Genomic DNA, 43,581 nt, shown 5'->3' with positions numbered 1-43,581 from the left:
ACCGACCTCGACAACCTCCAACCCCTCTGCGCGGCCCACAACCTCGCCAAAGAGCACCGCCGCGCCGCACACGAACGCCGCACCCGGACCCACCGCAACGCCGCCCCCCGCCACACTCCCCAATACCCCACCGTGCACCCCGCCGAAGATCCACCCACAGACCCCGACCCACCCCCACCGCAATAACCCCCCACCACCCCACCCGCCGGGCCCCCGCCCGGCGGGCCGCACCCATGCCCTGATCACCCCTCTGCGTTGTCCGGCGGCTATTCTCGACCTATGGCGATCGAGGGCGAGCCGGGTTCCGCGGCCGGGTACCAGGGGCCGCGCTCCCGCTCCTTCGGCTCCATAGCCGCCGAGTACGCCGCGCACCGCCCCGACTACCCCGCCGCCGCCGTCGCCTGGGCGCTCGAACCCCTGGCCGACCGCTCCCACCCGGACGTCCTCGACCTCGCCGCGGGCACGGGGAAGCTCACCGCGGGCCTGCTCACCGCCGCCCCGCGCACCGGCCGCGTGTTCGGCGGCGAACCCGACCCGGCGATGCGGGCCGAGTTCGCGCGGCGCCTGCCCGGCACCCCGGTGGTCGGCTGCACGGCCGAGCGGATCCCCGTGCGCTCCGGCGCCCTCGACGCCGTGGTCGTGGGCCAGGCGTTCCACTGGTTCGACCCCGACCGCGCTCTCGGTGAGATCGCCAGGGTGCTGCGGCCGGGCGGGGTGCTCGCCGTCTTCGGCAACGACGGCGACTTCGCCGTCGACTGGGTGGCCGAGCACGAGCGCATCACGCACCCCGACGCGGCCGCCGACAGCACGGACGACCCCCTTCCCCTCGCCGCGCACCCGCTGTTCGGGCCGCCGGCCGACCGCGCGTTCGCCCACCGGCAGCGGACCACCGCGGCCGGGCTGACCGCCACGGTCGCCACGCACTCGCGCACGCTGCTGCTGCCGGACGCCGAGCGCGCCTCGCTGCTCGCCCGCACCGAGGCGCACCTGCACGGCGTGCACGGCCCGGCCGTTTTCGACTTCCCGCTGGTCACCCGGGTCCGACGCATGCGCAGGCAGCCGGTGTCCGACCCGGCGGCCGGGAACTAGGGCAGGGAACAGCAACCACGGAGAGGGAGTGCCGATGACCGCGGTGCGGGTACTGATCGTGGGAGCGGGTTCGCGCGGCAGCGGCTACGCCGAGTGGATCCGGGAGCATCCGGAGGTCGCCGAGGTCGTCGGCGTCGCCGAACCCCGGGCCGAGTACCGGGAGCCGCTGGCCGACGCGCACGGGGTCTCACCGGAGCGCCGCTTCGCCGACTGGCGCGACGCCGCCGCAGCGGCGCGGTTCGCCGACGCCGCGCTGGTGTGCACGCTGGACGACGCCCACCTCGAGCCCTCACTGGCTCTCGCCGACCGCGGCTACCACCTGCTGGTGGAGAAGCCACTCGCGCAGACCCGCGCCGACTGCGCCGCCATCGTCGCCGCGGCGCAGCGCAACAACGTCCTGCTCGGCGTCTGCCACGTCCTGCGCTACGCGCCCTACACCCGGCTGCTGAAGGAGATCATCGACTCCGGCCGCATCGGCGACATCGTCAGCGTGAACCACCTGGAGCCGGTCGGGTTCTGGCATCAGGCGCACTCCTACGTCCGCGGGAATTGGCGGCGCACGGCCGACACCGCGCCGATGCTGCTCGCGAAGTCCTGCCACGACCTCGACTGGCTGCGGCACATCATCGGCGGCGACGCCGAGCGCGTCTCGTCCTTCGGCTCACTGCGGCACTTCCGGCCCGAGAACGCGCCGGCAGGGGCCGCGCAGCGGTGCCTCGACTGCCCGGTGGAGCACGACTGCGCCTACTCGGCGCCGCGCATCTACGGCCGGTTCCTCGCCGAAGGGCGCACCGGGTGGCCGCTGGACGTGCTCACCCCGAAGCCGACGGAGGACACCGTGCTCGCCGCGCTGCGCGACGGCCCCTACGGCCGCTGCGTCTACCACAGCGACAACGACGTGGTCGACCACCAGGTGGTGTCGCTGGAGTTCAGCGGGGGCACCACGGCCACCTTCACCATGACCGCGTTCAACCGGGCGCGCCCGCGCGAGACCGCCCTCTTCGGCACGCGGGGCGAGCTCTTCTGCGACGGCGCCACCATCAAGGTCTACGACTTCCGCACCGACAGCACGGAGACCATCAGCGTCGCGGCGGCCAACGACGGCCAGATCGACACCGGGCACGGCGGCGGCGACGCCGGGCTGCTCGCGTCGTTCCTGCCCGCTGTCGCCGCCAATGACCCGGCCATGGTCGCCACGAGCGGCGCCGACGCGCTGCGCTCCCACGAACTGGTCTTCGCCGCCGAAGAGGCCCGGCTGACCGGCAGCGTCGTCCACCTGTCCTGACCCGGCGCTCAGTCGATGCCGCGGGCGACCATGGCCTCGCCCATGGCCTCGGCCGAGCGGATCAGCCCCACGATCACGGGGACGACGAGCAGGTGCGGGCGGCCGCGCAGGCCCCGCGCCGCGTAGGCCTCCCGCGAGTTCCGGTACGCCGTCGCGACGAGCGGGATGCAGCGGATGGTCAGCGCGAGGGTGAGGGCCACCCGGTCGGGCCGCACGCCGACGTGGCGCAGCGGCCCGGCCAGCCGCTCGAAGAGGGCGAGCATCGCGCTGACCTTCGTGGTGAGCGTGACCAGCCCCGCCAGGAGCACGGCAGCGACGAGTTGGGCGCACACCCGCACGGCCGTCTGCGCATCGGCCGCGTACCACTGGAACACGCCGATGACCGCGACGAACACCAGCAGCGGCCGGACGGTGCGCCACACATGGCGCGGGGCCAGCCCGCACAGCGGGTAGAGGAGCACGGCGGCGGCGACGGCGGCCAGTGCGACCCGCAGGTCCCCGGCCAGCAGCATCGCCGACACCGCGACCAGCAGCACCAGCAGTTTGGCGCCGGCCGGCGCCCGGTGCGCCGGGCCGTCGCCGGGCACGTAGAGGCCGACGGTGCTCACGCGTGCGGCTCCGGGCCGCCGCGGGGCGCCATGAGTTCGGTGTAGTGGGCGACGGCGTCGTCCGGCGCGCCGTCGAACGCGATCCGCCCCTCGTCCAGCACCAGGACCCGGTCGTACCCGGCGAGCATGTGCAGGTGGTGCGTGAGCAGCACGACCTGCTGCGGGAGCGCGCTCAGGCGCCGTTCGATGGCCGCGGTGTTGCGCAGGTCGAGCAGTGTGGTCGGCTCGTCGCACACCAGGATCGCGGGGTCGGTGACGAGGACCGAGGCGAGCGCGAGCAGCTGCTTCTGCCCGCTGGACAGCAGGTGCGCCGGGTGGTCCCGGTGCCCGTCGAGGCCGTAGGCGCGCAGGACGCCGTCGACCCGGTCGGCGATCTCGGCGGCGGACAGGCCGCTGCGGCGCAGGCCCACCTCGACGTCCTCGGCGACGGTGGGCATGATGATCTGGGTGTCGGCGTCGGAGAACACGAACCCGACCCTGCGGCGGATCGCCTTGGCGTCCTTCCTGGTGTCGCGGCCCTCGACCAGGACCCGCCCGGAGTCGGGGATCACCAGCCCGTTGAGCATCCGCGCCATCGTGGACTTGCCCGAGCCGTTGGCGCCGATCACCCCGATCCGGCGCTCCGCCAGTTCGACGGTGATCCCGTCGATCACCCGCCGCCCGTTGTAGCTGTGGGTGATGTCGTCCAGTCGCAGCACGGTCGTTCCTGTTCAGGGCATGTACGTACGGGGTGGGCCGGGCGGGGTGCGGCGCGCCCGCGGCGCCGCCCGGTTTCAGGCGGTGGGCCGCCCCGCAGGCGGCACCGGGTAGGCGCGGAACACCCCTGCCGCAACGGCCGACGCGATTGCGGCCTTGGCGATGTCGCCCGGCAGGAAGACGGCGAAGCCGAGGAGGGCCGCCAGCGAGGTGTCGCCGGTGACGACCGCGCTCCACGGCACACCGACCAGGTAGACCACGCCGATACCGCCGACGGCGTTGCACAGCAGCCCCCACCAGAAACGGTACCTGGGCAGCATCCGCGCGGTGAGCAGGCCGATGACGAACGCCCCCGCGACCCAGCCGATCAGGTACCCGCCGGTGACCCCCGCGAACGGCGCGAGCCCGCCGCGCCCGCCGGGCAGCAGGGGCAGCCCGACGGCGACCAGCAGCAGGAAGGTCAGTACGGCGAGCGGGCCGCGCGTGGGCCCGAGGAGGCTCGCGGCCAGCATGACGCCCAAGGTCTGAAGGGTGATCGGCACCGGCCCGATCGGGACCGCGAGGGTCATGCTGAGCACCGCGATCAGCGCGGCGAACAGCGCGATCAGGGCGATGTCGCGGGGGACGAGACCGCGGTTGCGCGGGGGCGGCGGGCTGGTACTCACTGGCTGACCTGTTCCGTTGCGGCGTGCCGGAAGAGCGGGGGTATCGCACTCATTGTGCGCGAGTCCCCCGCGCTCCGCCCTGCCGGATCGGACAGGATCGGGCCGGTGTTCCTTGGCGGAACGGGCTATCGACGTCGCGGCCGGACCGGCGGGGTCCGGCGGGGTCCGGCGCTACCGTGCCGGCAGCACGCACACCGCGCTGGGCAGGTCGAGCCGGTTGCCGGTTGCGGCGGGCACCCCGGTGGCCGGGTCGAGCCGGAAGGTCTCCAGGCTGCCGGGGTCCTGGTTGGCGGCGATCAGGAGGTCGCCCGCGAGGGTGAAGTGCCGCGGCCACACCCCTTCGGTGGCGGCCTCGCCCGCGGGGTGCAGCGCTGCGCCGTCGGCGGCGACGTCGAAGACGGCGACGGTGTCGGCGACGCGATTGGACACGTAGAGGCGGCGCGCGTCGGCGGACAGCGTGACCTCGGCGAGGAGGGTGCGCCCGCCCGTTGCGGTGGCCGGTGCCGAGGAGACCGGGGCCGCCGTCGCGGTCGCGGGGTCCCAGCGCAGCACGTGGACGGCGCCGTCGAGTTCGCCGCCGACGTAGATGTGGCCGCTGGGGTGCACGGCGAGGTGCCGGGGGCCGGTCCCGGGGGCGCAGCGCACCGCGATGGACTGCGGGCCCAGCGGTTCGGCGGCGCCGGCGGTGTACGGGTGGGCGCGCAGTTCGTCGGTGCCGAGGTCGCACACCAGCAGGTGGGTGCCTCCCGGGGACAGGTCGGCGCTGTGCGCGTGGGAGCACTCCTGCCGGTCGGCGACCGGCCCGGTGCCGTCGTGCGCGAACTCCTGGACGCGCTCGCCCGGTGCGCCGTCGGCCCCGATGGGGTGGACCGACACCACGCCTTCGGCGTAGTTGGCGACGACGACGCAGTCGTCGAGGACGGCGAGGTGGCAGGGCGATCCGCCGCCGGTGCCGACCGAGCCCAGCGGGGTCAGGGTGCCGTCGGATGCCGTGGCGAATCCGCTCAGGCGGCCTTCGGGCGCCTCGTTGACGGCGAACAGCAGCGGGCGGGTCGGGTGCAGGGCGAGGAACGAGGGGCCCTCGGCCGCCGCGGCGAGGCCGCCGTCGGTGAGGGCGCCGGTGGCGGTGTCGAGCCACACCCGGTGCACGCCGGAGCCCGCTCCGGCGGGCTCCGATCCCGGTGTGTAGCTCCCGACCCACAGCAGTCGACGCTCGCCCATGCCCGTTCCCTTCCGGCCCGCCGCGGCCGACGCCCGGCCCGGACCGCTCACCCTACGAGAACCGGTGCGGCGCCCCGCGCCCTGGGGTGGTCCCCCTGGCGGGGCGCCGCGTACCCGGATCGGCGGCGCCGCTCATCCGGCGAGCGCCGGCTCCTTGGTGGGGTGCGACAGCGCGTATTCGAGGAGCGTGGTGAGGGCGCTGCCGGCGGACCGGCGGTCGCGGGCGTCGAAGTCGATGATCGGGATGCCGGGGCGGATCTCCAGCGCCTCCCTGATCTCGTCCACCGTGTGCCCGAGCTCGCCGTCGAAGCGGTTCAGCGCCACGATGTAGGGCACCTGCGGGTTGTTCTCGAAGTAGTCGACAGCGGCGAAGGAGTCGGCGAGCCGACGGACGTCGACCACGACGACCGCCCCCACCGCGCCGCGCACGATGTCGTCCCACATGAACCAGAACCGCGCCTGGCCGGGCGTGCCGAACATGTACATGATCAGCTTCTCGTCCAGGGTGATGCGCCCGAAGTCCATGGCCACCGTCGTGGTGATCTTGGTCGGGGTCGAGGAGGTGTCGTCGTGGGCCTCGCTCGCCTCGGTCATCATCGCCTCGGTGGTCACCGGTGGGATCTCGGAGACCGAGCCGACCAGGGTGGTCTTCCCTGCGCCGAACCCGCCAGCGATGACGATCTTGGTCGAGACCATCGACGACTTGTCATTGGAAGAGACGTTCGAGGCCACGGAGCGCCCTCTCAAGTACTTGGTTCTCCGACGGGCTGTGCCCAGTGATGGTCGGATGGATGTAGATGAGTTCCTGGTCGGCGAGGTCGCTGATCAGGACTTGGGTGACGCCGACGGGGATCTTGAGCTCCGCCGAGATCTCCGCGACCGAACGCGCCTCCCGGCACAACCGGTGGATCTGCTCGGATTCCGGCAGCAGGTTCTTCGGGGGCGCCGTCCCGGGGTCGGCCACGGACACCAGCGTTTGCAGCATCAGCGGATGCCGTGACCGGGTCCGGCCGCCCGTGAAGGTGTAGGGGCGGATCCTGATGCCCCTTCTGCGGCGATTGTTCACGACTGTGCACACCTCTTCATGGGGGAAGCTCCATGGAAGCAAGGCCGGTCAGGTCAGTTGGCGATGACCTCGCGCAGTTGCGAGCGCAACTGCGGGGTGAGCACGTGGCCGGCGTTCTCCACGAGCAGGGTCATCTGGTAGGCGACGATCTTCATGTCGGCCTGCTTGCTTGCGAGGACTGCCAGCGACGACCCGTCGCTGATGGCCATGACGAACAGGTAGCCCCGGCTCATCCGCAGGATGAGCTGGTCGCTGTCGCCCTTGCTGAACATCCTGGCCGTACCGTCGGCGAGGCTCTGCATTCCGCTGGCGATCGCCGCCAACTGCTCGGCGTGCTGCTCCGGAAAGCCTTCTGAGGCCGCCAGCAGCAGGCCGTCGGATGAGACCACAACGGCGTGCTCGACCCCGGCCACCTCCGAAACGAAGTTGGAGATGAGCCAGGTGAAATTCTCCGCACTTTCGGTCATCAGCTTGTCCACGTCCACTCGGTCTTCTCGGGTTCACCCGGCGGGCGCTTGTGCGCGCGCCGGTCAATGTCGCTGCGGTTCAACCGTCGTCCTGGACCATGGGACCGCGGTCAGTTGTCGCGGCCGGCCGCGCGTTCGCCCTCGAGGAAGCCTTCGAGGTCGGCGCGGATCCGGTCGGCCCGGCTGGCGGGGGTGCGCGACGGCTCCTCGGGTTCGGCCGCAGCGGGCTGCTCGGCGAGTGGTTCAGGGGCCGCACCGGACCGGTGGGCGCTGCGGCGCGGGAGGCCGGATGCTGTGACGGACGACTGGTTCATGTCGGATCTGCCCTCCTGCCTCGCACCGGGCTGGGTGGTGCCGGGTGCGGTCGGCGCGATCGGCTGGGGCACGGGGGCAGGGGGCGCCACCGGGCGCCGGGGGAGGTCCGCCGAGCTGGGCTGGGCGGGGCCCGTCGTCCCGAACAGGTTCTGGGGGACGACGACGTGGGCGCTGACGCCGCGGAACGCGCGCGCTTCGAGCTGCACGGCGAGGCCGTGCCGGTGCGCGATGCGGCTGGCGACGTAGAGGCCCATGTGCTTGACGGAGTGCTGGTCCAGAACGGGCGCGCCGTTGAGCCGCGTGTTCAGGGACTCGAGGCGCTCCTTGGGGATGCCGATGCCCTCGTCCTCGACGGTGATGAGGAGGCGGTCGTCGGCCATGGCCTGGGCGCTGACGACGACCTGGGCGTGCTCCGGCGACTTGGCGGTCGCGTTCTCCATGAGCTCGGCGAGCAAGTGGCTGAGGTCGTCGGCCGCGCTGCCGGAGATGAACAGCTCCGGCATCTTGCCGATGCGGATGCGCTGGTAGTCGCTGATCTCGGAGATCGCGGCGCGTCCGACGTCGAGCAGCGGGATGGGGTCGATGGAGGGGTCGCCGCTGTCCTGGCCGGCGAGGATCAGCAGGTTCTCGCCGTTGCGGCGCATCCGCGTCGCCAGGTTGTCGATCTTGAAGAGCTTTTCGAGCAGATCGGGGTCCTCGGCGGTGTCCTCCAGCTCTTCGACGGTGTCGATGATGGAGTCGACCAGGCTCAGGTCGCGCATCGCCATTCCGGCGAGGCTCGCGGCGAGCAGTTCGGTCTGCGCCTGGTCCACCGGGGAGACGACGGCGGCGGTTGCGGTGGTCGCGGCGGTGGTCGTGGCGGCCGCCGCCGGGGTCTCGGCGGGGCGCGCGGGCGGCGCCTCGGCGGGGGGCTGCTGCTCCTGCGGCCAGGGCCGCACGGAGTCGACCGCGGGCGCCGCGCCGTTGGCCGGGGCGGCGGGCTGCGGCACCGGCGGTGCGGCGGCCCACTGCTGCCCGGCGTTCCACGGCTGGTCGGCACCCCAGTGCTGCGGGGGCGGCGGTGCGGCCCCCTGCGGCGGGTAGCCGGGCGGCGGCTGCCGCAGTGCGGTGTCGGCCGCGGGCCATCCGCCGGACTCCTGGTGGTGGCGGCCGGTCGGCGGCGGTATCAGGTCGGCCGTGTACTGCTCGGCGGCGAGTCCGTCGGGGTCGGGCCGGCGGGACAGTCCGACCTTGCGCAGGAACCTGCGCCACCGGCCGGCGTCGTCGCCTCCGGGCGCGCCGACGGGCCCGCTGCCCTGCACGGAGCCGGGGTGGTCGGGGCTGGCCGACGATCGAGCCTGAGCCACAGCGCTCTCCTCAAGTGGGGGCCTGACCAACAGAAGTGGTTTCGTTGCGGATGACGTCGGGGTCTTCCACCGTCATCCGGCAGTACGCCGCCCACCGAAAGGGATTCGGGACTCGGGTTTTGTGGCCGAATCGGACATACCAGAAGAACGTGCATCAGTAAAACGTTCTCGCATGTCGTACCTGGCGGGCGAAACAGCGGCCAGGCTAGCACAGCGAATCCCTATGAATTGGGCGTTTCCCTGCTTTCCGTGGACAGTCTTGCTCTCACCTGGCCACAGTGCCACGAGGCCCCATCAGTCCACTCCGGAAACCCGGAACATGTGTCGCACACCACATCCACGTCTTCGCACGGATGGCGAAGGCCGACAATTCACCCGCGAATCCCCCCCGAATCCCCGCGGACGATTCGGCGGCCGTGCACCGGGCGAAGGCTTCGCGAGTGGCCCCCGGTAAGTGGGTCGGCGCCTTCCGCGCGGCGGTCGATTTCCATTGCCGGAGCACCGACGGTGAACGGCGCGCTTTCACCGGAGATTGCGCGCATTTCCGCGCCGATGCCGCGCACGGCTCGCAGCCCTGCGGCGGGGCCGTCCGATGCGCCGCCGCGTCGCCTGATGGGAGATGCGGGACCGGCCCGGGGCCCGGGACGTCCCCGGGGCCCGGGCCCGGGCCCGGGCCCGGGCCGCAGGGGCCTACGGCTTCAGCGCCTCGATCGCCTTCAGGATGCGCTTCTCCGACACGGGGTAGGCGGTGCCGACCTCCTGGGCGAAGAGGCTGACCCGCAGCTCCTCCAGCATCCAGCGCAGCTCGACGACGTCGTCGTCGGCCTCCCGGCCGGCGGGGAGCCGCGCCAGCAGCGCCTCGCGCGCGACGCGCATCTGCTCGACCTTCGCCATGTTCACCTGGTCGCGGCGCGGGTTCTCGGGCAGCTTGGCGAGCCGGTACTCGACGCCGCGCAGGTAGCGCAGCAGGTCGGGCAGGCGGCGCGCACCCGCCGCCGTGACGAAGCCCTTGTGGACCAGGCCGGACAACTGTCCCTGGATGTCGGCCAGCGACGCGAGGACCGCCAGGCTCTTGGTGCCCTTCATCCGGCGCTCGACCTCGTGCGCCTTCGCGAGGACCCGCACCACGCCGTCGACGGTGACGCCCAGCGCGTCGCCGATCTCGGCGCGGACGTAGGACTGGAGCGCGGCGAACGCCTCGGGGTCCCACACCACGCCCCCCGCCTCGGCCACGAGCTGGTCGGTCGCCGCCGCCCGGCAGTCCTCGAACAGGGCGGGCACGCTGCCGTGCGGGCTGTGCCCCAGCGCCAGCTTCGCCGGGTTCCCCAGGTTGCGCTGCACGGCGGCCGCCGGCGAGGCGACGGTGAGCAGCAGGAGCCGCCGGGTGCCGACCCGCATGGCCGCCCGCTGCTCGGGCTCGGTGTCGAAGATGCGCACCGCGACGCTGTCGCCCTGGTCGACCAGCGCGGGGTAGCCCTTGACGGCCGGACCGGCCGACCTGCGCTCGAAGGTGCGCTCCAGCGGACCGAGGCTCCACTCGGTGAGGCCGGTGCGCTCGATCCCCTTGGCCTCGGCCGAGATGGCCTTCGCCAGCCGCGGTTTGAGCTGGCGGCGCAGCTCGGCGAGGTCCTTGTCCTCGGCGAGGCGGCGGCCCTTGTCGTCCACGGCGCGGAAGGTGATGCGCAGATGGTCGGGGACCCGGTCGAGCTGGAAGGAGTCGGCCGGGATGCGCTCCCCGATCATCGCGCCGAGTTCGCGCGCCAGCGCCTCGGCGAGGGGGCCGCCGCCGGGGTCCAGGCGCCCGGCGACCTTCGCGGCGTAGTCGGGAACGGGCACGAAGTTGCGCCGCAGCGGCTTCGGGAGCGCGCGGATCAGCGCGGTGACCAGGTCGGCGCGCAGGCCGGGGATCTGCCAGTCGAACCCGTCGTCCGAGACCTGGTTCAGCACCTTCAGCGGGATGTGCACCGTGACACCGTCGGCCTCGGCACCCGGCTCGAACTGGTAGGACAGCGGGAAGTCGAAGGACGCCTGCCGCCAGTGGTCGGGATAGTCGTCCTCGCTGACCTCCTCGACGCCCTCGTTGATGAGCATCGACTTCTCGAAGTTGAGGAGGTCGGGATCGCGCTTCCTGGCGCGCTTCCACCAGGTGTCGAAGTGCGCGCCCGAGACGGCCTCGGCGCCGAGGCGCTGGTCGTAGAACTCGAACAGGGCGTCGTCGTCGACGAGGATGTCGCGGCGCCGCGCCCGATGCTCCAGGTCCTCGACCTCGTCGAGGAGCCTGCGGTTGGCGTGGAAGAACGCGTGGTGGGTCTGCCAGTCGCCCTCGACCAGCGCATGCCGGATGAACAGTTCGCGCGCGGCCTCGGGGTCGATGCGGCCGTAGTCGACCTTGCGCTGCGCGACCAGCGGCACGCCGTAGAGGGTGACCCGCTCGAACGCCGCCACCGCGCCGCGGTTCTTCTCCCAGTGCGGCTCGCTGTAGGTGCGCTTCACCAGGTGCGCGCCGAGCTCCTCGGCCCATTCGGGTTCGATCTTGGCGACCATGCGACCCCACAGCCGGGAGGTCTCGACCAGTTCGCCGGCCATGACGAACCGCGGCTGCTTCTTGAACAGGGACGACCCGGGGAAGATCGCGAACCGGGCGCCGCGCGCGCCGGCGTACTCGTGCTTGTCGGGGTCCTTGAGCCCGATGTGGGAGAGGAGCCCCGCGAGCAGGGACCGGTGCACGCTCCGCTCGTCGGCGTCGCCGGTGTTGAGGGTGGCCCCGAGCTGCTTCACGACCTGCTTGAGCTGGCTGTAGATGTCCTGCCACTCGCGCACCCGCAGGTAGTTGAGGTACTCGGTGCGGCACAGCCTGCGGAACCGGTTGCCGGACAGGGTCCGCTGCTGCTCCTGGAGGTGGCGCCACAGGTTCAGGTAGGCGCTGAAGTCGGACTCCTTGTCGGCGAACCGGGCGTGCTGCTCCGCCGCCGCCTGCTGCTTGTCGACGGGGCGTTCGCGGGGGTCCTGGATGGACAGCGCGGCGGCGACGACCATGACCTCGCGCAGGCAGCCGTTGTCCGCCGCCGCCAGCACCATGCGGCCCAGCCGGGGGTCGACCGGCAGCTGGGCGAGTTTGCGGCCGACCGGTGTCAGCCGGCGGCGTTCGTCGTCCTCGTCGGGGTCGATCGCGCCGAGCTCGGCGAGGAGCTGCACGCCGTCCTTGATCTGGCGGCGGTCGGGCGGCTCGACGAACGGGAACGCCGCGACGTCGCCCAGGCCGAGCGCCGCCATTTGCAGGATCACGGAGGCGAGGTTGGTGCGCAGGATCTCGGGGTCGGTGAACTCCGGGCGCGCCTCGAAGTCGTCCTCGGAGTACAGCCGGATGCAGACGCCCTCGGACACCCGCCCGCAGCGGCCCTTGCGCTGGTTCGCCGACGCCTGCGACACCGCCTCGATGGGCAGCCGCTGCACCTTGGTCCGGTGGCTGTAGCGGGAGATGCGGGCGTAGCCGGGGTCGATGACGTACTTGATGCCGGGGACGGTGAGCGAGGTCTCGGCGACGTTGGTCGCCAGCACGATGCGGCGGCCGCGGTGCGGGGCGAACACCCGGTGCTGGTCGCCGGCCGAGAGCCGGGCGTACAGCGGGACGACCTCGGTGTCCTTGCGCTCCTGGCGGTCGAGGAAGTCGGCGGTGTCGCGGATCTCGCGCTCGCCGGAGAGGAACACCAGGACGTCGCCGGGGCCCTCGGCGAACAGCTCGTCCACCGCCTCGCCGATGGCCTGCGCCTGGTCGCGGTCGCCGCCCGCCGTCACGGGTTCGCCGTCCGCGTCGACGGTCTCCTCGACGGCGGGGCGGTAGCGGACCTCCACGGGGTAGGTGCGCCCGGACACCTCCACGATCGGGGCGCCGCCGAAGTGCCGGGAGAACCGCTCGGGATCGATGGTCGCCGAGGTGATGACGACCTTCAGGTCGGGGCGGCGCGGCAGGAGCTGCTTGATGTAGCCGAGGAGGAAGTCGATGTTCAGGCTGCGCTCGTGCGCCTCGTCGATGATGATGGTGTCGTACTGGCGCAGCATGCGGTCCTGCTGGATCTCCGCCAGCAGGATGCCGTCGGTCATGAGCTTGACCAGGGTGTCGGAGCTCGAGGTGTCGGTGAACCGCACCTTGTAGCCGACCGCCTGCCCTGTTTCGGTGCCGAGCTCCTCGGCGATGCGCTCGGCCACGGTGCGCGCCGCGAGGCGGCGCGGCTGGGTGTGGCCGATACCGCCCAGCACCCCGCGGCCCAGTTCCAGGCAGATCTTGGGCAGCTGGGTGGTCTTGCCCGACCCGGTCTCACCGGCGACGATGACCACCTGGTGGTCGCGGATCGCCGCGGCGATGTCGTCGCGCTTCTGGCTGACGGGCAGCTCGGCGGGGTAGCTGATCTCGGGGACGGCGGCGCGGCGGTCGCGCACCCGCTGCTCGGCCCGGTCGATGTCGGCGCCGATGGCGGCGAGCACCGCGCCGCGGGCGTCGTCGCCGCGCACCTTGGCGCGGGCGCCGTCGATACGCCGACGCAGCCGGTGCCGGTCGAGCGGCATCAGCGCGGGCAGCCGTTTGTGCAGCTCGGACAGCGATGGTGTGGCAGCAGGCGTTTTCATAACCGCAGTCCAGGATATGAGCCGCCGCAAGCTGTTTTCCGCATGACCCCGCCGGTCCGGCCGGAACGCGCCGGCGGGCGGCGGCGGGCGGCGGCGCCGAGGGCGGCCGCCGGGGGCGCGCCGCCGGGTATCGGCGGGCGGGGCGCCGCTCACTGGGCGTCGGCGGGACCGGCCTCCTGGAGCAGACCCCAGGTGAAGTCGGCGATGTGGCGCCGCGGCACGCCGTCGTCGCCGGGTGCGGCGAAGGCCAGCCGCCAGCGGGTGGGCGCGGTGCCCTCCATGGGGGTCGCCGGGGCGAAGGCGCGGGCGACGTCGTCGACGACGCACGACCACGGGTGCAGGTCGGCGGCCGACCGCAGCTCGGGCGGTGCCGAGCCGGGCGCGCGCACCAGCCAGGCGTGCCACACCCCGCCGGCGCCCGACAGCACCTCGAACCGGAGGTCGGGCCAGAGGTCCAGCGGCCACTGGTGGGCCTCGAAGCGGAGGTCGCCCACCGTGCGCGCGACCGACGACTCGGGCGGGCCGAGCACCTCGCGGTAGCGGCGCACGGTGTGCGGGGCGCGGGAGTGCAGCATGGCCTGCCAGCGCTTGTTCACCTCGCGCAGCCGCGTCCGCGACGCCCCCAGCCGGCGTACGGCGTCCTCGACGAGGTCGGGCCGGTAGTCGGCCATGCGGCGCAGCAGCACCAGTTGGAACTCCCGCGCGCCGAAGTCGTGCACGGCCCCCTCCCTCCGATCGGTGGCGCGACCGACACTGCCACGCGGTGCCGACAGCGCGCGAACGGGTCGCGCGCCTAGACTCGTCCCCCAGCGCACTCGGAGCCGTGGGGAGCCCGCACATGCACGCAGCCCGCTCACGGCACCGACGGGGTCCGGTGTGATCGCGCGGGGGCGGCGGCGGTTGGACCGGTTGCGGCCCGGCGACCCCGAGGAGGTCGGGCCGTGCCGCATCGTCGGCAGGGTCGGCACCGGGGGCATGGGCACGGTCTTCGCCGGGACCATGGGCGGGCGCGCGGGCTACCTCGCCGTCAAGGTGATCCACCCCGAGTACGCGGCCGACCCCGGTTTCCGGCGCCGCTTCGCCCGCGAGGCGCGCCTGCTGGTGCGGGTGAACAGCCGCTGCGTGCCGCGGTTCGTCCGGGCCGACGTCGAGGCCGAGCGGCCCTGGCTCGTCACCGAGTACGTTCCCGGTCCGACCCTGCGCCGCCAGGTGGAGCGCTTCGGTGCGCTGCGCGGCGGCATGCTGCTCGGCCTCGCCGCGGGTGCGGCCGAGGCGCTGCGCGCGGTGCACGGCGCCGGGATCGTGCACCGCGATCTGAAACCGGGGAACGTGGTCATGGCGCCCGGCGGCCCGAAGGTGCTGGACTTCGGCATCGCGCACGCCCCCGAGGACGCCACCCGCTGGCTGCGGCTGCGCCGGGGCCGCGGCCGGGTGCGCGCGCTGGGGCTGGCCGACTCCCCCGCCCTGACCGAGCCCTTGGGCGCGTTCGTGCCGACCGGGCGCCGCCGCGGCGACCGGGTGGGCACGCCCGGGTGGATCAGCCCCGAGCAGTACCGGGGCGGGCCCGCGACCCCGCGCTCGGACGTGTTCCTGTGGGGGGCGCTGGTGGCGTTCGCCGCCGGTCGCAAGGACCCCTTCGGGCACGGGTCGCCCCGGGAGATGGCCTTCCGGGTGCTGCGCGAGGAGCCCGACCTCGAGGGCCTGCCCGACGGCCTGGCGGCGCTGGTGGGCGCCGCCATGGCCAAACGCCCCGAGGACCGCCCGGAGCCCGCCGCGCTGCTGTCAACGACGCTCGGGCTCGCCGGGGCCGACGACGTCCGCGGCCTGCTGGCCGACGTGTGGACGCGCGTCTCGGCGCCGCCGCCCCGCCCCCCGCGCCGCCCCCTGCTGCCCCGCTGGGGGTGAGGCGGCCGTGCCCGGGTCCGGTCCCGGGCCGGGCGGGCGGCCCGCCGCGCTGCGCCGCCGCGGCCTGGCGCGGACGGCAGCCCACGACACGGCCGCGATGGCGAGCAGCAGCGCCGCCAGCCCCCACCACACCATGCCCTGGGTGACCGCCGGATCCCCGCTCTGCGCGCCCGGGGTGCGGCCGCCGTCGCGCCCGCTGGCCGTGACCGCGAGCAGCACCACCACCGCTGCCGCGGCCGCGACGCGCCCCGCCAGCCGGGCCGCGAGCGGCAGCAGCGGCGGGCGGGCCGCCGGGTCGCCCAGCACCAACCGGTCGGCGCGGCGGGCCGGCGCCAGCAGCCGGAGCAGGAACAGCGCCGCGACGGGCAGCTGAAGCGTCCAGACCAGGGTGCGGAACGCGCCGTCGAACCACACGTTGGTGCCGTAGAGCAGGGTGTGCCAGACGCTGAGCACATAGACGACGATGATGAAGCGGTGCAGCACCGTCCACAGCCGCGGCCCCATGGTCGCCCGGTAGTAGAAGGACAGGCCGAGCGGGATCGACAGGTAGAACGCGATCAGCCCGATCAGGATCGCGACCTGGCCGGTGCCGGTGGCGTACCCGCCGGGGACGAAGGCGTCGACGAACGCCCGCCCGACCCTGCCGCCCCACCCCAGGCCGTGCTCGTTGGCCCGCACGAGTTCGGCGAAGAACATGAACGCGTGGCCGAACATCAGCCCGATGGTGGTCAGGCTGGTCGTGCGGTGCCAGCGCTCGATCCGCGCCACCGGGACGGGCGACCACCCGGGCCGGGTCGTGGAGCGCAGCAGGCCGAGCATGACCGTGATCCAGGCCCACAGCAGCCCGGACCAGCCGAACGCCTGGCACAGCCAGTACATCCAGTAGGCACCGGCGTCGGCGAGGAACGGCATGACCGCCAGGGTCTGCGACTCCCCCGAACGGATGCGCGCGTACAGCAGCCAGAAGACCAGCGCGGTGACGGCGAGCCCCGCCGTCGCGTCGGGGACCGCGGCCCGCAGATCGGTCCGCAGCCCGGCCGTGTCCATCCTTGAGCGGCGCTCGCGCCGCCGCGGTTCGGCGGCCTGCCGGGGCCGGTCCGGAGTCCCTGCCATAGGGCACCTGCTTCCACTCGTCGCCAGTAGTGGTCATGGCGTCCAAGTGGTGCGGCACCTGCCCGATCCGCGTCGGGGCCGAGGTCTTCCTACCCATGAGCGCGCGGGGTGACGCGCGGATCACGCGGCTACCGTTGTCCGGGGCCGTCCAGCGGAGCCCCGGCGGCCACCGCGCCGGTGAGCGCGGCATGGCCGTCGCGGACGTCGAGCAGGTGGCGTACCCCGGACAGCGCCAGCACCCTGCGGACCGCGGGGTGCGGGGCGACGACGCGGAGCTCGCAGCCGAGCAGCCGCGCGCGGCGGCGCAGCCGCACGAGCAGGTCGATGCCCGAGGAGTCGCAGAACACGGTCGCGGTCATGTCGGCCACGAACACGGCCGGCCGCGTGCCGAGCAGGGCGAGGCACTGCTCCAGGGCCGCGGTGCGCGTGTCGAGGTCGATCTCCGCCGGCAGCAGCACCGAGAGCACGCCGTCGCGGCGGTGGACGGGCAGGCGTGGAGCAAGGCGCATGGTGGATCGTCGCTTCCCGATGGAGTCCCGATGGAGTCGAAGAGCCGAGGGGCGCTCTCCCGCATGGCGGCGCACCGGTACGGCGGCCGTAGCGTCTGTCTACCCAGCGCCTTCGCGCCGTGCAAGCACTGCCGGGCGTGCGCGTCGGGCCCCGGCCGCGGGTGCGGCGGGGCCCGGATCCGGGCGTGCGGCGGCACCGGCGGCGCTTCGCGCACCCGGCCACCTGCTGCGCGCGCCGCCGATTTCGGCACCGGGATTTTGACCGCAGCCGAACCGGAGTATGCACACGCCGCGGCGGCGGCCGGCCGGGTCCGGCGCGGCGGCCCGCGCGAAGTTGTCGCCCTCGGACGGCCCAGGGGTAGTCACCGCGGGGACGGTAACAGCGGAGTATGCGGCGGACCAAGGGAGCACAATGGTGCGCAAGGGCATCGGACCAGCGACCGTGAGCAACAAGGCGGTGCCCCGGGCCGCGCGGTGGTTCGCCCGGGCGCGCGACTTCGACGGCCACGAGCGGCATGTCGTCCTGATCCTGCTGAAGAGCGCGGTCGCGGCGACGGCGGCCTGGGTGCTCGCCAACGACGTCATGGGCACCCGCTCCCCCGCGTTCGCCCCGTTCTCCGCGGTACTGATGGTGCAGGTCACCGTGTACCGATCGCTGAGCCAGTCGCTGCGCCACGTCGCGGCGGTGACGCTCGGCGTCGCCATCCAGATCGCGGCGGGCCTGCTCGCCGGCCCGGACATGCTGACCTTCGCGCTGGTCTGCGTGATAACGCTGGCGATCGGCCAGTGGTCGCGGCTGGGCGTCCAGGGCCCGCAGGTCGCCACGGCGGCGTTCTTCGCCTTCTCCCAGTTCGTCAGCGCCACCGACCTGTCCGACCGGCTCGGGCAGCTCGGCCAGATCGTGGGCCTCGTCCTGCTGGGCAGCGCCATCGGGGTCGCGGTGAACCTGCTGCTCTTCCCGCCGCTGCGCTACCGCAGCGCCCGGTACGCGATCGCCGCGCTCGCCGCGTCCCTGGGCGGCCTCCTCACCGACATGGCGCAGGCCCTGCGCACCGCCGAACTGGCGGACGACCGCACCAGCGAGTGGTGGCGGCGCGCCAACCAGATGGACCGGGCGACGGCCGCAGCCCAGGAGTCCGTGTACACCGCGGAGGAGAGCGCGTACTACAACCCGGCGCGGCTGCTGCGCCGCAACCGCTCCCCCCTCCCGTTCGAGGCGTACCGGACGCTCATCGACGCGCTCGGCAGGGCCTCGGGCGACATCGCGTCGATCGCCCGGGGACTGCACTACAACCGTCCCGACGACCCGGCGGACCCCGCGGTGGTCGACCTGCACGCGACGCTGAGCGACCTCCTGGAGGCGGTCGGCCGCACCGCCGAGGTACTGGCCGACCTGGACACCGACGGCATCGAAGCGCGACTCGACGCCATAGACGGGCACCTCGCGTCCGCCGCCGACGCGTGCGCGCGCCTCAAGAAGGGCGAACGCAGCACCGACCCACGGAAGATCGAGCAGACCCGCGGCTACGAGGCCGTCATCGTCGACGCCACCCGGCTCGTGGAGGACATCCGGACGGCGTTCGGCGACATCCGCGCCCCCGAGGGCGGTACCGCGCCGTGACGCCCGGCCCCCGCGCCGGCATGGTGGGGGCGGGGGCGGGGGCCGGGCGTCAGTTGGCCATGCCGGCGGAGGTGTAGCCGGACACGAAGCGGCGCTGGAGGGCGAGGAATAGCAGGAGCATGGGCAGCACCATGATCGACCCGGCCGCGCTGACCAGCGCGTAGTTCGTGGCGTAGCCCTGCTGGAAGGAGAACAGGGCGATCGAGGCCGGCAGCGCCTCGCTGTCCTGGATGAAGGTCACCGCGATGATGAACTCGTTGTACGCCTGGAGCCCCGACACCAGGGCCGCGGTGAGCACGCCCGGCCACAGGAGCGGCAGCACGATCCGGGTGAACACCCGCAGCTCTCCCGCGCCGTCGATGCGCGCGGCCGCCTCGTACTCGGGCGGGATCGCGATGAGGTACGACCGCAGCAGCAGGGTCGCGAACGGGCTGTACAGGGCCCAGTAGATGACGATCAGCCCGAACTGGGTGTCGTAGAGGCCGAGCGTCGTCCACCACGACAGCAGGGGGACCAGCGAGAGCTGGATCGGCAGCGTGCTGACGACCAGGAGGTACAGCATCACGACGCCCGGCTTGGGCACGTCGAGCCGCACCAGGGCGTAGGCGCCGCAGCAGGCGATGACGCACACGCCGCCGGCCGTGCTCAGGACGATGACGGCGCTGTTGAGCAGCCCCGTGCCCATGCTCGCGTCGACCCAGGCCGTGGCGAAGTTGTCCCATTGCAGCTCGGCCGGCCAGCTCAGCGGGTTCGCGCTGATCTCGGCGGGTGTCTTCACGGCGCTGAGGAGCAGTACCAGCATGGGGCCGGCGGCGTATGCCGCGAGCAGCAGGAGCAGCCCGTAGACGCCCCAGTTGCGGGCCGGCCGACTGCGGGGGGCGCTCATACGTCCCACCCCGCTCGCCTGCGCAGCACGAGGTACCCGGTGACGGCCGTGGCGCTGATCAGCGCCAGGACGACGCCGATCGCCGAACCGTAGCCCGCCTGCTGCTCGGTGAACGCGCTCCGGTAGAGCAGGGTGCTGAGCACCTCTGTCGCACCGCCGGGGCCGCCCTGGGTGAGGATGTAGACGTAGTCGAACACCAGGAACGACCAGATGATCGTCATGAGGAACAGGAAGACGAACGTCGGGCGGATCCCGGGCAGCGTGATGTGCCAGAACTCGCGCCAGCGGCCCGCGCCGTCCAGGCGTGCCGCCTCGTACAGCGACGGGTCCACCGACCGCATCGCCGCCAGGAACAGCAGCATCAGAAATCCCCACCACTGCCAGTTGTTGATGAGCGCGATCGCGCCCAGCGCGAGGTCGCCGTCGCCCAGGGCGTTGATGTCGGCCGCCCAGGGCACTCCGAAGTCGCCCAGCACGCCGCCGATCCCGACGGACGGGTTGAGGAGCTGGCGCCAGATCGACGCCGAGACGACCGTCGCCACCACGTAGGGGACGAAGAACAGCAGCCGGAACAGCAGCTGCCCGCGCCGGATCCGGGTCAGCAGGTAGGCGCCCAGCAGGCCCATGCCCATGGGAACGGTCAGGAAGAACACCGTCCACAGCAGGTTGTTGCGCAGCGCCGTGCGGAACGAGTCGTCGCCCGCGAGCCGGACGTAGTTGTCCAGGCCGACGAAGCCCGGGGCGTTGAGCCCGTCCCAGTCGGTGAAGGAGTAGAACACCGACATCACAGCGGGCCCGGCGATGACCAGGATGTTGACGGTGAACAGCGGAAGGAGGAACAGGAGCCCCGCGAGGCGCCGCCCGCGCGACGCGCGCGCGGTGCGGCGCCGGGGCGCCGGGCGGGTGCCAAGGGCCGGCAGGGTCATCGCAGGGCTCTCAGTCGGCCTCGGGTGTGAAGGCGTTGGGCACCACGCCCTCACCGGTCTCCTGCGTGAACTGCCCGGCAAGGCCCGAGCAGTACTCCTTCGGCGGGAGGTCGCCGGTGATGACCTTGTCGAACTCCTCGTAGAAGAAGCTGTTGGAGCGCGGCGGCAGGAACGTCCAGCTCGTGTAGCCCAGGTTGGTGCTCTTGGGGATGGCGTTGTACAGCCGCTCCGAGCGCTTGTCGGTGTCGTCGGGGAAGTCCCCGCTCTCGACCTTGATGGGCGGCGGGTTCTCGCCGGTCGCGGCGAGGTAGCCGAGGGCCCGGCCCGGGTCGTTGATGAGGAAGTCGAGGAAGGCCACGGCGCCGTCGCCCTTCTTCTCGTCGGCGCTCAGGGCCAGGCTGGTGCCGATGGCGAGCGGGAAGACCCCGGGGTCGACGTCGCTCGACAGGGAGGGCAGCGGGGCCCAGTCCCAGTCGGCGTCGTTGCCGGCGTCCTTGCCGAAGAAGGTGGCGATGGACCCGAAGCTCCACGTCCCGCTGATGTACATCGCGACGTCGCCCTTCGCGAGGCCGGTCAGCACATCGGGGTCGGTGGTGGTGAAGTAGTCCTTGGTGCCGCCGCCCCACCAGCCCTTGTCCATCTGCGACTTCATCAGCGAGACCGCGTCGACGATCGCCTCGTCGTCGAAGTCGCGGCTGCTGGTGAGCACCTCGTACAGCCGGTTCGGCCCGACCGCCATGTTGAGGAACGCGGTCAGGTACCACTCGGTCTGCGCCTTGTAGCCGCTGTTGCCCGCGCCGACGGGGATCAGGCCCTCGCTCTTGGCGTCGGCGCACAGGTCCTCGAACTCCTGCTTGGTCGTCGGCGGCTCCCAGCCGTACTTCTCGAAGGTCGCCGGGTTGTAGTACAGGACCATCGAGCCGTAGCTGGTGGGCACCGAGAAGATCTTGTTGTCGACCTGGCTGAGCTGGTACGCCCAGGGCAGCAGCGCGTCCTTCCACTTGAAGTCGGACGCGTAGTCGCCGAGCTCGCGGATCTTGAACGACTTGGCGTACCCGGCGACCGCGGAGGGGCCGGGGCTGTAGACGATGTCGGGGGCGCGCCCCGCCGAGACCGCGGTGTCGGTGAGCTGCGCGAGGTTGGTGAGCTGCTTGACGCTCATCGAGACCTGCGCGCTGTCGGAGGTCTTGTTGAAGGCGTCGACGTAGTGCTCGCGGAAGTACTTCTCCGTGGGCTTGCTGGGAAACGCGGCCCAGTACGACACGTCGGCGCCGGAGCCGGCACCGCCGCAGCCGCCGAGCAGCGACGCTCCGGCCAGGACGGCTCCGCCGTGGAGCAGGCTGCGGCGCGAGAGCTGGTGAGACATTGATGGGTCCAATTGGCGAGTGGATCGGGTGGACTGGTCAGGACGAGTCGCGGACCGTGAGACGGGTGGAGAGCACCTCTTCACGGGCCGGCCCGGTGTGGACCCCGGTGATGCGGTCCAGGAGCATGCGCGCACACGCCCGGCCGATCTCGCGGGCGGGGTTGTGCACGGTCGTCAGCGCGGGCGACAGCAGGGCGGCTGCCTCGATGTCGTCGTAGCCGGTGACGGCGATGTCGTGGGGCACGGTCAGGCCCGCGCCGCGGATCACGTCCATCGCACCCACGGCGATCAGGTCGTTGCCGCAGACCAGCGCGTCGGGGCGGAGTTCGAGCAGACGGCGGGCCCCCGCCACGCCGCCTGCCCGGGTAAATGACTCGGCGCGGACGAGCGCCGGATCGAAGCGGCGGCCCGCTTCGCGCAGGCCGCGCCGGTATCCCTCGGCGCGCAGCCGCGCCGGTGCGGTCGACTGCTCGCCGTTGATGAAGGCGATGCGCCGGTACCCGCGCTCGGCGAGGTGCCCGACCACGCCGGCCACCCCGGCGGTGTCGTCGGAGCTGACGATGTCGCCGAGTTCGTCCTCCGGTGCGCCGCTGAGGCGCACGAGGTGGGTGTTCGAGGCGATGATGCGGTTCAGCTCGTGGCCGGTGCTGCCGTAGGAGGCCATCAGGATGCCGTCGGGCCGCCGGTTCAGCACCTGGCGCAGGACGTCGTCGAGGCTGCGGCTGGGCAGGTCGGCGTCGCTGATCGAGATGAGGTAGCCCTCGGGGTGCAGGACGTCCTGGACGCCCGCCGCCAGCAGGGGGAAGAACGGGTTCGTGATGTCGGGGATGACGATCGCGACGCTCTCGGTGCGCTGGGTCCGCATGCTCCGCGCACTCGGGTTGGGCTGGTAGCCGAGCATCTCGATGGCGTTCTCGACCCGTGCGCGGGTGGGCGCGCCGACCGGGCGCTTGCCGCTGAGGACGTGCGAGACGGTGGTGACGCTCACGCCGGCGGCGGCGGCGACGTCGCCGATGACGACGCGCCCGTCTCCGATTCTCGGCACGGCCCCCGCCACCTCCTCGTACTCCTCGCAAAACGATTTGCGTTGCTCATGGTAGATATTGCATGGCGCATCCGGAGTGCGTCAACACGAACCGCGCCGACACAAGGCAACGAATTGGTTTCTCTGCGTACAGGACGGTCATGATCTCAGACGAGGCGACGGGCGCAGCCCCGGCACCGCCCAGCGAACGCGCCCGGGGCGCGCTGCTCGGCCTCGCCGTCGGCGACGCCCTCGGCGCACCGACCGAGGGGATGACCCCCGCCGCCATCCGGCGCGAGTACGGCCGGGTGACCGGCTTCCTCTCCGCCGACGCCGCGGGCACCGACGACACCGAGTACGCGGTCCTCTGCGCCCAGGGACTGCTGCGGCACGGGTCCGATCTCACCCCCGACGACGTCGCCGCCGTGTGGCAGGAGGCGCTGCGCGCGCAGGTCGGCGCCTTCCACAAGGCGGGGTTCAGCGAGATGACCGCCATCGCCAACCTCGCGGCCGGGCTGCGCCCGCCGGTCAGCGGCACCGACAGCTACGAGTCCTGGAGCGACGGCGCCGCCATGCGCGCGGCGCCGATCGGCGTCTTCTGCGCGGGCGACCCCGCCGAGGCGGCCCGGCTCGCCGCCGTGGACGCCTGCGTGAGCCACACGCGCGACGGGATCTACGGCGCCCAGGCCATCGCGGCGGCGGTGGCCACCGCGATGACCGCGGCGGACCACGGCGCCGTCACCGCCTCGGCGCTGGCCGCGCTGCCCGAGGACTCCTGGTCCCGCCGCCTCGCCCGGCAGGCGGTCGACATCGCCCTCGCAGCGGCCGACCCCACGGCGGCGGAGGCGGACCTGTACCGCGAGATCCCCCTGTTCCACTACCCGTGGGCCGATGCGGCGCCCGAGGCGGTCGCCCTGGCGCTGGGGCTGTTCACCGCCCACCGCGGCGCCCTCAACGCCGGCGTCCTCAGCGGCGTGAACATCGGGCGCGACTCCGACACCATCGCCGCGATGGTCGGCGCGATGGCGGGGGCCCTGAACGGCAGCGACGCCATCGATCCCGCCTGGCGGCACCAGGTGCGCATGGTCGCCGGCCGCTGCATCACCGCGACGAGCGGTACGGACCTGCGCGAACTGGCCGACGCGCTGTACACAGCGGGTCGGCGTGTCGAGGAAGGTGCACACCTGTGACCGACGACCGGCTCGACTCCGCCCGGGGCGCGCTGCTCGGCCTCGCCGTCGGCGACGCCATCGGCATGCCCGCGCACTTCCACCGGCACGCCCGCTCCGGCTGGAGCCGCGCCATGCTGTGGCAGCTGAGCGCCGACCTCGACGCCCAGCAGGTCTCGCGCCCGCTGCTGCCCTTCACCCCCACCGCCGACGGGCACCCGCTGTGCGGCACCGACGACACCGAGACCATGGCGACCGCGGCCCTGGTGCTCCTGGGCGCCGAGGACCACGGCAGCGACGGGCTCTTCCGGCGCTGGCGGCACTACATCGCCGAGGACCCCGAGGCGTGGTGCGGCACCGCCGAGCGCTCGGCCGCGCGCAACGCCCGGAAGGGACTCGTCCCGCCGCACACCGGGGCGGACAACCCTGTGCACTGGGACGACGGCGCGGTGAGCGCGGCGGTCGCCTGCGGTGTCCGCTACGCCGGGGACGTGGAGCAGGCCGACCGGGTCGCCGCGGCCTATGCGGGTATCACCCACGCCCATGAGGGCGTCGAGGCCGCCCGCGCCATGGCGCGCATCATCGCGGCCCTGGTGGCCGGCAGCCCGTGGGAGGCGGCCCTGGACGAGGGGGCCGCCGCCGTCGCCCGCGACGGCTGGCTGGGCCGGAACCTGCGCACGGCCGAGGAGATCGCGCGGCAGGCGTCCTCGGCGTTCGCGGCGGTCCCCGCACTCGCCCGCGCGCTGAGCCCCGGCACCTACAGCGACGCGCGGGTCGCCCCCGAGACGCTGCCCGCGGCGCTGGCGATCGCCCGCCTCTGCGGGCCGGCGCCCGAGGCGGCGATCCAGGCGGCCTCGCTGCTCTCGCGCCAGTCCGACAGCCTGCCGGCCATGGTCGGCGCCATGACCGGCGCCGCGGCCGGCGCCGACGCGCTGCCCGAGGAATGGCGCACCGAGGTGGACGAGGTCAGGGGCGTGCTCGTGCCCGGTGTCGCGGGAACCCGGCTGGGCACCCTCGCCACCCGCCTACTCCCCACCTGACCGACCCCCCGCGCCCTGCCGCCCCGTTGTCCGGGCGCCTCCGCACGGCATTCCGCCCCAACACACCAACACCGCACCACAGGGAAAGGCGGCCGGGTCCGGGGAAGCGCGCTGGAGACGAGGCGAATGGCTCCGGGAAATCCTCCCGGCCGCCCCCGGCATCCGCGAACGGCTCGCGCCGGCCCGATCTCCCCGATCCGGGGAAGATCCGGCCCGGCGGACCCCTGAACCGCCTCGACGGGCGAGAAATCAAGGGGGCGATGCCGGATATTCCCGACTCGTCGATTTCTTCGACCTCCCCATCGGAACGGTGACGCGTTCCGATGGGGATACGCACTTCGGATTACACGTGATTCCTCACCGCGAAGGATTCGCATACGGTCGCGGCCTCCTAGAGTCGAAGCCGTGGATCCCGACAACACTCTGGCCTCCGACGCCGAACGAGAGAGCGCCGTCGCGCAACTGCGCGATGCGTGCGGCGAGGGCCGGATCACGCTGGAAGAACTCACGGAACGCGTCGAATTCGCCTATACCGCCCGCACCCGCGCGCAACTCTCCAAATCCGTCCGCGACCTCCCCCGACCCGCGGCTCCGGTCACTCCCGCCCCTGCGGACGACGGCTTCAGCACGAATCTCTTCGCGCTCGGCGACAACATCGAGCGCAAAGGCCGGTGGGTCATCGATGACGGGCTCAAGGCATTGGCGATAATCGGCGATATAAAACTGGACCTCCGGCAGGCATATTTCTCCAGTGACACCGTTTTGGTGAATCTCCGGGCCGTACTCGGCGGCGTCAGGATCTGGGTACCCGAAGGCGTACGGGTCGAACTCGACGGCAGGGCGGTTCTCGGGGACAAACTCGTGGACATCGCCCGACCGCGACCGGGCGCTCCTTGCCTGCAAATCAACGCCTGGACCCTGGGCGGCAGCATTCGCATCGCAAACACCCGTCGCCGCATCGGGTTCTTTCGTGCACTGCTCGGCGACTGAGTCGAAAAGACCGTATATAACCGGACGTGCGTGAGAACCGAGAAGGAGAAGCATAATGGGAAATGTGTTCACGACCGTTGGAATAGGCCCGTGGGACATTGAGATCGGAGTCGTCGGCGGCATCATCCTCGTCGTGGTGATCGTCGTCATCGTCATCGCCAACCTGAAATAGCGGACCAGAGCGGGACCGCTCGCCGGCCCGCCGCGCCCACACCTGTGTCGGCGGCGGCACCGCCCATGCGGCACGTTCCCACCGGCGGGCCCGCGGAACGGGAGAACCCGCCGGTGCGACCCCTTTTCCGTGCGTGAGATTTTCGGACCAGCTCGTACTCCGCCGGCCCCGTTTATGCTCACACCGCCGGTGCCGGCAATAACGATCGGCACCGGACTCCGCCCCGCGGCAACGGCCGGTTCGGATCCACCCTCGCGTCCCCGCGTACATCCTTCGGCGTACGAAAGGATGCGGTCCGGAGTAGATCCGGTTCCCTCCCTGCGGGGGATGCCCCTGGTGCGCGCTTCTTCTACATTCTCACCCATGAAGACTTTCGGCGGCAGGGGGGTACTCCCCAGAATCCAGCTCCCCCGCATTCCGGCCACGACACTCCGCGCATGAAATCCACGGAGGCCCGCCGCTTTCTCGGCCGGGCACCGATCGGCTGCCCGATTCCGACCCCGCCAGGAAACCGACACGGCTGCGTTGTCGCGACAATGGCGATCGACCGATCGCGTGCACGTCGTGCGGAACTGCGGCCGCTGATACGCGGCCGGGACGTCAATGGCGACGCTGTTCTCCCCGCCGCCTCTCATCTCCCCCGGGCTGATCCGGTCCGGGGGCACTGCGCCCCGAAGGAGGTGAAATCCATGGACAGCTTCGAGGACATCGTGGTCGAGGCCCCCGAGACCGATGAGGTGTCGGACATCGACTTCGGCTGCTGATCGGCCTGCTCGCCAATGACGGTCGGCATCCACCGCGCCACCGGTTCCCGGAGCCCGTACGCGGCCGGAATGCGAACCATTCCGGAGCCCCCTCTGCGATGGGCAGGAGTTCACCGCCGCAGTCGTTTCGGGTGGAGTCCCGTCGTAATGGAGCCGATCCTCCGAGGTCGAGCAGCGGACGCGAACGAAGAGTGGCACGGTGGGTGCGCTGTCGATTCGGCGTGCCCACCGCGCTCGGTTACTCGACCGGCGCCGACAACCGCGCCAATCCGACGAAGGGAATCGTGGTGGGTAGCACACAGGTCTACCGCCCTTCACGCTTCACTGTCATGACACCGCATGAGGCCGGCGGAGCCGTCCTCTACAACGCGATGCGCGGCAGTGTTTACTACGTTCGTGATCCGTTGGCCGCACGCGTGCACGATCTCCTGCACAACCGCCACGGGCTGATCTCCGCCGACGAGGACGACCCGGCGTCGCTGGTCCCCTCCCTCCTACAGCGTGGTCTCATCGTCCCCGACGGATACGACGAGCGCTCCGACGCCAAAGAGATCCGGGACGAGCGCGTCGCCAGGACGGACCGCCTTGAGCTGATCCTGATGCCGACCGAAGCCTGCAACTTCCGGTGCACCTACTGCTACGAGGATTTCGCCCTCGGACGCATGCTCTCCGGGGTCCGCGAAGGGGTTCGCAGCCTCGTCCGCCACCGCCACGAACAGCACGACCTGAAATCCCTGGCCATCTCGTGGTTCGGTGGCGAGCCCCTGGTCGCCTTCGATGTGATCGAGGAGCTGAGCGGGTTCTTCGGCGAGTTCGCGGCCGAAGCCGGCATCGACTACCGCTCCGGTATGACGACCAACGGGTACCTGCTGACGCAGGACGTGGCCGCGCGATGCGTCGAACTGGGCATCCGCCAGTTCCAGATCACCCTGGACGGCCCCAGGCACACCCACGACGAGAGCCGGCCCCTTATGGGCGGCGGCTCCACGTTCGACGACATCATCGCCAACATCCGCGGGCTCGCCCGCAGCGATCTGGATTTCAGCGCCCTACTGCGGACCAACTTCTCCCCCTCCAACGTCGGCAGCGTTCCCGAACTGCTGGCGGAGCTCGGCGAGATCACCGCCGCCGACCCGCGGTTCTCGGTGATCTTCCGCCCCGTAGGCCAGTGGGGCGGCGCGAACGACATACAGATCGAGACGTGTTCCGGCAGGGACGCGGAGCTCGCGAAGCTCAGCCTGTACCGGGACGCCCAGGACCACGACTTGGCGGGCGGCGACACGCGCACACTGCGGCCCGGCGGCAGCGTCTGCTACGCCGCGAACCCCTGGTCCTTCCTCATCAGGCCCAACGGCATCGTGAACAAGTGCACGGTCGCGCTGCGCGACGCGCAGAACATGGTCGGCAGGCTGACGCCGGACGGCGACCTGCATCTGAACGACGGGCTCATGAAGCTGTGGACCGAGAACGACGAGACCCACGACACGGGATGCCAGTCGTGCTTCTTCCGCCCGTCCTGCCAGGGGGCGCACTGTCCCCTCGTCCGTATCCAGGACGGCGTGCGCCCCTGTCCGCCGCAGAAGGTGTGGATCGGTCCGCACCTCCAGACCTACGCCGACCTCCAGCGCGAGGCGGCGTCCCGTGGCTGAGCACGACGTGGCGACGGACATCGATGCCCGGTTCCTGGCGCGGATCGGTACCAATGCAACGTTGTTGCTGGCCGACCTGGCGGAGTTCCCGCCCAAAGTCGCCCAGGCGGACGGCGTGCACGCCACGAGCGTCGTCCCCGGCCCCGAACCGGGCGGCTTCCTTGCCTGCGGGCCTGACAGCGCAGTCCCCGTGCGATGGTCCGATGGCGGAGTCCTGGTAGCGGACCCGATCGGCCTGCCCGATGGAACCCGGTACGTGACCGGTGCGGGACCGGGCCGGCCCGCGCCCCGGCTGGCGGCGTGCACGAGCCACGCGCTGTTCACCTACGCCGGAGCCTGGCGGGAGCGTCTCACCCTGCCGGCCGAACCGGTGCTGCTCGTGCGCCAGGCACGACGCCGCTGCCTGCTGATCCTCACCCGCGACGGGACGATCACCCGCTTCGTGCCCGAGACCGGTGAAACCGAGCACGTTCACGAGCCCGCGTGGGCCGGGCCCGCCGCAGCCGCCTACGACGAGACCCTGGGATCCGTATGGCTGGCCCACCCGGCCGGGCGCCCCGAATCCATCCTGGTCCGCGTCGAACCCTGGCCTGCGCGCGTCACCTACGAGGCGAGCCTCGGCGACGATGTCCGCCGCCTCACCGTCGCGGAGAACGGGGAGTGGCTGGCCGTGCGGCGCGGCGCGGCCGACGACGTGGACCTCTACAACGTCTCGGGCGGGCGGACGTTCCGCCCACCGATCCAGACGCTGCGAGGACACGTCGGGGTCGCGTTCAGCCACGACAACCGCCTCGTGGCGGTCGACGAGCAGGACCGCGTCATCGTCGCCTCTCTGCCCGCACGCGTCGATGTCCGCGCGGAGAGCGCCGACCTCAGGGACCTGGAGACCTTCTGGGAGGGCCGGATGACCAAGACCACCCGCATCGCCAGGCGGACTCCGAGAAGGGACCGCGCTGCCCCCGACGTCCTCGATACGCGGGAGACGACCCGATGAGCGACCCGATGCTGCGGCTCGTCTCCGACGTCGCCGAACTGGAGGCGTGCTGGGAGGAACACCCGCTGGTCAGCCGGTGCCTCGCCGACTTCTCCGACGTGTTCTCCCTCGCCGGCCTGGAATCGCTGCTCGCGACCGCGCCCATCTCGACGTCGTTCGTCCGGCTGATGCACGACGGGGCGGAGCTGAAGAGCGAGACGCTCGCCCGCCCCCGCGAGCGCAGCGGTCCGGGCGCCGAACCGCTCGTCGACGGCGGCAAGATCGTCGACGAGGTACGCCGCGGGACCACCCTGGTCCTTGAGGAGGTGCAGTCCTGGATCCCGGAGGTCGCGGCGTTCGCCCGCGGCGTCGAGTCCGCGACGGGCTACGGCACCTACTGCGCGGCCTTCCTCACCCCGGCCGACGCCTGCGGCGTGCGCGCCCACTACGACCTGGCCAGTGTGTTCATCCGGCAGGTGTACGGCTCCAAGCGCTGGCAGATCGGCAGCCCCGTCGAGTTCCGGCCCAAGGAGGCGTGGGCGGGGCGGAAGGTGCCCCTGCGGGACCGGCAGGAGGTGCTGCTCCGGGAAGGCGACTGCCTCTACCTGCCACGTGGCTACATCCATGTCGGGGACACAACGGGCGAGGCGTCGTTGCATCTCTCGATCGCCGTCAAGCCGGTGACATGGGAGAGCGTGCTCGTCCAGGAGATCAGGAGCCTCGCCGACCACGATCACCGGCTGCGCGAGGCCCTTCCCTTCGGATTCCACCGCGCGGCGGGAAGCGCCATGGCGGAGCGGATGGCCGCGGTGACCTCGGTCGTCGGCGACCACGTGACGCGGCTGCCGACGGAGGACGCCTGGAAGGGCATTCGGGCGCGGTACGCACCATCGGACGTGCCGGCAGCGGATGGACTGTCCGATGCGCTGGGCGCGAAAGGGCAGGCAGAACTCCACGCAGGAGATCCCGATGAGCAGTGACAGTACGACCGTCTGGGAGCAGATCGCCGACCGCTCCGACGGGTTCGAGGAGCAGTGCCTGCTGCGCGCCCCCTTCCGGTCGCCCCCGTGCCGGCTCGATGACCTCACCCGGCTCATCCGAAGCCTCTCGGAGGACCCCGACTACGCGATGGTGACGCGGATGCTCGACGTCACTGTCGAGGGCAACCGCCGTGCGTCGCTGAAACCCCTGGTCCTCGACGATCCCCCGAAACCGGGGGAAGGGCTGGCGGAGTGGTCCGCGCGGGTGTTCGACGGCCGGCCCTTCGGTCTGATGGTCAACGCCGTCGAACGGTGGAGCGAGACACTCGCGCGGGCGGGCGCCGAGTTCTTCGCCCCCGCCCGGTCCGAGTTCGGGATTCCGCAACTGTCCTTCCGGATCTCCCTCTTCCTGGGGAACTACGGATTCACCCCTTCGGGCGTGCACCGCGACATCGGCCGCAGCGAACGGGTCTTCCACTACAACGCAGGCCCCGGCCGCAAGAGCTTCCACTCCTGGCCGGTGGACCGGTACCGGGAGCTCACCGGATCGACCCGGCCCAGCCATGATCCGGAGCCGCTCCTGCCGTACGGCACCGGCCACACGATGGAGCCGGGCGACGTACTGCTGCTCAACGTGAGCCGCTTCCACGTCGGCCGTTCCGACGAACTGGCCGCGACGGTCGGCCTCGAGATGTCCAAGATGCCGCCGGGGGAGGTCCTCAAAGAGGCCACGTCCTCCGTGCTGACCGGCCTGCTCAGAGAACGCAGCGCTCCCCTTCACGACACCGAGTTCTGGAGCGAACCGTGGGACTACACCGACACCGCTTGGGCCGATCTACCCGAATCCGGCCTCGACGCGTGGGTCCGTGAGGCGGTCGACTCCCATATCGCGCGGCAGCGGAGCAATCTCGGCTTCTCGACGGCGCCGGTTCCGCTCAACGGCGTCGGAACGGACGACCTGCGTCCGGCGGCCGTCCGCCTCGCCCGGCCGTTCCCGCTGGTGCTCGTGGAGCACCCCGACCATGCGGAGATCTTCGTCCGCGGGGTCCGGCTCAAGGTGCCCCGCGATGGCATCTCGGAGCTGGTCGACGAGCTCTCCTCAGGTCGGGAACTGGAGGTGGCCGACGTGGTCCGCCGCCGGCGGAACCCCGATTTGGCGCTGAAGCTGCTGACCACCCTGGTCCGGCTGCGCGGCATCGACCTGGTCCGCCCGGACTGCGCGGAGGGGGCGCGGTGATCCCCGGCGTGCCGCGCGTCGTGGGCGCGCAGGCGCCCTCGGGCGGGACGGCCCGTGCGGCGCCGCCGGACGCCTGCCGCGTTCCGGGCCCGCCGGTCCCGTCCCTGAGGAGACGGCGGAACCGATGAGCATGGTCGGCGGCGTCGGGACCGAGCGGGTGGCACCGCTGCGCCGCAACCGCGCCTTCCAGGTCCTCTGGCTCGGACAGTGCGTCTCCCAGTTCGGCAACGTCACCGCTGTGCTCGCCTACCCGCTCCTGGTGCTCACGCTCCACGGTTCCGCGGCCTGGGCGGGGGTACTGGGCTCCATCGCCTACGCGGTGGGGCTCGCGGCGCGGCTTCCGGCCGGCGCCATCTGCGACCGGGCCGACCGGCGCCGGATCATGATCGTCAGCGAGGTCGGCCGCGCGGCCGCCATGGTGGTGCTGACCGCCGCCGTGATCGCCGGCGTGGTGCCGATCTGGCTGATCATCGTGGTCGCCGCCGTCGACGGCGTGGCCCTGGAGTTCTTCCGGTTCGCCGGACGCTCGGCACTCCGCCACGTCGTGCACCCCTCGCAGGTCCCCGTCGCTCTGGCCGCGAACGAGGCCAGAAGCCAGTCGGCCGCCCTGGCCGGTCCCGCGGCGGGCGGCTGGCTGTTCGCTGTCGGTACCTGGCTGCCGTTCGGTGTGAACGCCCTCGCCCATGCGCTGACCGCCGCGATGGTCGCCACACTCCGCCGCCCCCTACAGAAGCGGCCGCAGCGGCACGCCGATCGGCGCCGCCCCTTCCACACCGAGGTTCGTGAGGGGTTCGCCTGGCTGCGGAGGGCGCCGGAGGTGCGGGTGCTGCTCATCTCCGCGATCGGCCCCAACCTGGTCTTCGGCGGCGCGACCCTGGTGATCGTGGCGGCGGCCCACGACCAGGGATCCGGGGGCGCGGTGATCGGCACCGCCCTGTCGGCCGCGAGCCTGGGCGGGGTTGCGGGCGCCCTCGCTGCTCCCACGCTGATGCGTGCGCTCACTCCCACCGCGCTCCTGTTCAGCGCGAGTTGGCTGCTGCCGGCGGTTCTCTTCGGCCTGGCGGCCGCGCCCGGTGTGGGGGCGATGGCGCTGCTGCTGGGAGTCGCCGTCTTCACGGTGCCTCTCCTCAACACCCTGCTCAGTACCTACCAGGTCCGGTTCACCCCCGACGGCTTGCAGGGCCGCGTCTTCAGCGTGTCGTCGTTCATCACGGGGGCGGCCCAGCCGTTCGGCCCTCTGCTCGGCGGTGTGGTGTACGAGACCTCCGGAGGCACCGCCGCCTTCCTCACTCTCGCCGCGGTGCTCGCCCTGTCCGCCTCCGTCGTCACGGCCCTGCCGTCGGCTCGCCGCCTGCGGCCCATCGCATGGGCGGCGCCCGATGCGCCGCCCGCCTCGCCAGAAGAGACAGCTCCAGGAGGAAGTCATGGGGAGCCAGAACACGGATCCGCACGGGGATAGGGCCATGCGGCGCCCAGCGGCGACAGGGCTGCGTCTTCCGGTCGGCGTCGCCGGAACGGGCGTCCACATCCCCGAGCGCGTGGTCACCAACGCCGAACTGACCCGTGAACTCGACACCACGGACGCCTGGATCAGGGAGCGCACCGGTATCAGGGAACGGCGGTTCCTCCCCGACGGGCAGACCACCTCCGACATGTGCGTCGCAGCAGCGGAGGCCGCCCTCACGGACGCCGGCGTCACGGCCGACCGGATCGACGCGGTCATCGTCGCCACGTTCACCCAGGACCAGCCGCTCCCGTCCACGGCGCTGATGGTCAAGGAGCGGATCGGCGCGCACTGCGCGATCCCCCTGGACCTGAACCAGGCCGCGTGTGCCGGGGGGGTCTACGGGTTGTGGATCGGCGGGCACCTGCTCCAGAACGAGGCCCTCTCCCACGTCCTGGTGATCGGCGCCGAGTGCCTGTCACGCGTCACCGACCCCCTGGACCGGGCAACACGCGTGTTCTTCGGCGACGCGGCGGGAGCTGCGGTCCTCAGCCGGACGCGAGCGGGCCACGGCATCCTCTCGTGGCACATCGGCTCACGCCTGTCGCACGCCGTGGAGATCCCTGCCGGGGGGACACGCCTGCCGCCTTCGGCGACGACGTTGGCGGACCGGGAGCACTTCCTGAAGATGGACGGCCGCGCCGTATGGAAGGAGGCGACCGAACAACTTCCCGCCAGTGTCGAGACGGCGGTCGAAAGTGCCGGATTCGGCGTCTCCGACATCGACCGCTTCATCTTCCACCAGGCCAACCTGAACATCGTCAAGGAGGCCATGCGCGCGTTGGGCCAGCCGATGGACAAGGCAGCGGTCAGCGTCGACCGGTTGGGCAACACCGGTGCCGCGACCATCTTCATCGGCCTGCACGAGTCCCTCGCCGGCGGCCGGGTGCGCCCGGGTGACCTGGTGGCCATCTCCGCCATCGGCGCCGGGTTCCTCTGGGGAACGCTGTGCGTCAGGCATTGGGGCGAGGACGGTCCCGCCCGCAGGAACCCGTGACCAAGGAGGAACCCATGCAAGGCCACCTCGTGCGGCTCCAGCCGTTGACCGAAGACGACTATGAACTGATCAGCGGGTGGATGCGTCCGGGACTCACCGCCAGCCTCGCATCGGGCGGTCCCGAGTTCCCTTCGGCCGAACTGCTCAGGCGGCGGGCGGAGACGTCCGGCGAGTCGATCCTGATGGTCCTGACCCGGGACGGACGCAAGGTCGGGTTCATACGCTGGCAGTCGAAGAAGTACGCGGGCAGCTACGAGATCGGCGGGGCCATCGGCGACCCGGACTACTGGGACACCGGCTGCGGGGCGGAGGCCACCTCCCTCGTGCTGGAGCACCTGTTCCATGCGAGGAACGCGCACCGTGTGCAGTTCACGGTCGGCATGTTCAACGTCCGCACGGTCAAGATGCTGCTGAACACCGGGATCGTGATCGAAGGCCTGCTGCGCGACTACTTCTTCCTCGACGGCCGCTTCCACGACGCGATCGTCGCCTCGGTGCTCCGCGACGAGTTCTACACGCTGGACGAGTGGGGGGCCATCGAGGACGTCGTCCCGGAGGCCGACAAGAGGGCCGCCGCGGAGGAGTTCCAGCGGGCCATGCGGGAGCGCTGGAACGGTGATGTCTTCGAGAAGCTCGTGGGCCGGTCGCGGTAGCCGCCCGGTGGGCTCAGGCCGTCCGGTCGGCCCCGGGTGAGCACGTCTCGGGGTTGACGGCGAGCACGTCGAAGTATCGGCGGGACAAGCGGTCGAACAGGCTGCTGGGCCCGGGGACGCAGACCGTGCCGATCCCCTCCCGCTGCATCGTGGCGGCCGCGTCGTTCCATCTGACCGGCCGGACGAAGCCGTCGAGCACCAGCCCCGCCACGCCTTCGGCGGAGTCGACGACCGCCCCGTCCTGGTCGGATACCAGCGGGATACGGGGCGCCGCGAAGGGGAACCGCTCCAGGACCGGCCGGAGCCGCTCCCTGAGCGCACCGAACGCCCGGCAGTGCACCGGGGGGCGCATCGTGTACAAGGGGACGCCCCGCACCTCCCGGATCGCCGCCTCCAGCGCCTCGACGCGGTCCTCGGGGAGGGTGACGGCGTAGAAACCGTCGCCGAGGAAGCAGGAGACGTCGCACCACACTCCCCCGGTGTCCATCCGCTCCAGCACGTGCCGGAGCCCGTCCTCAGGGGTGCGGAAGAAGAAGCTGGTCACCAGGTCCCGGTGGTGCTCGGCGAAGTACTCGCGCTCGCAGCGTGAGATCTCCGCGGTGAGGCGGACCAGGTCGGCGAAGGGCAGGACGCCGGTGAACGCGATCGACGCCATCTGGCCGAAGCTCGGTCCGACGCAGAGCCGCGGGTCGAGCCCGTACCGGTCGGTGGACCGGTCTGCGAGTGCGATGCAGTTGACGACGAATGCGATGTGGCCGGCTTCGGCGTAGTCGCGGTCCTCGGCGCGGAACCGGTCGATGAGCGAGTACCCCAACGCCTCGTCGGCGATGGCGAGGCGCCGCCGCACGTACGGGTCGGCGCGCATGAACGCGCCGACGCTCGCATAGTTGGACGGGGCCATGCCGGGGAAGACGACCGCCGAAGCGCCATCGGCGGTCACGAGCGTGCTCTTCCCACCGCCGGGTCGGGCAGGTCGCCCGCCCCGAGGAATGCCTCGACCTCGAACTCGGCCGGGGTCGATCGCAGCGACTTCAGCACGAAGTGACCGGGGCCGATCACCGTCACCTTGCGGACGCCCAGCTCGGCGAGGCGCCGCACGCCGCGCTCCCAGTGGACCGTGCGGCTGTACTGGCGGATGAAGGAGTCGGTCAGCTCATCGCCGGTCGCCAGCACCCGGCTGGTGAGATTGCAGATGACGGGGATGTCGGGATCGCCCGCAGGGTCCCGGTACCGCCATTCCCCCCGGAAGCGCTCCTCGACCTCGTGGAGCACGGGCAGCGGGCTGTGCGCCGGCGGACCGTGCGGGATGACGACTCCGACGCCGCCGCATGCGACGGCGCGGACGTTCATGGCCCGGAGCGCGCCCAGCTCCCCGGTGAGGATCATCTGGTCGGCCGCGGTGTAGGCGCAGGGACTCAGGACGCGCCCGGCCGCGACCTCGCGGCGCATCGCATCCTCGAACGCGGCGATGTCGACACCGTAGTAGAACGCGACTCCCAGGCCCTTGCCCGCGAACACCCGGTCCTCGATCGCGGGCATCAGGTGCGTCATGCGTACGGCGTCGCGGAAGCTCATGTGCCCGCTGAGGTGTCCTGCCACGATCGCCCCGAGGCTGAGCCCGGCCAGGTACGTCGGGGGCCGCCCGCGGGCCACGGTCATGCCGTAGATCGCCGTCGCGATGGCGAGCGAGGCGGGGCGTACCACGGTCCCGCTGTTGATCAGGGCGGGATCGTCGTCGAGGAACGCGCCGGCGAGGTCGAACCCCAGGACACCCGAGGCATCGTCGAAAGCGTCTCGAACGGAGGAGTGCTCGTCGTAGAGGGCGCGATAATCGCCCGGTTCGACGACGACCTGCGGGTTCAGCAGGACCGCTGTGGGGGTTTCCGTGTTCATGCGCTTTCCGATCAGGCGGTGAGCCCGCCGTCGACGACGAGGGTGTGGCCGGTGATGTAGCCGGCCTCATCGGACGCGAGGAAGGCGACGGCATTGGCGATCTCGCGCGGATCGGCCAGTCGCTCCATCGCGATCCGGTCGGTGATGGCGCGGAGCTGGTGCGCTTCGATCCGGTCGACCATGCCGGTTTCGGCGGTGTACCCGGGCGCGACCGCGTTGATCCGGACACCGTGCGGCGCGAACTCGCGGCTGAGCGCCTTGGTCATGCCGATGACCCCCGCCTTGCTCGCGCAGTAGGAGCTCAACCCGGCGATGCCGGTGACTCCCGCGATGGAGGCGATGTTGACGATCGCGCCCCGTCCGCGGACGAGCATGTGCAGTGATACGGCTTTGACGCAGTGCAGGGTGCCGAAGAGGTTCGTGTGGACGGGGCCGGTCCAGTCCGACACGGGGTTCATCGGTACGACGGCGCTCGCGTCGCCGACCGCGGCGTTGTTCACCAGCACGTCGATTCCCCGGTGGGTACGCGCGATCCCGCCCAAGGCGTCGGATACGGCGTCGTAGTCGGCGACGTCGAAACGGCACGCGGCCGCGGCCGGCCCGCCGGCGTCGGCGATCCGCTTGACCGTGGCCTCAGCGCCCTCCTCGTCGGCGCGGAAGCCCACGACGACACGCGCCCCGTCCTCGGCGAGCCGCTCGCAGATCGCGCGCCCGATGCCGCGGGATCCGCCGGTGACCACTGCGACGCGGTCGGCCTGACCCATGTCGCTCACCTCCGTTGCCGCGCCCGTTGCCCGGTGATCGCCCTTACTCCGTCGATCAGGGCGTGGACGTCCTCGCGTGTGGTGTAGCAGGCGATGCCCGCGCGGACCGCCTCCGAGTCCTCGGGCGAGAGTGCGCGGATCGCGTCAGAGGCGTAGAACCCTCCGTGCGTGACGGACACGCCGACCTCGGCGAGGCGTGCGGCGACCTTCTCAGCGGGCACGCCGAGCACCTGGAACGCCACCACGGGGACGCGCCGCGCGCCGCGCGCGGGGCTCAGCAGCCGCACGTCGGGATCCTGGTCCAGGGCGGTGACCAGTTCGTCCCACAGCAGGCCTTCGCGTGCGGCGACCGCCGCACGGTCCCAACGCAGGAGGAGCTCCGCTGCGACCCCGGTGCCCAGTACCGACTCGAATGCGGTGGTGCCCGATTCCAGGCGGTCGGGGAGGTCGAGTCCCGCCGAGGGGACCTGCTCGGGAAGTGCCAGCCCCGTCGCTGTGTCGTCCCGGACCCACATCGCGCCCGCGTGCGGCCCGTACCACTTGTAGGCGGAGGTGACCACCGCGTCCGCCGACCATGCCTCGGAGTCGATCTCCAGATGCGGGACCGCCTGCACCGCGTCGACGAAGACCCGGGCCCCGACCGCGTGGGCGGCCGCGGCGATCCTCGCGATATCGGGGATCACTCCCACGGCGTTCGACGCCGCCGTCACCGCCACCCAGCGGGTGCGCGGGCCGAGGATCCCGGTCACGGACTCGGTCGGCAGCACGCCGCCGCGCAGCCGCGCCGTGCGGACGACGGCGCCCCTGCCGACGGCCATGGCCTGCCAAGGGCTGATGTTCGCCTCGTGGTCGAGTTCGGTACGGACGATCTCGTCGCCGGGCCCCAGGGCCGCGCCTGCTGCCCGCACGAAGGCGGCCGTGAGGGTCGTCATGTTGGGGCCGAACAGCACGTGGCCACCGCGTGCCCCCAGGAGGGCGCCGACCCGCGACCGCGCCCAGGCGACCAGCTCGTCCGAATGCCGACTGGCGGGGAACATCCCGTGGTCGTTGGCGACCAGGGGCCCGTCCAGGTAGGCGGCGATGGCGTCGCGGACGGCGGCGTGGACGAGAGTGCCGCCCGGTCCGTCGAAACGGGACGTCCCCCGGCGCAGTCCGGGGAACTGACCGGCGGTGGGCCGGTCGAGATAGTCGTCCAACGGTCGCGGCAGCAGGTCGTCGACCTTCATCGCCCTCTCCCGGGCTCGACGGCGCGTTGCCCGAAGCCGTCCTCAGCGGCCTCGCCGGCCGGGCGCGGGCGGTCGAGCCTGATGATCGTCCGCTTCAGCCAACGGTCCGTTCCGTCGTAGCTGGGCCGGAACGACCTGCGGCTGTGCACCGCCACATCGTTGTCGACCAGGACGATGTCGCCCGGTGTGAGAGGCAGCTCCGCCTCGCACTCCACCAGCCGCGTCCCCAGGGCCGCGTAGGCGTCGAGGAAGGCGGGGTCGTCGGTGAGCACTCGGCTGTAGACCGGGTCGTAGCGCAGGCAGGGACCGTCGTCCGCCCACCACACGGTGGCGACCCCCCGCGCCTCCCGGTCCAGCCAGCGGTGCGCGGTGTTCGGAGCGCCGTAGGAGTCGTCCGGAGTGATGGCGACCAACGGGCGTTCGAGCTGGGCGTACTCGGCGTCGGTCAACCCCGTCCGGCGCACGCTGGCCACCGATGTCCCGACGCTCTCCGGATTGCGCATGCAGACGAGCATCAGGATGTGCGGGCGGCCCGGGTGGAAGGCGTCCTCGGTGTGCCGGGCCAAGGGCTCGACACTGCCGGCACCCACCTGGAGCGTCTCCTGGCCGCGGATGGGCAGGATGTTGTGGACGAGCCGGCCGTCTTGCTGTTCGGCCCAGCCGAACACGTCCCCCATTGCCGAGGCGGCCAGCATGATCGCCATGTCGATCGCCGCGGCGTCGGCGTTCTGGTCGTCCTTCCAGTGTTCGGGGGTGGAGCCGGGGTCACCGAAGCCGTCCAGCAGGCCGGAGACGAGCCGGTATCCGCGGTGCCGCTCCGGGGGTGCCATGACCGCCGCGAGATCGGCGGCCAGGTCCGCCGCTGCCCCCGTGGTCCGCAGGTTCGGCGGGTCTTCCGGTCTGACTCCCGACCGGGCCAGCCGGTACGCCTCCCGCGCCAACCGTTCGGCGAGCCCTGGGCCGGCGATTACTCGATCGGCGCTGCGTTGCATGTCAATCCCATCTCCCTCAACCGCCCTCGTTGGCCGATTTACGGTCCGCCTCCAGGGTTTCGCATATCTTGTCGAGGGTGCGGAATGAATCGGTATTCGTCGATCCGATATCTAGGCCGTAGCGCTCGTGCAGTACCGCGATAAAACGCAGTGTGTCCATGGAGTCGAGGCCGAAACGGGAACTGAGCCCGAACAATGGCTCGTCCGTCGCGATCTGGTCGCACTCTGCGTCCAGTTTGTAGACCTCGATGAACAGGTTGCGCACCTCGTCGACCATTGTTACCGCCTTCCGGGACTGAGGGGCGCCGTCGCGTCGTCGACTGCATCAAGTGGCGCGCCGAGGAATTGTCTGCTTCTTCTCAGCGCCCACCCGGAACACATTCGGATGGGTAAACCCCGAGGGCCATTCCACGAACAGAGGACACGCCCCCGATCATGATCGGACATATCGGAAGTTATAGGAGGCTTGAAATCGGGTCAACCGACATGACCGCTACCGGACATGGTCTATGGACGAGGCATTAATGTGAAGCTAGTGTCGCTCCGATTGACCTGGATAGACCTGGAGATCATCGGCATCCGCCTCTTCGGAATACGCCCGCGCTCCGGTGCGGGCATGAGGCGGATCCGCCGTCCGGACCGAAGGGGTGGATCATCAGAATGGCGACCTCGCCCGACCGGTTGCCGCCGAGACTCGGCAACTTCATCGAAGGCGCTTCCGTGGCACCCCGGTCGGGACAATGGTCCGCCATTGTCGACCCGTGCACCGAGCGGCCCGCGTTCCGTTCGCCCCTTTCCCGGGGAGAGGACGTCGACGCCGCGATGCGCGCTGCGGCCGCGGCGTTCGGCGGCTGGGGCTCGTCCCCCGCGTCGGAACGCTCGGCGCTGCTGCACGCACTGGCCGACGCCATCGTGGCCCACGCCGGCGAGCTGGCCGCCCTGGACTCCGCGGACACCGGGAAACCCGTGGCGGCGCTGATCGAGGAGGAGATCGTCCCGGCGGCAGACCAGCTCCGCTTCCTCGCCGGGACGGCCCGGGCGATGAGCGGGCCCGCCGCAGGAGAGTACGTGGCATCGCACACCTCGGTCGTCCGGCGCGAACCCGTGGGTGTGTGCGTCCAGATCACCCCGTGGAACTTCCCGCTGATGATGGCCGTCTGGAAGATCGCCCCCGCATTGGCCGCGGGCAACACGGTCGTCCTCAAGCCCGCCGAGACCACACCGCGCAGCGCGTTGCGACTGGGCGAGATCGCAGCGGAGCTCCTGCCTCCGGGCGTGCTCAACGTGGTGTGCGGCGATCGGGAGACGGGCCGCCTGCTGGCCCGCCACCCTGCGGCGGACCTGGTCGCCCTGACCGGCAGCACCCGCGCCGGCCGGGAGGTCGCGGCGACTTCGGGCGCCGCGCTGAAGCGCCTCCACCTCGAACTCGGCGGCAACGCCGCCGCGGTCGTCTTCGACGACGTCGACGTGCCCGACACCGCTGCGCGCATCGCGGCGGCCGCCTTGCTCAACGCGGGACAGGACTGCGTGGCCGCGAGCCGCGTCCTCGTGCACGAAGGGATCCACGACGACGTCGTCGCCGAACTCGTGCGCCGGGCGGAATCCTACCGACCCGGCCCACCCGGTGATCCCGATTCCGCCTTCGGGCCGCTGAACAACGCCGACCAATTGGATCACGTGCGGGGCCTCATCGCCGGCCTCGGACCCCACGCCAAGATCCTTACCGGAGGGCGCCGGTTCGGGGACACCGGTTATTTCTTCGCCCCGACCGTGGTGATCGGGGTTCGCCAAGAAGACGCCATTGTCCAGGAAGAGGTGTTCGGCCCGATCATCACCGTGCAGCCCTTCCGGACTTCAGCGGAGGCGCTCGCCTTGGCCAACGGAGTCTCCCAGGGACTCGCGTGCAGCGTCTGGACGAACGATCACACCAGGGCCCTGGAGTTCGCACGCGATCTGCATTGCGGCTGCGTGTGGATCAACACGCACGTCGTCTTCGCCGCGGAGATGCCCCATGGTGGTTTCAAGGGCTCCGGAAACGGAAAGGATCTTTCCGTTTTCTCGCTGGAGGAATACACACACGTCAAACACGTGATGACGCGTCTCAGGTAGCTCCGGGAAAAGGGGGCCGGACTCCCGCGTACATCGAATTGTGTACATCAGAGTCCTTTCCGAGGAGGAGAGCGGTGCGCATCGGAAGATGATGGAATGAACCCATGAGGATGCGTGTTCTGCACGGCCGGATCGGCGGCGGCCAAAAAGACGCGGGCGTGGCCGCACTCCTCTTCGTGGGCGGGGTCGTCCTGCTCCATTCCGGCGCCTACTCGGCACGCGACTCCGGCACCGCATGGTCCGTCACCGAGTACGGCTACCCCGCACCGGCGCTGATCGGCACGCTCGCCGCGGTCTGTGCCGCGGTCGCGCTGAGGCGCCGGGCTCCCGTTGCGGGCCTGGTCATCGGCACGATCGGGTTCGTCGCCGACGTCGTCATGGGAGCAGCGCTCGGAACGATCCTCATCTACACGGACAACCTCTACGCCGCCTGCATCTACGGCCCGCGAAAGCTCTCCCGGATCCTGCCCGCGCTCTCGGCGACCTTGACCATCGCGCTGGGGGTGGCGGTCTTCGCCACGGGGCAGCAGTTGAGCGCGAGCATCGTCCTGATGGTCGTCATCGCCATGGTGCTCGTGACCCCGGTTGCAACGGCGACCGTCGTCAAGCAGCACCGCGACCGGGCGGAGACGGAACGCCTGCACGCCGACCAGGTGGTGCGCCTCGCCGAGCTGGACCGGCGGGAGGCCGTGAACGCCGAGCGCACCCGGATGGCACGCGAACTGCACGACGTCATCGCGAACCACCTCGGCATCGTGGTGTTGCAGTCCACGGCAGTGCTGGCGCGACCCGACCTGGACGCCGAGACGGTACGACGGCTGCTGACCACGATTCGGGAGAACGGCGTCCAGGGACTCACCGAGATGGGCGCCTTCATCGACCTGCTCCGCGACGACACCGCAGGCGAGGGGCTGCCGTCCACATCGACGCGCATATCCGAGCTGGGGCGGCTGATCGAGCAGGCGGGCGAGCAGGCGCACCTCGAGACGATCGGGGAGCCGCGCCCGCTGCCCGCCACCGTGGAGCTGGCCGCCTACCGGATCACACAGGAGTCCGTGACGAACGCTCTCAAACACGGCGGAGACGGCCCCATCGGCGTACAGCTCCGCTACAGGGAGGGAGAGATCGATCTGACCATCGACAACGAACTGAACGGCTCCGCTACCCCCGAGCTTCCCGGATGCGGCGCCGGGCTGACGGGAATGCGGGAACGGGCGGCTCTCCTCGGTGGGAGGCTCACCGCCGGATCCAGTGGGCACGGGTGGCGCATTCACGTGGTGCTTCCCACCTCGACCAGGACGGTGGCGGACGGATGATCAGGGTCCTCGTCGCCGATGACCAGGATGCCGTGCGCACAGGCTTGGTACTGATCCTCGGTGGCGCGGCGGACATCACGGTGATCGGCGAAGCCGGCGACGGCGAGAGAGCGGTCGAACTGGCCCGCACCTTGAAACCCGATGTCCTGGTCATGGACGTCCGCATGCCGCACAAGGACGGGATCACGGCAACACGGGAGTTGCAGGGCTCCACCGACGTCTTGATCCTGACGACCTTCGACATGGACGAATATGTATTCGGCGCACTGCGCGCCGGCGCCGCTGGATTCCTGTTGAAAAGCGCCGACGGAGACACTCTGCTCCATGCCATACGCCTAATCGCCAGCGGCGACGGGCTCATCTCCCCTGCCGTCACCCGGCGGCTGATCGCGTCCTTCGCCGGGCCCGGCGAAAAATCCGCG

The 43,581-nt window shown here is 71.6% G+C and carries 39 protein-coding genes and 1 pseudogene (1 of these 40 cut by a window edge); 18 read left to right on the top strand and 22 right to left on the bottom strand.

Features of this window, described 5'->3' with window-relative positions:
* Positions 1 to 279 precede the first annotated feature (279 nt).
* Both CLV63_RS23635 and CLV63_RS23630 read left to right on the top strand, forming a co-directional pair.
* The gene (locus CLV63_RS23635) at positions 280 to 1,089 is read left to right on the top strand and encodes a class I SAM-dependent methyltransferase (protein ID WP_106585380.1); all 810 of its coding nucleotides are present in this window, start codon (positions 280 to 282) and stop codon (positions 1,087 to 1,089) included.
* 34 nt (positions 1,090 to 1,123) lie between these two features.
* Positions 1,124 to 2,374, top strand: coding sequence for a Gfo/Idh/MocA family protein (locus tag CLV63_RS23630; RefSeq protein WP_106585379.1), 1,251 nt, complete (start codon positions 1,124 to 1,126; stop codon positions 2,372 to 2,374).
* Positions 2,375 to 2,382: 8 nt separating this feature from the next.
* Here the strand turns inward: CLV63_RS23630 and CLV63_RS23625 are convergent, their stop codons facing one another.
* The 10 genes from CLV63_RS23625 to CLV63_RS23575 form a co-directional block, all read right to left on the bottom strand.
* The gene (locus tag CLV63_RS23625; protein WP_106585378.1) at positions 2,383 to 2,982 is read right to left on the bottom strand and encodes an energy-coupling factor transporter transmembrane component T family protein; all 600 of its coding nucleotides are present in this window, start codon (positions 2,980 to 2,982) and stop codon (positions 2,383 to 2,385) included.
* Positions 2,979 to 3,680, bottom strand: a complete 702-nt coding sequence (locus CLV63_RS23620) for an energy-coupling factor ABC transporter ATP-binding protein (RefSeq protein WP_106585377.1) — start codon at positions 3,678 to 3,680, stop codon at positions 2,979 to 2,981. The genes CLV63_RS23625 and CLV63_RS23620 overlap by 4 nt, the downstream gene beginning before the upstream one ends.
* A gap of 75 nt (positions 3,681 to 3,755) precedes the next feature.
* Positions 3,756 to 4,247 (bottom strand): biotin transporter BioY, encoded by a 492-nt coding sequence (locus tag CLV63_RS23615; RefSeq protein WP_106585400.1) that lies wholly within the window; start codon positions 4,245 to 4,247, stop codon positions 3,756 to 3,758.
* Between the two features lie 267 nt (positions 4,248 to 4,514).
* A complete protein-coding gene (locus CLV63_RS23610; RefSeq protein WP_106585376.1) occupies positions 4,515 to 5,564 on the bottom strand; it encodes a lactonase family protein in 1,050 nt (349 codons plus the stop codon).
* Positions 5,565 to 5,696: 132 nt separating this feature from the next.
* A complete protein-coding gene (locus CLV63_RS23605; protein ID WP_106585375.1) occupies positions 5,697 to 6,260 on the bottom strand; it encodes a GTP-binding protein in 564 nt (187 codons plus the stop codon).
* Positions 6,261 to 6,270: 10 nt separating this feature from the next.
* A complete protein-coding gene (locus tag CLV63_RS23600) occupies positions 6,271 to 6,549 on the bottom strand; it encodes a DUF742 domain-containing protein (RefSeq protein WP_245929003.1) in 279 nt (92 codons plus the stop codon).
* Between the two features lie 134 nt (positions 6,550 to 6,683).
* Positions 6,684 to 7,097, bottom strand: coding sequence for a roadblock/LC7 domain-containing protein (locus CLV63_RS23595; protein WP_106585399.1), 414 nt, complete (start codon positions 7,095 to 7,097; stop codon positions 6,684 to 6,686).
* Between the two features lie 110 nt (positions 7,098 to 7,207).
* The gene (locus CLV63_RS23590; protein WP_106585373.1) at positions 7,208 to 8,758 is read right to left on the bottom strand and encodes a sensor histidine kinase; all 1,551 of its coding nucleotides are present in this window, start codon (positions 8,756 to 8,758) and stop codon (positions 7,208 to 7,210) included.
* Positions 8,759 to 9,448: 690 nt separating this feature from the next.
* Complete coding sequence (gene hrpA, locus CLV63_RS23580) at positions 9,449 to 13,381, bottom strand: ATP-dependent RNA helicase HrpA (RefSeq protein ID WP_106585372.1); 3,933 nt, start codon at positions 13,379 to 13,381, stop codon at positions 9,449 to 9,451.
* A 149-nt stretch (positions 13,382 to 13,530) separates the two neighbouring features.
* A complete protein-coding gene (locus tag CLV63_RS23575) occupies positions 13,531 to 14,100 on the bottom strand; it encodes a hypothetical protein (protein WP_106585371.1) in 570 nt (189 codons plus the stop codon).
* A 157-nt stretch (positions 14,101 to 14,257) separates the two neighbouring features.
* On the opposite strand from CLV63_RS23575, the gene CLV63_RS34685 reads away from it, so the two are divergent.
* Positions 14,258 to 15,286: a serine/threonine-protein kinase gene (locus CLV63_RS34685; RefSeq protein ID WP_106585370.1), complete on the top strand. Its 1,029-nt coding sequence runs from the start codon at positions 14,258 to 14,260 to the stop codon at positions 15,284 to 15,286.
* A 504-nt stretch (positions 15,287 to 15,790) separates the two neighbouring features.
* On the opposite strand, the pseudogene CLV63_RS35165 reads toward CLV63_RS34685, so the two are convergent.
* Together CLV63_RS35165 and CLV63_RS23560 are read right to left on the bottom strand one after the other, a co-directional pair.
* A pseudogene (locus CLV63_RS35165) lies at positions 15,791 to 16,105 on the bottom strand (ferric reductase-like transmembrane domain-containing protein); the annotation flags it as partial.
* A gap of 422 nt (positions 16,106 to 16,527) precedes the next feature.
* Entirely contained in the window at positions 16,528 to 16,908 is a 381-nt protein-coding gene (locus CLV63_RS23560) for an STAS domain-containing protein (protein ID WP_106585369.1), read from the bottom strand.
* Positions 16,909 to 17,320: 412 nt separating this feature from the next.
* Here CLV63_RS23560 and CLV63_RS23555 point away from each other — a divergent pair, with 412 nt between their 5' ends.
* Positions 17,321 to 18,529 (top strand): FUSC family protein, encoded by a 1,209-nt coding sequence (locus CLV63_RS23555; RefSeq protein ID WP_170134305.1) that lies wholly within the window; start codon positions 17,321 to 17,323, stop codon positions 18,527 to 18,529.
* 49 nt (positions 18,530 to 18,578) lie between these two features.
* On the opposite strand, the gene CLV63_RS23550 is transcribed toward CLV63_RS23555, so the two are convergent.
* The 4 genes from CLV63_RS23550 to CLV63_RS23535 are packed head-to-tail and all read right to left on the bottom strand — an operon-like array spanning position 18,579 to position 22,752.
* Positions 18,579 to 19,415: a carbohydrate ABC transporter permease gene (locus CLV63_RS23550; protein WP_106585367.1), complete on the bottom strand. Its 837-nt coding sequence runs from the start codon at positions 19,413 to 19,415 to the stop codon at positions 18,579 to 18,581.
* On the bottom strand, positions 19,412 to 20,341 hold the full coding sequence (locus CLV63_RS23545) for a carbohydrate ABC transporter permease (RefSeq protein WP_106585366.1): 930 nt from the start codon (positions 20,339 to 20,341) through the stop codon (positions 19,412 to 19,414). Before CLV63_RS23545 ends, CLV63_RS23550 begins: the two co-directional genes overlap by 4 nt.
* Positions 20,342 to 20,351: 10 nt before the next feature.
* A complete protein-coding gene (locus tag CLV63_RS23540) occupies positions 20,352 to 21,707 on the bottom strand; it encodes an ABC transporter substrate-binding protein (protein WP_106585398.1) in 1,356 nt (451 codons plus the stop codon).
* 37 nt (positions 21,708 to 21,744) lie between these two features.
* Complete coding sequence (locus CLV63_RS23535) at positions 21,745 to 22,752, bottom strand: LacI family DNA-binding transcriptional regulator (protein WP_146165642.1); 1,008 nt, start codon at positions 22,750 to 22,752, stop codon at positions 21,745 to 21,747.
* Positions 22,753 to 22,892: 140 nt separating this feature from the next.
* Between CLV63_RS23535 and CLV63_RS23530 the strand changes: the two genes are divergently transcribed.
* The 11 genes from CLV63_RS23530 (at position 22,893) to CLV63_RS23490 (ending at position 34,859) form a co-directional block, all read left to right on the top strand.
* Positions 22,893 to 23,921 (top strand): ADP-ribosylglycohydrolase family protein, encoded by a 1,029-nt coding sequence (locus tag CLV63_RS23530; protein WP_106585364.1) that lies wholly within the window; start codon positions 22,893 to 22,895, stop codon positions 23,919 to 23,921.
* The gene (locus CLV63_RS23525) at positions 23,918 to 24,940 is read left to right on the top strand and encodes an ADP-ribosylglycohydrolase family protein (RefSeq protein ID WP_106585363.1); all 1,023 of its coding nucleotides are present in this window, start codon (positions 23,918 to 23,920) and stop codon (positions 24,938 to 24,940) included. Before CLV63_RS23530 ends, CLV63_RS23525 begins: the two co-directional genes overlap by 4 nt.
* A 405-nt stretch (positions 24,941 to 25,345) precedes the next feature.
* Positions 25,346 to 25,930 carry a DUF1707 SHOCT-like domain-containing protein gene (locus CLV63_RS23520; protein ID WP_106585362.1) on the top strand — a complete coding sequence of 195 codons (585 nt, stop codon included), beginning with the start codon at positions 25,346 to 25,348 and terminating at the stop codon, positions 25,928 to 25,930.
* 609 nt (positions 25,931 to 26,539) lie between these two features.
* On the top strand, positions 26,540 to 26,866 hold the full coding sequence (locus tag CLV63_RS33270) for a hypothetical protein (protein ID WP_146165641.1): 327 nt from the start codon (positions 26,540 to 26,542) through the stop codon (positions 26,864 to 26,866).
* Between the two features lie 329 nt (positions 26,867 to 27,195).
* Entirely contained in the window at positions 27,196 to 28,515 is a 1,320-nt protein-coding gene (locus CLV63_RS23515) for a radical SAM/SPASM domain-containing protein (RefSeq protein ID WP_106585397.1), read from the top strand.
* Complete coding sequence (locus CLV63_RS33730; RefSeq protein ID WP_170134304.1) at positions 28,508 to 29,509, top strand: hypothetical protein; 1,002 nt, start codon at positions 28,508 to 28,510, stop codon at positions 29,507 to 29,509. Before CLV63_RS23515 ends, CLV63_RS33730 begins: the two co-directional genes overlap by 8 nt.
* Positions 29,506 to 30,468, top strand: a complete 963-nt coding sequence (locus tag CLV63_RS23510) for a JmjC domain-containing protein (RefSeq protein WP_170134303.1) — start codon at positions 29,506 to 29,508, stop codon at positions 30,466 to 30,468. Before CLV63_RS33730 ends, CLV63_RS23510 begins: the two co-directional genes overlap by 4 nt.
* A complete protein-coding gene (locus CLV63_RS23505; RefSeq protein WP_106585360.1) occupies positions 30,458 to 31,705 on the top strand; it encodes a hypothetical protein in 1,248 nt (415 codons plus the stop codon). Before CLV63_RS23510 ends, CLV63_RS23505 begins: the two co-directional genes overlap by 11 nt.
* 124 nt (positions 31,706 to 31,829) lie before the next feature.
* Entirely contained in the window at positions 31,830 to 33,164 is a 1,335-nt protein-coding gene (locus CLV63_RS23500; RefSeq protein ID WP_106585359.1) for an MFS transporter, read from the top strand.
* A 4-nt stretch (positions 33,165 to 33,168) separates the two neighbouring features.
* Positions 33,169 to 34,206: a 3-oxoacyl-ACP synthase III family protein gene (locus tag CLV63_RS23495; RefSeq protein ID WP_106585358.1), complete on the top strand. Its 1,038-nt coding sequence runs from the start codon at positions 33,169 to 33,171 to the stop codon at positions 34,204 to 34,206.
* A 14-nt stretch (positions 34,207 to 34,220) separates the two neighbouring features.
* Positions 34,221 to 34,859: a GNAT family N-acetyltransferase gene (locus CLV63_RS23490; RefSeq protein WP_146165640.1), complete on the top strand. Its 639-nt coding sequence runs from the start codon at positions 34,221 to 34,223 to the stop codon at positions 34,857 to 34,859.
* Between the two features lie 13 nt (positions 34,860 to 34,872).
* On the opposite strand, the gene CLV63_RS23485 is transcribed toward CLV63_RS23490, so the two are convergent.
* The 6 genes from CLV63_RS23485 to CLV63_RS23460 are packed head-to-tail and all read right to left on the bottom strand — an operon-like array spanning position 34,873 to position 40,011.
* Positions 34,873 to 35,799 (bottom strand): ACP S-malonyltransferase, encoded by a 927-nt coding sequence (locus CLV63_RS23485; RefSeq protein WP_106585356.1) that lies wholly within the window; start codon positions 35,797 to 35,799, stop codon positions 34,873 to 34,875.
* Positions 35,796 to 36,752 (bottom strand): ACP S-malonyltransferase, encoded by a 957-nt coding sequence (locus CLV63_RS23480; RefSeq protein WP_106585355.1) that lies wholly within the window; start codon positions 36,750 to 36,752, stop codon positions 35,796 to 35,798. Before CLV63_RS23480 ends, CLV63_RS23485 begins: the two co-directional genes overlap by 4 nt.
* An 11-nt stretch (positions 36,753 to 36,763) precedes the next feature.
* Entirely contained in the window at positions 36,764 to 37,516 is a 753-nt protein-coding gene (gene fabG, locus CLV63_RS23475; protein ID WP_106585354.1) for a 3-oxoacyl-ACP reductase FabG, read from the bottom strand.
* A 5-nt stretch (positions 37,517 to 37,521) separates the two neighbouring features.
* The gene (locus tag CLV63_RS23470; protein WP_106585353.1) at positions 37,522 to 38,742 is read right to left on the bottom strand and encodes an aminotransferase class V-fold PLP-dependent enzyme; all 1,221 of its coding nucleotides are present in this window, start codon (positions 38,740 to 38,742) and stop codon (positions 37,522 to 37,524) included.
* On the bottom strand, positions 38,739 to 39,734 hold the full coding sequence (locus tag CLV63_RS23465; RefSeq protein WP_146165639.1) for a TauD/TfdA family dioxygenase: 996 nt from the start codon (positions 39,732 to 39,734) through the stop codon (positions 38,739 to 38,741). The genes CLV63_RS23470 and CLV63_RS23465 overlap by 4 nt, the downstream gene beginning before the upstream one ends.
* Before the next feature lie 16 nt (positions 39,735 to 39,750).
* Positions 39,751 to 40,011, bottom strand: coding sequence for an acyl carrier protein (locus CLV63_RS23460; protein ID WP_106585351.1), 261 nt, complete (start codon positions 40,009 to 40,011; stop codon positions 39,751 to 39,753).
* A 383-nt stretch (positions 40,012 to 40,394) separates the two neighbouring features.
* Between CLV63_RS23460 and CLV63_RS23455 the strand changes: the two genes are divergently transcribed.
* From CLV63_RS23455 to CLV63_RS23445, 3 genes are all read left to right on the top strand, one after another.
* Positions 40,395 to 41,843 (top strand): aldehyde dehydrogenase family protein, encoded by a 1,449-nt coding sequence (locus CLV63_RS23455; protein WP_106585350.1) that lies wholly within the window; start codon positions 40,395 to 40,397, stop codon positions 41,841 to 41,843.
* 104 nt (positions 41,844 to 41,947) lie between these two features.
* Complete coding sequence (locus tag CLV63_RS23450; RefSeq protein ID WP_106585349.1) at positions 41,948 to 43,159, top strand: sensor histidine kinase; 1,212 nt, start codon at positions 41,948 to 41,950, stop codon at positions 43,157 to 43,159.
* Positions 43,156 to 43,581, top strand: the 5' portion of a protein-coding gene (locus CLV63_RS23445) for a response regulator (protein ID WP_106585348.1). The gene runs 201 nt beyond the window's last position; the window shows 426 of its 627 coding nt (coding positions 1–426); the start codon lies at positions 43,156 to 43,158; its stop codon lies beyond the right edge, outside the window. Before CLV63_RS23450 ends, CLV63_RS23445 begins: the two co-directional genes overlap by 4 nt.

Origin of the sequence: Murinocardiopsis flavida (assembly GCF_003014485.1) — a bacterium.
GTDB lineage: Bacteria > Actinomycetota > Actinomycetes > Streptosporangiales > Streptosporangiaceae > Murinocardiopsis > Murinocardiopsis flavida.
This window is presented reverse-complemented; position numbering and strand designations above follow the sequence as displayed.

What these genes read in the sequence shown, in the direction of transcription:
- CLV63_RS33270 (WP_146165641.1), top strand. Translation starts at nt 26,540, where the DNA reads ATGAAATCCACGGAGGCCCGCCGCTTTCTCGGCCGGGCACCGATCGGC.
- CLV63_RS23470 (WP_106585353.1), bottom strand. Translation starts at nt 38,742, where the DNA reads ATGAAGGTCGACGACCTGCTGCCGCGACCGTTGGACGACTATCTCGAC.
- CLV63_RS23510 (WP_170134303.1), top strand. Translation starts at nt 29,506, where the DNA reads ATGAGCGACCCGATGCTGCGGCTCGTCTCCGACGTCGCCGAACTGGAG.
- CLV63_RS23550 (WP_106585367.1), bottom strand. Translation starts at nt 19,415, where the DNA reads ATGAGCGCCCCCCGCAGTCGGCCGGCCCGCAACTGGGGCGTCTACGGG.
- fabG (WP_106585354.1), bottom strand. Translation starts at nt 37,516, where the DNA reads ATGGGTCAGGCCGACCGCGTCGCAGTGGTCACCGGCGGATCCCGCGGC.
- CLV63_RS23480 (WP_106585355.1), bottom strand. Translation starts at nt 36,752, where the DNA reads ATGAACACGGAAACCCCCACAGCGGTCCTGCTGAACCCGCAGGTCGTC.
- CLV63_RS23560 (WP_106585369.1), bottom strand. Translation starts at nt 16,908, where the DNA reads ATGCGCCTTGCTCCACGCCTGCCCGTCCACCGCCGCGACGGCGTGCTC.
- CLV63_RS23610 (WP_106585376.1), bottom strand. Translation starts at nt 5,564, where the DNA reads ATGGGCGAGCGTCGACTGCTGTGGGTCGGGAGCTACACACCGGGATCG.
- CLV63_RS23500 (WP_106585359.1), top strand. Translation starts at nt 31,830, where the DNA reads ATGAGCATGGTCGGCGGCGTCGGGACCGAGCGGGTGGCACCGCTGCGC.
- CLV63_RS23545 (WP_106585366.1), bottom strand. Translation starts at nt 20,341, where the DNA reads ATGACCCTGCCGGCCCTTGGCACCCGCCCGGCGCCCCGGCGCCGCACC.
- CLV63_RS23495 (WP_106585358.1), top strand. Translation starts at nt 33,169, where the DNA reads ATGCGGCGCCCAGCGGCGACAGGGCTGCGTCTTCCGGTCGGCGTCGCC.
- CLV63_RS23630 (WP_106585379.1), top strand. Translation starts at nt 1,124, where the DNA reads ATGACCGCGGTGCGGGTACTGATCGTGGGAGCGGGTTCGCGCGGCAGC.
- hrpA (WP_106585372.1), bottom strand. Translation starts at nt 13,381, where the DNA reads ATGAAAACGCCTGCTGCCACACCATCGCTGTCCGAGCTGCACAAACGG.
- CLV63_RS23465 (WP_146165639.1), bottom strand. Translation starts at nt 39,734, where the DNA reads ATGCAACGCAGCGCCGATCGAGTAATCGCCGGCCCAGGGCTCGCCGAA.
- CLV63_RS23540 (WP_106585398.1), bottom strand. Translation starts at nt 21,707, where the DNA reads ATGTCTCACCAGCTCTCGCGCCGCAGCCTGCTCCACGGCGGAGCCGTC.
- CLV63_RS23605 (WP_106585375.1), bottom strand. Translation starts at nt 6,260, where the DNA reads ATGGTCTCGACCAAGATCGTCATCGCTGGCGGGTTCGGCGCAGGGAAG.
- CLV63_RS23635 (WP_106585380.1), top strand. Translation starts at nt 280, where the DNA reads ATGGCGATCGAGGGCGAGCCGGGTTCCGCGGCCGGGTACCAGGGGCCG.
- CLV63_RS23595 (WP_106585399.1), bottom strand. Translation starts at nt 7,097, where the DNA reads ATGACCGAAAGTGCGGAGAATTTCACCTGGCTCATCTCCAACTTCGTT.
- CLV63_RS23490 (WP_146165640.1), top strand. Translation starts at nt 34,221, where the DNA reads ATGCAAGGCCACCTCGTGCGGCTCCAGCCGTTGACCGAAGACGACTAT.
- CLV63_RS23515 (WP_106585397.1), top strand. Translation starts at nt 27,196, where the DNA reads ATGACACCGCATGAGGCCGGCGGAGCCGTCCTCTACAACGCGATGCGC.
- CLV63_RS23505 (WP_106585360.1), top strand. Translation starts at nt 30,458, where the DNA reads ATGAGCAGTGACAGTACGACCGTCTGGGAGCAGATCGCCGACCGCTCC.
- CLV63_RS23615 (WP_106585400.1), bottom strand. Translation starts at nt 4,247, where the DNA reads ATGACCCTCGCGGTCCCGATCGGGCCGGTGCCGATCACCCTTCAGACC.
- CLV63_RS23450 (WP_106585349.1), top strand. Translation starts at nt 41,948, where the DNA reads ATGAGGATGCGTGTTCTGCACGGCCGGATCGGCGGCGGCCAAAAAGAC.
- CLV63_RS23555 (WP_170134305.1), top strand. Translation starts at nt 17,321, where the DNA reads ATGGTGCGCAAGGGCATCGGACCAGCGACCGTGAGCAACAAGGCGGTG.
- CLV63_RS23460 (WP_106585351.1), bottom strand. Translation starts at nt 40,011, where the DNA reads ATGGTCGACGAGGTGCGCAACCTGTTCATCGAGGTCTACAAACTGGAC.
- CLV63_RS23530 (WP_106585364.1), top strand. Translation starts at nt 22,893, where the DNA reads ATGATCTCAGACGAGGCGACGGGCGCAGCCCCGGCACCGCCCAGCGAA.
- CLV63_RS23600 (WP_245929003.1), bottom strand. Translation starts at nt 6,549, where the DNA reads ATGCTGCAAACGCTGGTGTCCGTGGCCGACCCCGGGACGGCGCCCCCG.
- CLV63_RS23455 (WP_106585350.1), top strand. Translation starts at nt 40,395, where the DNA reads ATGGCGACCTCGCCCGACCGGTTGCCGCCGAGACTCGGCAACTTCATC.